At 55.9% G+C, this 57,671-nt stretch carries 40 protein-coding genes and 1 pseudogene (1 of these 41 running past the window's edge); 17 read left to right on the top strand and 24 right to left on the bottom strand.

Features of this window, described 5'->3' with window-relative positions; all coding sequences use genetic code 11:
- Window positions 1-817: heparan-alpha-glucosaminide N-acetyltransferase domain-containing protein (locus tag KO1_RS17355; protein ID WP_148719762.1), on the bottom strand; the 817-nt coding region annotated here is incomplete at its 3' end.
- Between the two features lie 32 nt (window positions 818-849).
- Window positions 850-1,020, bottom strand: coding sequence for a hypothetical protein (locus KO1_RS28440; RefSeq protein ID WP_158414349.1), 171 nt, complete (start codon window positions 1,018-1,020; stop codon window positions 850-852).
- Window positions 1,021-1,559: 539 nt separating this feature from the next.
- Here KO1_RS28440 and KO1_RS17360 point away from each other — a divergent pair.
- Window positions 1,560-2,000: a helix-turn-helix domain-containing protein gene (locus KO1_RS17360; protein WP_004102076.1), complete on the top strand. Its 441-nt coding sequence runs from the start codon at window positions 1,560-1,562 to the stop codon at window positions 1,998-2,000.
- Between the two features lie 84 nt (window positions 2,001-2,084).
- Here KO1_RS17360 and KO1_RS17365 read toward each other — a convergent pair whose 3' ends face one another.
- The 5 genes from KO1_RS17365 to pgtC form a co-directional block, all read right to left on the bottom strand.
- Window positions 2,085-3,452 (bottom strand): L-serine ammonia-lyase, encoded by a 1,368-nt coding sequence (locus KO1_RS17365; protein ID WP_004102078.1) that lies wholly within the window; start codon window positions 3,450-3,452, stop codon window positions 2,085-2,087.
- Window positions 3,453-3,515: 63 nt separating this feature from the next.
- Window positions 3,516-4,799, bottom strand: coding sequence for an HAAAP family serine/threonine permease (locus KO1_RS17370; protein WP_024274175.1), 1,284 nt, complete (start codon window positions 4,797-4,799; stop codon window positions 3,516-3,518).
- 403 nt (window positions 4,800-5,202) lie between these two features.
- On the bottom strand, window positions 5,203-6,453 hold the full coding sequence (gene pgtA, locus KO1_RS17375) for a two-component system response regulator PgtA (protein WP_023320954.1): 1,251 nt from the start codon (window positions 6,451-6,453) through the stop codon (window positions 5,203-5,205).
- Window positions 6,443-8,452 (bottom strand): two-component system sensor histidine kinase PgtB, encoded by a 2,010-nt coding sequence (gene pgtB / locus KO1_RS17380; protein WP_004102084.1) that lies wholly within the window; start codon window positions 8,450-8,452, stop codon window positions 6,443-6,445. The genes pgtA and pgtB overlap by 11 nt, the downstream gene beginning before the upstream one ends.
- On the bottom strand, window positions 8,449-9,669 hold the full coding sequence (gene pgtC, locus KO1_RS17385; RefSeq protein WP_016808960.1) for a phosphoglycerate transport regulator PgtC: 1,221 nt from the start codon (window positions 9,667-9,669) through the stop codon (window positions 8,449-8,451). The genes pgtB and pgtC overlap by 4 nt, the downstream gene beginning before the upstream one ends.
- A gap of 406 nt (window positions 9,670-10,075) precedes the next feature.
- On the opposite strand from pgtC, the gene pgtP reads away from it, so the two are divergent.
- Complete coding sequence (gene pgtP / locus KO1_RS17390; protein WP_004102086.1) at window positions 10,076-11,467, top strand: phosphoglycerate transporter PgtP; 1,392 nt, start codon at window positions 10,076-10,078, stop codon at window positions 11,465-11,467.
- 69 nt (window positions 11,468-11,536) lie between these two features.
- On the opposite strand, the gene KO1_RS17395 is transcribed toward pgtP, so the two are convergent.
- The 4 genes from KO1_RS17395 to ybtP are packed head-to-tail and all read right to left on the bottom strand — an operon-like array spanning window position 11,537 to window position 17,628.
- Complete coding sequence (locus tag KO1_RS17395; protein WP_023320955.1) at window positions 11,537-12,847, bottom strand: salicylate synthase; 1,311 nt, start codon at window positions 12,845-12,847, stop codon at window positions 11,537-11,539.
- A gap of 3 nt (window positions 12,848-12,850) precedes the next feature.
- Entirely contained in the window at window positions 12,851-14,134 is a 1,284-nt protein-coding gene (locus KO1_RS17400) for an MFS transporter (RefSeq protein ID WP_023329707.1), read from the bottom strand.
- The gene (gene ybtQ / locus KO1_RS17405; protein ID WP_004113102.1) at window positions 14,127-15,929 is read right to left on the bottom strand and encodes a yersiniabactin ABC transporter ATP-binding/permease protein YbtQ; all 1,803 of its coding nucleotides are present in this window, start codon (window positions 15,927-15,929) and stop codon (window positions 14,127-14,129) included. Before ybtQ ends, KO1_RS17400 begins: the two co-directional genes overlap by 8 nt.
- A complete protein-coding gene (gene ybtP, locus KO1_RS17410; protein WP_064355715.1) occupies window positions 15,916-17,628 on the bottom strand; it encodes a yersiniabactin ABC transporter ATP-binding/permease protein YbtP in 1,713 nt (570 codons plus the stop codon). Before ybtP ends, ybtQ begins: the two co-directional genes overlap by 14 nt.
- 256 nt (window positions 17,629-17,884) lie before the next feature.
- Between ybtP and ybtA the strand changes: the two genes are divergently transcribed.
- The 7 genes from ybtA (at window position 17,885) to KO1_RS17445 (ending at window position 40,323) form a co-directional block, all read left to right on the top strand.
- Complete coding sequence (gene ybtA, locus KO1_RS17415; protein ID WP_004102097.1) at window positions 17,885-18,844, top strand: yersiniabactin transcriptional regulator YbtA; 960 nt, start codon at window positions 17,885-17,887, stop codon at window positions 18,842-18,844.
- 180 nt (window positions 18,845-19,024) lie between these two features.
- Window positions 19,025-25,132 (top strand): non-ribosomal peptide synthetase, encoded by a 6,108-nt coding sequence (locus KO1_RS17420; RefSeq protein WP_064407066.1) that lies wholly within the window; start codon window positions 19,025-19,027, stop codon window positions 25,130-25,132.
- An 87-nt stretch (window positions 25,133-25,219) separates the two neighbouring features.
- Complete coding sequence (gene irp1, locus KO1_RS17425; RefSeq protein ID WP_064407067.1) at window positions 25,220-34,696, top strand: yersiniabactin polyketide synthase HMWP1; 9,477 nt, start codon at window positions 25,220-25,222, stop codon at window positions 34,694-34,696.
- The gene (locus KO1_RS17430; protein ID WP_004113106.1) at window positions 34,693-35,790 is read left to right on the top strand and encodes a thiazolinyl imide reductase; all 1,098 of its coding nucleotides are present in this window, start codon (window positions 34,693-34,695) and stop codon (window positions 35,788-35,790) included. The genes irp1 and KO1_RS17430 overlap by 4 nt, the downstream gene beginning before the upstream one ends.
- Window positions 35,787-36,590, top strand: a complete 804-nt coding sequence (locus KO1_RS17435; RefSeq protein WP_049591957.1) for a thioesterase II family protein — start codon at window positions 35,787-35,789, stop codon at window positions 36,588-36,590. Before KO1_RS17430 ends, KO1_RS17435 begins: the two co-directional genes overlap by 4 nt.
- Before the next feature lie 3 nt (window positions 36,591-36,593).
- Window positions 36,594-38,171, top strand: a complete 1,578-nt coding sequence (locus KO1_RS17440) for a (2,3-dihydroxybenzoyl)adenylate synthase (protein ID WP_064407068.1) — start codon at window positions 36,594-36,596, stop codon at window positions 38,169-38,171.
- A 130-nt stretch (window positions 38,172-38,301) separates the two neighbouring features.
- On the top strand, window positions 38,302-40,323 hold the full coding sequence (locus KO1_RS17445; protein ID WP_064407069.1) for a TonB-dependent receptor: 2,022 nt from the start codon (window positions 38,302-38,304) through the stop codon (window positions 40,321-40,323).
- A 45-nt stretch (window positions 40,324-40,368) separates the two neighbouring features.
- Here KO1_RS17445 and KO1_RS17450 read toward each other — a convergent pair whose 3' ends face one another.
- Window positions 40,369-40,950: a nucleotidyltransferase family protein gene (locus KO1_RS17450; RefSeq protein WP_064407070.1), complete on the bottom strand. Its 582-nt coding sequence runs from the start codon at window positions 40,948-40,950 to the stop codon at window positions 40,369-40,371.
- A 122-nt stretch (window positions 40,951-41,072) separates the two neighbouring features.
- On the opposite strand from KO1_RS17450, the gene KO1_RS17455 reads away from it, so the two are divergent.
- From KO1_RS17455 to KO1_RS17480, 6 genes are all read left to right on the top strand, one after another.
- Window positions 41,073-41,924, top strand: coding sequence for a MurR/RpiR family transcriptional regulator (locus KO1_RS17455; protein WP_032704848.1), 852 nt, complete (start codon window positions 41,073-41,075; stop codon window positions 41,922-41,924).
- Between the two features lie 208 nt (window positions 41,925-42,132).
- Window positions 42,133-42,564 (top strand): PTS sugar transporter subunit IIA, encoded by a 432-nt coding sequence (locus KO1_RS17460; RefSeq protein ID WP_064371139.1) that lies wholly within the window; start codon window positions 42,133-42,135, stop codon window positions 42,562-42,564.
- An 11-nt stretch (window positions 42,565-42,575) separates the two neighbouring features.
- Window positions 42,576-43,046, top strand: a complete 471-nt coding sequence (locus KO1_RS17465) for a PTS sugar transporter subunit IIB (RefSeq protein ID WP_004102114.1) — start codon at window positions 42,576-42,578, stop codon at window positions 43,044-43,046.
- Between the two features lie 40 nt (window positions 43,047-43,086).
- Window positions 43,087-43,881, top strand: coding sequence for a PTS mannose/fructose/sorbose/N-acetylgalactosamine transporter subunit IIC (locus KO1_RS17470; protein ID WP_004102115.1), 795 nt, complete (start codon window positions 43,087-43,089; stop codon window positions 43,879-43,881).
- Entirely contained in the window at window positions 43,878-44,729 is an 852-nt protein-coding gene (locus KO1_RS17475; protein WP_004113118.1) for a PTS system mannose/fructose/sorbose family transporter subunit IID, read from the top strand. The genes KO1_RS17470 and KO1_RS17475 overlap by 4 nt, the downstream gene beginning before the upstream one ends.
- A 10-nt stretch (window positions 44,730-44,739) precedes the next feature.
- Complete coding sequence (locus KO1_RS17480) at window positions 44,740-45,792, top strand: tyrosine-protein phosphatase (RefSeq protein ID WP_064407071.1); 1,053 nt, start codon at window positions 44,740-44,742, stop codon at window positions 45,790-45,792.
- An 81-nt stretch (window positions 45,793-45,873) separates the two neighbouring features.
- On the opposite strand, the gene KO1_RS17485 is transcribed toward KO1_RS17480, so the two are convergent.
- The 5 genes from KO1_RS17485 to KO1_RS17505 form a co-directional block, all read right to left on the bottom strand.
- Window positions 45,874-47,163 carry an MFS transporter gene (locus KO1_RS17485; RefSeq protein ID WP_004102118.1) on the bottom strand — a complete coding sequence of 430 codons (1,290 nt, stop codon included), beginning with the start codon at window positions 47,161-47,163 and terminating at the stop codon, window positions 45,874-45,876.
- Between the two features lie 116 nt (window positions 47,164-47,279).
- Window positions 47,280-47,741 carry a RidA family protein gene (locus KO1_RS17490; protein ID WP_016808946.1) on the bottom strand — a complete coding sequence of 154 codons (462 nt, stop codon included), beginning with the start codon at window positions 47,739-47,741 and terminating at the stop codon, window positions 47,280-47,282.
- Window positions 47,742-47,757: 16 nt separating this feature from the next.
- Window positions 47,758-48,918 carry a M20 family metallopeptidase gene (locus KO1_RS17495; protein ID WP_016808945.1) on the bottom strand — a complete coding sequence of 387 codons (1,161 nt, stop codon included), beginning with the start codon at window positions 48,916-48,918 and terminating at the stop codon, window positions 47,758-47,760.
- An 18-nt stretch (window positions 48,919-48,936) separates the two neighbouring features.
- The gene (locus KO1_RS17500) at window positions 48,937-50,016 is read right to left on the bottom strand and encodes an alanine racemase (protein ID WP_004102121.1); all 1,080 of its coding nucleotides are present in this window, start codon (window positions 50,014-50,016) and stop codon (window positions 48,937-48,939) included.
- 15 nt (window positions 50,017-50,031) lie between these two features.
- Window positions 50,032-50,703 carry a helix-turn-helix transcriptional regulator gene (locus KO1_RS17505; RefSeq protein ID WP_017145864.1) on the bottom strand — a complete coding sequence of 224 codons (672 nt, stop codon included), beginning with the start codon at window positions 50,701-50,703 and terminating at the stop codon, window positions 50,032-50,034.
- Between the two features lie 332 nt (window positions 50,704-51,035).
- Here KO1_RS17505 and KO1_RS17510 point away from each other — a divergent pair, with 332 nt between their 5' ends.
- Together KO1_RS17510 and KO1_RS29010 are read left to right on the top strand one after the other, a co-directional pair.
- On the top strand, window positions 51,036-51,836 hold the full coding sequence (locus KO1_RS17510) for a hypothetical protein (protein ID WP_023320969.1): 801 nt from the start codon (window positions 51,036-51,038) through the stop codon (window positions 51,834-51,836).
- A 142-nt stretch (window positions 51,837-51,978) separates the two neighbouring features.
- Window positions 51,979-52,100 (top strand): annotated as a pseudogene (locus tag KO1_RS29010) (hypothetical protein); the annotation flags it as partial.
- A gap of 46 nt (window positions 52,101-52,146) precedes the next feature.
- Here KO1_RS29010 and KO1_RS17515 read toward each other — a convergent pair.
- The 7 genes from KO1_RS17515 to KO1_RS17545 all read right to left on the bottom strand — a co-directional run.
- On the bottom strand, window positions 52,147-53,001 hold the full coding sequence (locus KO1_RS17515) for an MrpH family fimbial adhesin (protein ID WP_024274189.1): 855 nt from the start codon (window positions 52,999-53,001) through the stop codon (window positions 52,147-52,149).
- A 26-nt stretch (window positions 53,002-53,027) separates the two neighbouring features.
- Complete coding sequence (locus KO1_RS17520; protein ID WP_224227095.1) at window positions 53,028-53,489, bottom strand: fimbrial protein; 462 nt, start codon at window positions 53,487-53,489, stop codon at window positions 53,028-53,030.
- Between the two features lie 62 nt (window positions 53,490-53,551).
- Window positions 53,552-54,037, bottom strand: a complete 486-nt coding sequence (locus KO1_RS17525) for a fimbrial protein (protein ID WP_024274191.1) — start codon at window positions 54,035-54,037, stop codon at window positions 53,552-53,554.
- A 20-nt stretch (window positions 54,038-54,057) separates the two neighbouring features.
- The gene (locus KO1_RS17530; protein ID WP_024274192.1) at window positions 54,058-54,585 is read right to left on the bottom strand and encodes a spore coat protein U domain-containing protein; all 528 of its coding nucleotides are present in this window, start codon (window positions 54,583-54,585) and stop codon (window positions 54,058-54,060) included.
- Window position 54,586: 1 nt separating this feature from the next.
- Entirely contained in the window at window positions 54,587-55,342 is a 756-nt protein-coding gene (locus tag KO1_RS17535; RefSeq protein WP_017145859.1) for a fimbrial biogenesis chaperone, read from the bottom strand.
- A gap of 242 nt (window positions 55,343-55,584) precedes the next feature.
- Complete coding sequence (locus tag KO1_RS17540; RefSeq protein ID WP_024274193.1) at window positions 55,585-56,559, bottom strand: LuxR C-terminal-related transcriptional regulator; 975 nt, start codon at window positions 56,557-56,559, stop codon at window positions 55,585-55,587.
- Between the two features lie 134 nt (window positions 56,560-56,693).
- On the bottom strand, window positions 56,694-57,671 hold the 3' portion of the coding sequence (locus tag KO1_RS17545) for an FKBP-type peptidyl-prolyl cis-trans isomerase N-terminal domain-containing protein (protein ID WP_224227096.1). Its footprint extends 366 nt past the window's final position; the window shows 978 of its 1,344 coding nt (coding positions 367-1,344); its start codon lies off the right edge, out of view — the gene reads right to left on this strand; the stop codon is at window positions 56,694-56,696.

Genomic DNA, 57,671 nt, shown 5'->3' on the forward strand with positions numbered 1-57,671 from the left:
CGAGCCAGGTGAGATCTATTACGGCCATTATTTTCACTAATAGATAAAGCCAAATTGCAATGCCGACACAAATTAAGAGAAATGATGGTGTCCAGAGCTTCTTAACAATCGGTATCGAAAAATAGTAAGCCAGAACAAAACCCGTTATTATACAAACCATTCCATAACAGAACCCCCGGGCGTCACTGATTTTATTTATTTGCTCTCCGAAGATAACGCCTGACAAAGTGGTGACAAGGGCGCCGAGCGTGCTCAATACGCCTTCTGAGTCCCCAGATCTGCCAGTGTCAGTATTATAATAATTAGCATGCGCGCCAAGCAGTAAATCATCTACGACATCAGAAATATTTGCGTATTGATTATAATCTCCCCATATCATTAAAATGGCTGACCACGCAAGTATGAGCGCCAGGCATAGAGCAGGTAACTTTTTATTGCTGATAAAGTGATAAATTAAGCCTGTCACTCCATAGCAAATACCGATGCGTTGCAGCACCCCCATGATTTTGAAATGCTCCTGATCGTACAAAACAAAGACAATTGCTTTCAGAAATATTCCTGTCAGGAATAGAAGCGTTGACCTTATAAACAGGCCTCGCAGCGTGAGTTTTTTAAGACGATTTGACAGCGTCAGAGAAATACCCACAATAAAAAGAAACGTAGGAAACACGGTATCCGCCAACGATAACCCCGCCCATTCTGAGTGGATTAACGCAGAGTTCGTTATCCTCAAGTCTACTGGGCTATTAACAACCAGCATCAGAAAGACTGTGAGTCCTCTCATACGATCAATATCTTGATTACGCGTGATTTTCATACGTGAACTTTTTAAAGTGGGCTGATTTTGTATTATTTTTTACAAACACTAATATCGATTATGCCTGGAACGTCAATGCCAGCATTAATTAAATTACACACACCCGGACCGGGATCAACAATCAGTGCTGCAATATCATCATCTGCAATAGCGGAAGCGGTAAACATAGATAGTAAAAACGCAAAAATTGACAGTTTAAACATTTTAACCTCTCAAAATATGGGATGTTTATTCGCTATGTTGTTGACTCCATCGCTGCGTCAACGTTTTAAAACTAGCAGTTAATTAAAATACTGCAACAGCGAGTAAGAATATTTAAACCATTAAGACCTTATTTTGCCTCGGGTTAAAAAACTCAATACTTTGAGCAATAAGGAATTCGATACAATCGACAAGAACATTTGAATCTAACAAAGCAAAAAAAATGACATTTTTGATAATAATCAGCGCCAGGATGCCCTGAAGGAGCCGCGGCACTTCCCTGCTCCACGTTCTTCGTGTTCATAAAGTCGATGTAAATCATATCACCTCCGGCGATCTCTGCGCCCATTTCTATTCGGATAATGAAAAAAGATAGCCACGGCACTTCTTAAGTAACTGAAAACCTCATAACTGCTAACGACCTGATGACATACGCGAAAAACAATGTCGCCACTCTCGCAAAAGAGACATTATCCACTTTATTTACAAAGTAACATGTTAAATAATCAGTTAAGAATTAATACGCAGTAGAGGAATTAAGATGCGTTTCAGTACCATGCCCGACAGTGAAATTATTTCTGAACTGTGCCGAAGAATTAAAGAAACGCGTATACAGCTGGGATTGTCACAGATTGAGCTGGCCGAACGCGCCCAGGTCGGTGCGGCAACCATTAAGCGCGTTGAATTGGGCGAGTCGGTGACCCTCAGTACGCTTATTGGCATTTTGCGCGGTCTGGATCGTCTGCATCAGCTGGAGTCGATTTTATTCGATTCGCACATGCGCACCTTTAAGGCGCAGCTCAATGCCGAGACCCCTTCCCGTATCCGTATCCGTAAAAAAACGCCTCAGGCAAAAGAGAAATTGCCCACTGCTACGCCGCCTGGCGAGGCTAATGCCACCATTAACGAGTGGTACACCTCATCGGCTTCGAACAGCGTGGTATGGTCTTTCACACCGCCGGACGCGGAGAAAAAAAGCTAAGGGACTTCAGAAGACGGCCGGCAAGTTTCGCGGCCAGAGAAAGAGTAAACCGCCTGCAGCGCGCACAGGCGGTTTTATACAAAATCAGGATTCACATACCGCGACTTTTATTGCCAGACCGCCCCGGGCGGTTTCACGGTATTTGGCATTCATGTCTTTGCCTGTCTCAAACATCGTTTCGATGACTTTATCCAGTGAGACTTTTGGATCGCTGGTCCGGTACATCGCCATGCTGGCCGAATTAATCGCCTTCACTGCCGCAATCGCGTTACGCTCGATACAGGGGACCTGGACCTGCCCGGCCACCGGATCGCAGGTCAGGCCGAGGTTATGCTCCATGCCGATCTCCGCGGCAATGCACACCTTCTCCGGGCTGCCGCCCAGCAGTTCGGCCAGACCGGCAGAGGCCATTGAGCAGGCCACGCCCACTTCTCCCTGGCAACCAACTTCTGCTCCGGAAATCGAGGCATTCATCTTGTACAGAATGCCGATGGCGCCCGCCGTCAGGTAATAGCGCATATAGATTTCCGGCGTCACCTCTTTGATAAAACGATCGTAATAGGCCAGTACCGCCGGAACAATGCCGCAGGCGCCGTTAGTCGGCGCGGTAACCACTCGCCCGCCCGCCGCGTTCTCCTCTCCCACCGCCATCGCGAACATATTGACCCAATCCATGGCGCTCAGTGGCGTAATCGACTGGCTCTGGGGCGCCAGCACGCGGTGCAGCGCAGAAGCACGGCGCGGTACTTTCAGCGGCCCCGGCAAGATGCCTTCCGTATTCATACCCCGGTTAATGGCGTTTCTCATGGTCTCCCAGATTTTCGCCATATTTTGCTCCACGCTCTCTCTGCCGTGGCGAGCGATCTCATTTTTCATCATCACGGCAGAAATCGACAGGCAGTTGTCATGACAGTGCGCCAGCAGATTACGTGCGGAATAGAACGGGAACGGAATATCGACTTCGGCATCCTGATTCTTACCAAAGTTTTCCTCCGTCACGATAAAACCGCCGCCGATGGAATAATAGGTCTGGAAATGGGCAATTTTGCCGTCGCAAAACGCCGTAATGCTCATGCCGTTTTCATGCAGCGGCAGAAATTCATTATGAAAACGCATGCATTCCGCCACCGGGAACTGAATTTCTCGCTGGCCTTCTTCTATAAACAGACGATGCATGGTGTTCACATCACGAATAATACCGGGGATGGCGTCGATATCCACGGTATCCGGTAAATATCCCGATAGTCCGAGAATGATGGCGATATCGGTGTGGTGACCTTTACCCGTTAATGAAAGTGAACCATACACATCCACTACCAGACGATTCACTTTTTGCAGCAGGCCCTTTTCCTGCAGGGTATCAACAAAATGTTTTCCCGCTTTCATCGGCCCGACGGTATGTGAGCTGGACGGCCCGATGCTGATTTTGAAAATATCGAAAACGCTAATCATGTGGCACCCATGCGGTTACATAGCAAAACGGATGCGCCGCCTGTGGCAGGCGGCGCTGAACACTTAGCTAAACAGAGAGAAGAAAATGGCGGAGATGGCAATTAACCCCATGACAACCACAAACGCATTGCTGATATGACCGCTGTACTTGCGCATGGCCGGGACTTTGTTAATGGCATACATTGGCATCAGGAACAAAATCATCGCGATAACCGGACCGCCCAGGGTCTCAATCATGCCCAGGATGCTTGGGTTCAGGGTAGCGACAAGCCAGGTCGTCACCAGCATAAACAGCGCGGTAATCTTGTTCAGCTTGTTGATTTCGATGGATTTACCTTTTCCGCGCAGAGATTTAATCACCATGCCGTTGAAACCTTCACGCGCCCCGAGGTAGTGGCCAAGGAAGGATTTGGTAATCGCGATCATGGCGATAATCGGCGCCATCCAGGCAATCACCGGCGCGTTGAAGTGGTTCGCCAGGTAGGAAAGAATGGAGATATTCTGAGCCTTCGCTTCCGCCAGGTTTTCCGGTGAGAGGCTTAGCACGCAGCTGAACACGAAGAACATCACGGTCAGCACCATCATGATGTGGGCGAAGCCCAGGATACGCGAGCACTTGCGCTCAGCTTCCTGACCATATTCTTCCCGCTTTGCCACCGCAAAGGAGGAGATAATTGGCGAATGGTTAAAGGAGAACACCATGACCGGGATTGCCAGCCACAGGGTCATCCACAGACCGTTCCCCGTTGCGGAGGCGCTGCTCAGCGACAGCGTATCCAGTACCGCGCCGTTCCATTGCGGTATCAAATACAGCGCCAGCACCATCAGCGCAAAGACGAATGGAAACACCAGCACGCTCATGGCTTTAACAATCATTTTTTCGCCAAAGCGAACGATTCCCATCATGCCGACAATGAGAATCAGCGACAAAATGGCGCGCGGCGGAGACACCAGACCAAGCTGGTGAGTAATAAAGCTATCGACCGTGTTAGTAATAGCCACGCTGTAGACCAGCAGAATCGGATAAATAGCGAAGAAGTACAGCAGCGTGATGAGCTTACCGGCGCCCGTACCGAAATGCTCTTCCACAACTTCGGTAATATCTTCCCCCGGGTTTTTGCCCGACAGAACAAAACGAGTTAAACCACGGTGGGCAAAAAACGTCATCGGAAATGCAAGAATAGCCATGATGATTAACGGAATTAAACCGCCGACCCCGGCGTTAATTGGCAAAAAAAGCACCCCTGCGCCAATCGCAGTACCGTACAGACCCAGCATCCAGACGGTATCACTCTTTCTCCAGCCGCTGCTCTCGCGAGCGACGAGGGTATTTTGAACGGTTTCCATAATATGGCCTCAGTAATATAAAGTAGCGTCAGATTTATTTGACGCTGATTCAGGTAATAAAAACGTGGTGTTTATTTGGCTATTTTATGAAATGCAACTATGCTAATTCACTAACCGCGATCACATAACCTGATTTATTGCAGTGACTTTTAACGTATCAAAATTAACCCCGAGAATTCGTTATTTTTTTAAGGTATCATTTTTAATACGTTATTATTTTTCGTATGCTCTTAACTGCCGTTTCTTTATATACCCAGAACCTTGAGGTAACAAACAATATTTGTCATACGATTAATAAAAAATTAAAGAAATTATTTCCCGACATTAAAATTCACCGCGGGTACCGGTCCTGCTTTTGCGCAGAGGAAATGACCGCATCGTCACCTCCTCCCCTTAAACTGACCTACACCCCTTTGTAATGCTCTTTACTCAGGCCATACTTCTTCATTCTGAGGTAGAGTTTTTTACGCGGTATAAGCAGATACTCCGCCACCTCATTGATACGTCCCTGGTGGATATTCAGCGCTTCAGTGATAATCTGCCGCTCGACGTCCTCAACCCGCCGATCCAGCGGCGTCGGTTCGCCGACAAGCATCTGCGGATTCACCGTTTCCGCGAGCGGTAATACCCCCACCGCAAACAGCTCGGCGGCGTTCGCCAGTTCGCGAACGTTATTTGGCCACACTCGCCGCATCATCCCCTTCAACAGACCGGCATCCACCTCCGGGACGGGATGATTCAGCCGTTGACAGGTTTTTTGCAAATAGTGATGAAACAGCGGCTCGATATCATCAGGTCGCTTTGACAGAGGCTGGCAGCCAATTTGCGTCATCGCGAAGCAGTAATAGAGTTCCGCCACTATCTGGCTGCTGGCGGCCAGCTCCACCAGCGAAGCATTACCGATACCAATCAGGCGAAAAGGCCGTTTCTCATGACTCTGCAGCTGTACCAGATGATGCTGTTGCCCGTGAGTCAGATGCTCCAGGTGACTTAAGACCAGCGTCCCGCCCTGGGCTTGCGCGATCAGTTCATTCAGCGTGTGGGCGTTAGCCGTATTTAGTTCGCAGGAGATAAACGGACCGTCGGCGTGACGCCCTAACTGGTGCAGGTAACGCGCGCCGGTCATGCGGCCGGTTCCCGGCTCGCCGTAAAGCCATACCGCAATATCCGTCTCTGCCAGCTGCTGAAGGCGCTGGCGATACCGATCCGTCCATTGGCTACGGCCAATAAGCTCAACCTGTAATTTTTGCTGACAATACTGGCGACGGGCGATCACCGATTGCCTCTGACGCAGCGCGGCATCCACCAGCGTGAGCAGCTTGCCCGGATCGATCGGCTTTTGCAGGAAATCCCAGGCCCCTTTTTTCACCGCCTCCACCGCCATCGGCACATCGCCGTGACCGGTGATAAGCAGAATCGGCAGCAGATCGTCATCCTGATGAAACAACGTCATTAAATCGATTCCGGAGCAGCCGGGCATGCAGACATCGCTTAAAACAATGCCGGGCCAGTCCTTCGGCACCTGCTCCCGCGCATCAAAAGGATTATTACAGGCACTGACGTGATACCCCGCTTGCTCAAGCAGCTGCGTATAGGCATCCAACACATCGGCATCATCATCAATCAGCAGAATCGAACAGTTATTACTCAACATCTTTTACATCCGTCAAATTGAATTCCAGCACCACGCAGGCACTGCGCGTAAACGTCGACGCCAGGCGCAACGCCCCTTCCATTTGCGTCATCAGCGAAACACATATCGAAAGCCCTATTCCCAGTCCCACGGCTTTGCTGGTAGTGAATGGCTTTAACAGCGAAGGGAGTAAGGCCGCAGGCCAGCCGGGGCCGTTATCGGCAATCAACACGCACAGCCTTTCGCCCTGGATTTGCCAGCTCACGGTGATTTGCGCTGCGTGCGGGCAAGCATCAAGGGCATTTGACAGCACGTTCACCAGCACCTGATGGACACGCACTTCGTCTCCCAGGATCCAGACGGTGTCATCCGGTATCAGCAGCGTCCCCTGCTGAGGTTTATGTCGCATCGCCAGCAATTCCCACGCCACGGTAAATGTCTGGCGCAAATCGACCGGGTGCAGCGCTGTTTCCAGTTCTGCGCGGCGGGTAAACTGGCGCAGGGAGCGGATAATCGCGTCAATGCGGTTGATCAGCCCTTCCGCTTTGCTTAACGTCGTCCGCGCCTGCTCCGTCTGTCCCTGCTCGATTGCCCTTCCTGCGGTAAAAAGATACATCGACAGCGCATTCAACGGCTGATTGATCTCATGCGCCAGGGTGGTCATCGTCTGCCCCACCACCGCCAGTTTAGCGGTCTGGATCAGCTCGTCCTGAGTGGCACGCAGATCGGCCTCAATCGCTTTCCGCTCGCCTATCTCCTGTTCAAGCTGCTGTTTTTGCGCATTAAGCTGACCCAGGGTATGGCGAAGCAAACCGGCAATACGTCCCAGCTCGTCGCGCCCGTAAACCGGAATGGTCGCCTCGGTCTGGCCCAGACCAATCTGCACCACCGCCTGATTCAGCGCGGTAAAGCGTTTCACCAGCCGCGAGCGAATAAAATAATGGTTCAGCCCCCACGCCAGCAGCAGCGCCAGCAGCGTCGCCACCAGGATTAGCCCGCCGCTGACCCGGACAATCTGCCCCATACGCTGATTAAACATCTGCATCTGCTGGTGACTGCTGCCAAGCTGGGCTTCCAGCAGCGTTCTGAAGCGTCCCAGCGTCGCTTCTCTGGCGCGGCTGGCTTCCACGAGCGCTTTTTGCGCAGTAACGTAGTCGCGCATGGTGTCCGGCATCTTATTTTTCACCATGCCAATTTCCAGCAGCTCATCGATCGTTTGTCGCAGGGTAATGGTGCTCGGCCAGTCATCCAGCGCACGAATATTTTCATCCGACGTTTTCTTCAGGTTTTCAAGATAGCGGATATGCGTCTCCACCAGCATGCCGTCATCATTACCGGATTTCAGTTCATTGAGCCTGTCGCGCAGGTCGTCAACGATCTGATTTTCAATACGAGCCAGGGTATAGACCTGCTGTTGTTCATTCTGTACTTCCCGGGAGCGTTTCAGGTACTGTGCCGCATCCCCCTGTCGGGCTTCAATCTGATCGAGCAGCGTTCCCTGTTGCCAGGTAAAATCCTGCACCAGCGAATTCAGCTCGGTGGTGAAATCATCGTGCAGCCAGTCGATCCGCGCCGAAAGCTCTCCCACCTTTTCGCGAACCAGAAACATGTTGTAGAGCACGCGATCCAGTTCCGCCAGCAGCGCGCGGCTGTCCTGCAATATCACCGCCAGCTGCTGGCGTTCTGCCGGCGACAACCCCTGGCTCAGCCGCTCTATTTTATCCAGATGCTGGATAATCTGGTTGCGCAGCTGCAGCCGTACCGTGGTATTCGGCGCCAGCAGAAATTCATTGAGCTGATCGACCACCAGGTTGAGATTCCCTTCAATCAGAAAAGCCGAATGGATGCGCGGAAAATACTCATCCAGCGAATAGCGGATCTGCGAACTTTGCTCATGCCATGAATAGAGGCTGACGCTGCTGACAATCAGCGTCAGCAGCGCTCCCATCAGAAAAGCCCCGCGTAGGCTGCTACTGATACTGATTTGCCGCAGACGTTGCAGCATGGACCTGCCCATCATTTCAGTTCTTCCAGTTTATTAATCGCCTGCCGCTGATTGTTGAGAAACCAGAGCTGCCACTCCATCATCTGCTGTTCCGCGAAGCTCTTATTGTCGAACTGAGCCAGCCAGGCTTCATCCTCGCTGCTCGCCGGATCGACCGGCACACGGGTCAGCAACGCGCGTATCTCGGGCAGCGGACGCTTGAGACGGGCCTCCGCGCTATGCAGCGCTCGCCAGGCATCTTTTAGCTGGGCAAGACGAAAGCTGATCGCCGTATCGAACATCCGTTGAACCAGACGCTGGCGTTTGAGGATCAGCCGATAGTTCAATGGCGGTTGATTCATCAGCACCGCCTGCTGCGCCGCCCGCGGATTGCCTGCCGCCAGCGGCGTTACCGGGTATTTCCCGGTATTAGCATCGGCGAGGATCGCCTGGCCCTCCGGGCTTAACAGATAGCGAATAAACCTCCGCGCCTCGCTGGCGTGCTGACTGTTTTTAAGCACCGCGACATAAGTCGGCGAAACCGCCGACTGCGGGAAATAGGTAAAAGCCAGGTGCGGATCGTTCAGCAGCAGATTGGCGTAGTTATCAATCACCGGACCGGCAACGCCCAGGCCGCTTTTAATCTTATCCGCCACCCCAAAGCTGCGGGATGAAATGGTCACGAGGTTTCCGGCACTCGTCAACAGCGTTTCCCATCCCTTAATCCAGCCCTTTTGTTGCAGCAGCGACTCCACCATCAGATGGTTGGTATCCGAACGCGACGGACTGCTCATCAGCAGCGCCCCCTGATAGCGGGGATCGGTCAGGTCATCCCAGTCCGCTGGCGCAGGCAGATGCCGTGTCATCAGCGCCGAGCGATTAATCAGCAAACCGAACCCGGAAATCGCCACGGCCACGGAGGTGGAGCGGATAGATTCCGGCACCAGATGTTGGCTGACTGCCGGCGCACCGCTGAACGGCGCCAGTTTTTGATGCTCCTGAAGATGCTGCAGCAGCATCGGCGACGAGGTCAGGATCAGATCGACATTTTCGGCATTTGCCGTATCAAGCAGCTGTTCCAGCGAGGCGCTGGTACGGTTGAGCGTCCTGATCATCACTGACCCCGGCTCCGTCTGCCAGCGATCGATAATCCACACGGTGGCGCTGGGAGAAAATGTCGTCGCCATCACCAGCTCATTGCTTTGCGCCGCACAGGGTCTCAGCCAGGCGGTCAGCAGCATCAGCGCGAGCATTTTGCTCACTATCCCGCCCCGACGAAGAGACATGTTTGTGATCCCGTTCATAAATATTGAAATACCGTAAAAATAGCGTTGAGACAAAACTTACCCGTTTATGAAATCTGGCGAATTAATCACCGCGACCGGCAAAATAGTCAAACGGGCGTCCGGGAATATCAGGAAAGATTACCAGATAATGATTGGGGAATTTGCTGGTATCCGCACAAGCCTGACATAAAATCAGCGCAAAATTATTTCCGCAGGCTCTCGCTCATTCAATATGAGTCAAAAGTAACCTATCAATTCATTATTTTGAGTCAGTTTTGACTCATTTCGACGATTTGTATTTTATAGCCGCTTATTTCACCCTTCAGGTCGAATACTCCTGATGTTCACATCAATATAAAATACAGGTGACGACATGTTATCATTATTAAAAAAAGGGCCGTCGGCGAATAAAGTTCCTGCTGAGAAAATTCAGGCAACTTATGGTCGATACCGCATGCAGGCGCTGCTAAGCGTATTTCTGGGATATCTGGCGTACTATATTGTGCGCAATAACTTCACATTATCCACGCCCTATCTGAAAGAGCAGTTAGACCTTAGCGCCACGCAGATCGGTTTGCTCAGCAGCTGTATGCTGATAGCGTACGGTATCAGTAAAGGCGTGATGAGCAGTCTTGCGGATAAAGCCAGCCCGAAAGTGTTTATGGCCTGCGGTCTCGTACTGTGCGCAATCGTCAACGTCGGGTTAGGATTCAGTACCGCATTCTGGATCTTCGCTGCGCTGGTTGTCCTGAACGGCCTGTTTCAGGGGATGGGGGTCGGCCCCTCTTTTATTACCATCGCTAACTGGTTCCCGCGTCGGGAGCGTGGCCGCGTAGGGGCTTTCTGGAATATTTCCCATAACGTCGGCGGCGGGATTGTCGCCCCGATCGTCGGCGCTGCATTTGCGATTCTCGGTACCGAGCACTGGCAGAGCGCCAGCTACATTGTGCCGGCCTGCGTGGCGGTGGTATTCGCCATCAGCGTACTGGTGCTGGGTAAAGGTTCGCCGCGCGAGGAAGGCCTGCCTTCGCTGGAGGAGATGATGCCGGAAGAAAAAGTGGTGCTGAAGACCAAACATAATCAGCAAGCGCCGGAGAACATGAGCGCGTTCCAGATCTTCTGCACCTACGTCCTGCGCAACAAAAACGCCTGGTATGTCTCCTTCGTCGATGTCTTTGTCTACATGGTGCGTTTCGGCATGATCAGCTGGCTGCCTATCTATCTGCTGACGGTGAAACATTTTTCTAAAGAGCAGATGAGCGTCGCCTTCCTGTTTTTTGAGTGGGCAGCGATTCCTTCTACCCTACTGGCCGGGTGGCTTTCCGACAAGCTGTTCAAAGGGCGCCGGATGCCGTTAGCCATGATCTGCATGGCGCTAATCTTCATCTGTCTGATCGGCTACTGGAAAAGCGAATCTCTGCTGATGGTCACGGTATTCGCGGCGATTGTGGGCTGCCTGATTTACGTCCCGCAGTTTCTGGCCTCGGTCCAGACCATGGAGATCGTCCCCAGCTTTGCCGTTGGTTCAGCCGTGGGTCTGCGCGGATTTATGAGCTATATCTTTGGCGCCTCGTTAGGCACCAGCCTGTTTGGCGTGATGGTCGATAAAATGGGCTGGCACGGCGGGTTCTATCTGCTGATGGGCGGGATCGTCTGCTGCATCCTGTTCTGCTACCTCTCTCATCGCGGCGCGCTGGAGCTTGAGCAACAGCGTAAAATCACCGAGCAGGAAGAGGCCCGGCTGGCGCTGGCTGACGCACAGTAAGCGCCTGATAACGTAGAAAGAAAGTGCCAGCCTGCTGGCACTTTTGGCCTTACGCAGAGTTGGCCGTCGTTACGCAGACACCCTTAAATAGGGCGCAATGCTCGCTAATTTTTCCCGGGTTTCCGTCAGTTCGCGTTCCGGCGTCGATTGCGCAATGATCCCCGCCCCCGCCTGTATCCAGCAGCGCTGGCTGTCCTGAAATACGGATCGCAGGACTAACGCCGCATCAAAGCGCGTGTCCTCCAGCAGCAGCACCGCCCCGGAATAGAGCTCCCGCGGCGTCTTCTCAATTTGCATAATCGCGCTCAGGGCCGCATTCTTGGGGATACCCGAGGCGGTAATCGACGGAAACAGCACGGTAAATGCATCCCAGGCATCCTTACTTTCCGCAAGCTGGCCGCTGACGCAAGATCCCAGATGCTGAACGCTACCGCGCTGGCGAACCGACATCAAATCTTCAACCACCACGCTGCCCGGCTGGCAGACCACCGCCAGTTCAGCGATCGCCTCCTTCACCGACAGGATGTGCTCCAGCACCTCTTTACCGTCATGCAGCAACTCGGTCTCTTTCTCCTTATTCTGCTGCGGATCCCCCATTCGATCGCGGGTACCCGCAAGGGGTTCAGTGACGACTTTGCTTCCGCTGACCGACATCACCAGCTCCGGGCTAAACCCCAGCGCTTCTCGCCCCTGCTGGCGAAACATAAACGAACGGGTGGGCGTATTGGCCTGCCGCCCGCATAATAGCGTGGAGGGCATATCAATACGCGATGGCAAGGCAATAGCCCGCGAGACAATCGCTTTGACATATTCACCGCGGCGGATCGCCGAAACCACGCGCGCCACCTGCTCCTGATAGGCCTCACCGTTGTCAGCGGTATCTACAGTCACGGTGTTACACGGCGTCGCCGTACCGGCTGCTTTTACCCACTCGCACAGACGTCGGCATTCGCTGGCGGTGTCGGCAGAAACGGTGACATTTCCCTGTTCAAAAATCAGTTCTTCACGGGGAACGGTTAACGTCAGCAATGGCCACTCGCCAGCGTGATAGGCTATCCCACGGGTATGCGCCGCAAAGTTAAACCCGACCTGGCCATATACCCGACGCCCTTTCACCTGAGGATGGGCCATAAAACGACGCGCGCAGTCGGTAATGGAATCCACCGCCCATTGCTGCTCTCCGTCCGCATTGATAAAGGTCGCCCGCGTGCCGTCAGCATTAATGATCAACCGTGCCTGGCATCCTTTGCCGATATACCAACACGGTTGCCGCTCATAGACATAGCACTCTTCATCGGCGAACTGGCGTAAGACGCCACAAATCGTCGGCAGCCGCCGTTCCTCTGGGAGCGCCAGATGTAAAAATTCACTGATTTTCATCCCTTACCTCTCTGTGTTATTCCCGGATCCTTCAATTGCGTTTGTCGAATGCAGCCGGGCAGAAGCAATCCACGCTGCCAGCAGCGTGAATGCGCCGCCAAACATAAAGCAGGCCGCATAGCCAAAATGCTGCGCAATTACGCCGCCAACCACGCCGGCCAGAATGGCGATGGCGGCATCAGTACATTGAAAGAGCGTAAAATCGACGCCAGCCTGCAGAGGCGATGAAAGCGTCATCAGCGTGGCGTAAAGACAGACCAGGGCGCAGGCCAGCGAAATGGATTGCAGGATGATCAGCCCCTGGAGTAACGGCAGCCGCAAATGTCCCGGCGCCAGCAGCAACGTCGTTACTATTGCCATCAGCACGACGCCCTGGAGGCCATAAGCCGCAAGCAGCGCTCTGCCGGGGGAGGTGTATTTCATCAGCACCCCGCCCGCCAGCGTTCCTGCGATACCAGCCGCGATATTGCCAGCGCTGAATAGCGCGCCGAGCGCCGACATGCTCAACCCCTGATCCAGCAGCAGCGGCGCCAGAAGAGGCAACACGAACCGCATCCCGGTATTCAGCATCAGCACCAACAGTAAACCCAGCCGCGCCTGTCGCCTTTTAAGCGCATAACCCAACGCCGGAACATGCGGTACAGACGTGATGCGCATGGGTTCGGCAATGCGCCACAGGGGAACGGATAAGACCAGGATCAGCGCCGCCATGATCAGCATGGCCACCGGCCAGTCGAATGCCGCCGCTAGCATCAGGAAGACGCCGCCGCCGCACATCATTCCCAGATAGCTGCCGCCGACCTGGACGCTGTTTCCCCAGCCGTAACCTGCGCGACTGAGCTGATCGACACAAAAGCCGTCGCTGGCAATATCGATGGTGGCGGCAACCGTACCCGCGAGTAAAAACAGCGCAAACAACGCGGCGATTTGCGTGTCGAGAAATCCCCCAGTTCGCCCGACCGCGCCGGTCGCAGCGGCAACCGTCAGGATCGCCACCAACCCGACCTGACCCCGGAGGATTAACAGGCGGGAACGACGCTCCGGGCGATCGGGCGGCAGGCGCCAGCGCTCAATCCACGGCGCCCAGATAAACTTCAGCGCCCAGGGCAACATAAACAGCGTTGTCGCGCCGGCAAGGGCCAGCGAGCCGCCGGCGGCGCGCACCAGCGCAGGCAGGGACTGCATAGAGAGCGCCGATACCAGGCTCTGCGTCACATAGATCCCGGCAATGGCAAAAATCACCCGTCCGGTCGTTAACGGTTTCACCTGCGACTGAACATCACTCATGCAGTCGCTCCTCAGATGCGTCAACCTCTGCATCACGCCAGACGCGCGCGGCCATTTGCGCCTGCCACAGCGCCTGGTAACGTCCCTGACGGGAGAGAAGCTGCGCATGCGTGCCCTGTTCAACCACTTCTCCCTCTTCCATCACCAGGATGTTTCCGGCCCCGGCGATGGTTGACAGGCGATGGGCGATGATAATTACCGTCCGGTTGTGAACCAGATGATCAATAGCTTTCTGTACCGCCAGTTCGCTATCAATATCCAGCGCGGCGGTCGGCTCATCGAGAATGACGATCGGCGCATCTTTCAATAAGGCCCTGGCAATGGAAATTCGCTGGCGCTCGCCGCCCGAGAGCTGCCCGCCCATCTCGCCCATTGGCGTCAGCCAGCCTTGCGGAAGACGGGAAATGAATTCAAGACACTGCGCCGCGCGGGCGGCCTCTTCCACCTCCTGCTGCGTGGCCTGCGGGCGGGCAATAAGGAGATTCGCCAGCAGCGTGTCATCAAACAGCCAGACATCCTGAAACACGACGGAAATCAGGCTATTGAGCTGTTCCGCCGTCAGATGACGAATATCGACGCCACCGATAGAAATCTCTCCCTGCTGCGGATCGGCATAGCGCATTAACAGTTTGCTGACCGTGGTTTTACCGGCGCCTGAGGCGCCCACCAGCGCGCTCATGCTGGCGGCCGGAAAGGTCAAAGAGAGGTTGTTGAGCGCGGGATCGCCGCTGTCATCATAGCGGTAGCAAATGGTGTCAAAGCGGATATCGTAACGCTCCGGCATCTCGCCGCGTTCTGCGACGGGAAGCGGCGGGATCGCCATAAACTGCTCAATACGCTGCAGGGCGCTGGCGATCAGTTCCACCACCGAGGTGTAGCTGATAAACATCGCCATCGGTTCCGAAAAACGCATTATCATCGCGGCGGCGGCTATCAAAAAGGCAAGGTTCAGGGTCCCCGTTACTACCCAGACCACCCCGGCTAACACGACCACCTGCAGGCCCAGCTCCACAACGCCGGCGATCAGCATCGTCGCGCCGGCGCTCTGGCGATGCGTGCGGCTCTGCAAGCTTTCCAGCGCATTAAAATGCGCCAGCAACGCCCGGCTTTTTTCGCCATCGCTGCCGCAGGTACGCAAAACCATCATCCCTTGCGCAAATTCAACGATATCCCCGCTCAGCCGCTGGTGCGCTTCGCCCAGGGTCTGCATTTGTCGGCGCATCGCCGGCCGGCGCCAGTAATAAAACGGCACCAGCATGGGAAAGATCAGCAACATCACCAGCCCCAGCCGCCAGTCGATCCACAACGTTGCCAGCGATGCGGTCAGCGGAGTGACGATGGTTAAAAGCAAAATATTGGCTATCGCAATCACATAGTTGAGATTTTCATCCACGCTGCCCAGCAACAAGGCGTTCGTTTCGCCCGCTCTGCCGCGCTGGAGTCTTTCCAGCGGCACGCGGCGTAGCTGTTCGCCCAGGCGCAGGCGCAGTTCATGGGTGGCCTGCGCCAGATGACCACGGTATTCAAAGCCCAGCCCATACCAGCGTAGCGCCAGCGCCGCGAACGCCGCAGCGCTGAAAGCCAAAGCCCAGGTGAGAAGCGGCGATGCTTCACCACGTAATAGCGCATCAACGATCGGATAGAGGCAGGCAAAGGCAATCCCCTGCATCAATGCCGCCAGCAGCAGCGCAATCATACTGCGCCGCAGCATCCCTGCCTGACTGCCAACGCTGGAGATAAGCTGGCGCCAGATGACGCGCCAGGCCAGGTTATCCGCGGGATTAATGGCTTTCATTTTCCGCCTCCTCTGGTTGTGTTCTCCCCGGCATCCATTGCTGCGCCTGCTGATAGCGCAGCCACAGCTGCTGATACAAGCCGCCCTGGGCTAACAGTTGCCGATGACTCCCGCGTTCACGGAGCCGCCCGTCGGAAAACAGCAGTATCATATCGGCGTGAGTCACCATGGAGAGTCGATGCGCGACCATGATGACCGTCCGGCCGCGCATGGCCGCCGCAAGGGCTTTGATCAGCGCCGCTTCGTTTTCCGGATCGGCAAACGCCGTCGCCTCATCGAGCACAAGAATGGGGCGATCCTGCAACAGCGCCCGGGCGATGGTGATGCGCTGCCGCTGACCGCCGGAGAGAAAGACGCCGCGCTCCCCGACGCGGGTGCTGTACCCCTCCGGCAACGCGCTGATAAATTCATGGGCCTGCGCCACTCTGGCCGCCGATATCACCGCTTCCAGCGGCGTATCCGGCGCGCCCAGACGAATGTTATTGGCGATGGTGTCGGCAAAAAGGAAGTTGTCCTGGAATACAAACGAGATTTGCTGCATCAAGGTGTCCGTCTGCATATCGCGCAGATCCACGCCGCCGATGCGAATATGGCCTTTATCGGGATCGGCATAACGCAGCAGGAGTCGCGCCACGGTGCTTTTCCCGGCGCCGCTCGGCCCGACCAGCGCCACTATTTTTCCGGCAGGTACATGAAAGCTCACCTCCTGCAGCGCCGCGCCTGCGCGCGCTTGTGGATAATGAAAACTCACCTGCTCAAAGGTAATGCTCGCATCGTTCGGCTGCCGATCGACAAGCGGACGGGAGAGTTCCGGCATCGCGAGAACCTGATAAATACGCTGAATGCTTAAACGCGTTTGCGCGACCAGGTTATTGAGCATCATCATGGGCATCACCGCTTCCGCCATCCCGCTGCCCAACAGTAAAACGGCCACCCAGGCGATAAAATCGAGGCTGCCCGCCTGCATCAGGCCGTATCCGCACCAGATCAGAACGAATAAGGTCGGCAGCGGATTGAGGATCGAGAATGAAAAACGCGCTGAAAAGCCGGCTTTGCGATACCAGATTTTGAGCACATCGACCCACTCCTCAAGGGCATGCTGATAGCGCAAAAAGCTGGTGCTGCCGCTATCAAACGTTCTGACCACCGGCATGGCCTGCACGAACTCAATCACCGCGGCGCTGACCTGCTCGCGCGCCTGATGATAACGCTGAGCCATCTCTCCCGAGCGCTGGCGGGCGAGAGTAAGTATCAGTGAACCCAATGCCAGCACACCCAGCGTGGCAATGGCCAGTCGCCAGTCCAGCCAGAACAGGATAGCGGCGGTCGCCAGGGGCATGACTATCGCGCGAGCGTACAGCGGCGTGCTGTCAGCAACGAAAATGTGTAACGACTTCACATCATCCAGCATCACCTTCGCCATCGCACCGCTGCCCATTTGCTGTAACGCGCCCGGGGCAAGCTGCACGGCTTTCTGCGCTAATCTGCTGCGCAGAATATTCTCCAGATGAAACGCCGCATAATGCGAGGTGTTAAATGCCTGCAGGCGCAGGACAAAAGTCAGCGCCACGCAGCCAAATAGCCCCCCCAACGACCAGAGTGGAATAACGTCGGGCGAGACGCGAAGATCGCGCAGGCTCCATGCCAGAAAAAGCAGCGCCGCAAGGCTGGTGATGGCCGCCAGACCCGCCAGCGCCATCGCCAGAATGACCTTCCGGCGAACCGGGGTTATCACCTGCCAGAGCGGAAACCGGGACAGAGATTCAGTATTGGATGATTGAGATGACATGGGAGTGGCTGAATTTCCTGATGAATTTTTACGGACGCCAAAAACGCTATTTCAGGGTGGCGTTCTGAGAATTAATGTGAATAATAACCATTATCAATTACTCATCTACCCCATTCGGTTCTATTTTTACCCGCATTGGTTAAAGCCACAGGGAGATAACCCGGTCATGACGGAGTCACCACAAACGCAATCTGCAATCTCAATTCATCAGTTGGTGGTCGGGAAACCCGCTAACGACGGTACTATCCCGGCCCAGTGTGAACTGCTGCGCTGTTCGTTGCAGGAAGGGATGGATATTTTGCTCTGGAGAGGCCATTTTGCGCAGCCTGAGACGTTACAGCTTCACGATGATCTGGGCAGGATTAACTTCTCGTGCATCCTCGAGGGCACCTCGCGTTTTGCCATCCAGGGGCTCAGACGCCACACCGAGTGGGAGCTGGCCCGCAATCGCCATTACATTACCCACACGCCAGATTGCCGCGGCAGCGCCGCCTACGGCGGCCGATTCGAGAGCATCACCCTCTCCTTCAGCCCTGAAACCCTCGCGCTGTGGGTACCGGATATCAGTACAGTCATTAAAAATAAGATCGACTCCCACTGCTGTTGCCAGCAGCAGCGCTGCAATGCGGAAACCCATTTAACGGCCCAGGCTTTGCGTCATGCGCTAATGCGGATGCACGGCGGATTCAGCCATGAACAAAAACCTTCGACGCTCTGGCTACAGGGACAGAGTCTGGTGATGCTAAGCCTGGTCCTGGATGAGCACCGCGAAGACGCCAGCTGCTTCTCCTGCCACTTCAACCCGGTGGAGCGCCAGAAACTGCTGCGGGCAAAGGATCTGCTGCTGGCCGATTTGACGCAGGCGCCGGGCGTTGCTGAGCTGGCGAGAGAGTCCGGTTTGAGCGTGCTGAAAATTAAGCGTGGCTTCCGCGTTCTGTTTAACAACAGCGTCTATGGCCTGTTTCAGGCTGAACGCATGCAGGAGGCACGAAGAAGGCTGGCCAATGGCAATACCTCCGTTATGACGGTAGCCGCCGATCTGGGCTACGCCAACGCCAGCCACTTCTCTGCCGCTTTCCAGAAACAGTTTGGCGTCACCCCTTCCAGCTTTAAACGCGTCATCTGATCGCCGATCGCCCCCTCCCCGCCAGCGGCCCGGAAACCCCCTCCGGGCCTCAGTGCTTTCCTCCAGTGATTAACCCGAAACGGGCATAAATAGACCCGTTTCGGGTAGCACTCAATTGTTAATAATTATTATTCTCATGTAAGGAGTGTTTTCCGCTAAGACGTGCCATCAGGAGGAAGAATGATTTCTGGCGCACCATCTCAGGAACCGCAGTTACCGGACAACGGCAACGCGGCTGATTATCAACAATTACGCGAGCGGCTCACGCAGGAGCTAAATTTAACGCCGCAGCAGCTACATGAAGCGTGCAATTTGATCCAGGCGGGCCTGGATTCAATCAGATTGATGAGATGGTTAGACTGGTTTCGTAAAAGGGGCTACCGCGTGACCCTGCGCGAACTGTATGCCGCCCCCACGCTGGGCGGGTGGCGCCAGCTGATGCGCAGCCGTTCCCCGGAGAAACCGGCGGAGGAAACGGCATCCGGCGAAAGCGTCTGGCCGACCATGACCGAGGGTACCCCCTTCCCTCTGACGCCGGTCCAGCATGCCTACCTGACGGGGCGAATGCCTGGACAGCCTCTCGGCGGCGTGGGCTGCCATCTGTATCAGGAGTTTGCCGGCTATTCTCTGACGGCGGAAAAGCTGGAACAGGCCATCGCGATCCTGATGCAGCGCCACCCGATGCTGCATATCGCCTTTCGCACCGACGGACAGCAGGTCTGGTTAAAGCAACCTTACTGGAACGGCGTCACGGTTCATGATCTGCGCCAGAACGACGCCGCCAGCCGCCAGGTCTATCTGGACGCCCTGCGCCAGCGCCTGAGCCACCGCCTTTTACGCGTGGAGATCGGCGAAACGTTTGATTTTCAGCTGACGCTGTTGCCCGATAATCGCCACTGCCTCCATGTCAATATTGACCTGCTGATTATGGATGCCTCCAGCTTTACGCTCTTCTTCGATGAGCTTAATGCTCTGCTGGCGGGCGAATCGCTGCCGGCTATCGACCCCCGCTATGATTTCCGCTCCTATTTGCTGCACCAGCAGAAGGTGCATCAACCGCTGCGAGCCGAAGCCCGCGCGTACTGGCTGGCGAAAGCGCCTGCGCTTCCTCCTGCGCCGCTCTTGCCGCTGGCCTGCGACCCCGCCGCGCTACGTGAAGTCCGTAATACCCGACGCCGCATGATTGTCCCGGCCAAACAGTGGCATGCGTTCAGCCAACGGGCCGGTGAGTACGGCGTCACCCCGACAATGGCGCTGGCAACCTGTTTTTCCGCCGTCCTGGCTCGCTGGAGTGGCCTGACGCGGCTGCTGCTCAACGTAACGTTATTCGACCGCCAACCGCTGCACCCGGCGGTTAGCGCTATGCTTGCCGACTTCACCAATATTCTGCTGCTGGATACCGCCTGCGACGGCGATACCGTCAGCGGCCTCGCGCAGAAGAATCAGCTGACCTTTACCGAAGACTGGGAGCATCGTCACTGGTCCGGCGTCGAACTCCTCCGGGAGCTCAAACGCCAGCAGCGCTATCCCCACGGCGCCCCGGTGGTATTTACCAGCAATCTGGGACGCTCTCTCTACAGCAGCCGCGCGGAACCGCCTTTGGGCGAGCCGGACTGGGGCATCTCGCAGACGCCGCAGGTGTGGATAGATCATCTGGCATTCGAACATCAAGGCGAGGTCTGGCTGCAATGGGACAGCAATGACGCTCTGTTCCCTCCGGCATTAGTAGCGACGTTGTTCGCGGCCTACTGCCAGCTGATTAACCAGCTCTGCGAAGATGACAGCGCATGGCAAAAACCGTTCCCGGATACCCTGCCCGCCAGGCAGCGCGCGATTCGCCAGCGGGTCAACGCGACCGACGCGCCCATTCCCGCAGGACTGCTGCATGAAGGCATTTTCCGCATCGCCCTCCAGCAGCCGGAGGCGCTTGCGGTCACAGATGCTCATTATCAGTGGAACTACCGTGAACTGACGGACTTTGCCCGCCGTTGCGCCGGCAGGTTAATCGCGTGCGGGGTGCAGCCGGGCGACAATGTGGCGATCGGCATGTCAAAAGGCGCGGGACAGCTGGTTGCGGTGCTGGCCGTACTGCTGGCCGGGGCGGTCTACGTTCCGGTTTCGCTGGACCAGCCCGCCGCGCGGCGCAAGAAAATCTATGCTGACGCCAGCGTTCGGCTGGTGCTCATTTGCCAGCACGACGCCAGCGCGTGGTCAGACGATGTTCCCCTGCTTGCCTGGCAGCCGGCCATTGAGGATGAACCGATCGGCAACCCGGTGGTTCGCGCACCGACACAACCGGCCTATATTCTCTACACCTCCGGTTCTACCGGCACACCGAAAGGCGTGGTCATTTCTCACCGGGGAGCGCTCAACACCTGTTGCGATATCAATAACCGCTATCAGGTAGGTCCAGGCGACAGGGTGCTGGCGCTGTCCGGCCTGCATTTTGATTTATCGGTATATGACATTTTTGGCGTCCTGAGCGCCGGCGGCGCGCTGGTTATGGTGATGGAAGAGCAACGGCGCGATCCCCGCGCGTGGTGTGAACTGATCCGACGCCATCAGGTCACGCTCTGGAACAGCGTCCCGGCGCTATTCGATATGCTACTGACCTGGTGCGAGGGTTTTGCCGACGCTGCGCCGGCAAATCTGCGCGCGGTAATGCTTTCCGGCGACTGGATCGGTCTCGATCTTCCCGCCCGCTTTCGGGCCTATCGGCCGCAAGGGCAGTTTATCGCCATGGGCGGCGCCACCGAGGCGTCTATCTGGTCTAACGTCTGCGAGGTCAGAGAGGTTCCTGAGCACTGGCGCGCCATCCCCTACGGTTTTCCGTTGGCTAACCAGCGCTACCGGGTAGTCGATGAGCGGGGCCGGGACTGCCCCGACTGGGTGCCCGGCGAATTGTGGATTGGCGGCCTCGGGGTCGCTGAAGGCTATTTCAACGATCCTCTGCGCAGCGAGCAGCAGTTTTTGACGCAATCGGGCGAGCGCTGGTATCGCACCGGCGATGTCGGCTGCTACTGGCCAGACGGTACCTTAGAGTTCCTCGGCCGCCGCGATAAGCAGGTCAAGGTCGGGGGATATCGCATCGAGCTGGGCGAAATTGAGAGCGCGCTCGGCCAGGTGGCGGGCGTGAAACAAGCCACCGTTCAGGCGATCGGGGAGAAAGAGAAGACCCTGGCGGCCTGGGTTGTTCCCCAGGGGGAGGCTTTTTGCGTTCCCCATCATCGCGATCCGTTGCTGCCGCAGGAATGGCGTACCCTGGCAGGAACGCTGCCCTGCTGCGCCTGCCCGCCAGAAATCTCCGCCGCTCAGGTCGCTGATTTTCTGCAGTATCGCCTGTTAAAACTGCATCCGGGCCACGCCTCTGACGTCGATCCGCTCTCCCTGATCGATTCGCTCGCTATCCAGCCGCGCTGGCAGGCCGTGATGGAACGCTGGTTAGCCTTTCTTGCGGCTCAACAGCGGCTGCAGCCCGCCGCTGAGGGTTATCAGGTCTGCGCGGCAGAAGCGCCGGAAAAGCGCCATCCTTCGTTCAGCGGGCATGACCTCACCTTAATGCAGATTCTTCGCGGCGCGCGCCACGAACTGTCATTACTGAATGATGCGCGGTGGTCGCCGGAAAGTCTGGCTTTCGACCATCCGGCCAGCGCCTTGTATATCGAGGAGCTGGCGACAATGTGCCAACAGCTTTCCCGACGTTTACAGCGCCCGGTACGTCTGCTGGAGGTGGGGGTCCGCACCGCCCGCGCCGCAGAGTGCCTGTTGTCCCGCCTCAACGCTGGCGAGGTTGAGTATGTCGGGCTTGAACATAGCCAGGAGCTGCTGCTGAGCGCCAGACAGCGGCTTGCCCCATGGCCTGATGCCCGTCTGGCCCTCTGGAATGCAGAGACGCTGGCGGCGCACGCGCATTCGGCGGACATTGTCTGGCTGAATAATGCCCTGCATCGTCTGCTGCCAGAAGATCCCGGACTCCTTACGACCTTACAACGGCTCGCCGTCCCCGGAGCGCTGCTCTACGTCATGGAGTTTCGCCAGTTGACGCCGTCTGCCCTGCTCAGCACGCTTCTGTTAACCGCTGGACAACCGGAGGCTTTACTGCATAACAGCGCAGCGTGGGCAACAATATTCAGCGCCGCCGACTTCAGCTGTCAGCATGGCGATGAAATCGGCGGATTACAACGCTTCCTCGTCCAGTGCCCGGCCAGCCAGATGCGCCGGGACCCGCGTAAACTACAGGCCGCCCTTGCCGAACGCTTGCCCGGGTGGATGGTGCCGCAACGGATCCACTTCCTTGACGCTTTCCCGCTGACCGCTAACGGAAAAATTGACTATCAGGCGCTGACCCGTCGCCATACCCCTGAGGCGGAAACACTGGCCGAAGCGGATTTACCTCAGGGCGATACGGAAACATGCGTGGCCGCCATCTGGCAGCAGCTGTTGTCGATCGGCACCGTCACTCGGGAGACCGACTTTTTCCAGCAAGGCGGCGACAGCCTGCTGGCCACCCGTCTGACCGGACAGCTCCATCAGGCGGGTTATACCGCGCAATTAAGCGATCTGTTTAATCATCCCCGACTGGCGGATTTTGCCGCTACCCTGCGTAAAACCGACCTCCCGGTCGAACAGCCATTCACCCACTATCCTGAAGATCGCTACCAGCCTTTCGCGCTTACCGACGTGCAGCAGGCCTACCTGGTCGGACGGCAGCCGGGGTTTGCCCTGGGCGGCGTAGGCTCCCACTTCTTCGTTGAATTTGAGGTTGCCGATCTGGATATCCGCCGGCTGGAGAGGGTCTGGAATCGTTTAATCGTCCGCCACGATATGCTGCGCGCCGTTGTTCACGATGGACAGCTGCAGGTTCTCGAACAGACTCCCCCCTGGATCATACCCGCGCACGTTTGCCCAACGCCAGACGAGGCGCTGCGGCTACGTGAAAAACTGGCGCATCAGGTACTCAACCCCGAAATCTGGCCGGTATTCGATCTCCAGGTCGGATACGTCGACGGGATGCCCGCCCGACTCTGGCTGTGCCTGGATAACCTGTTGCTTGACGGGCTAAGCATGCAGATCCTGCTGGCGGAGCTGGAAAACGGCTATCGCTATCCGCAACAGCTGCCGCCGCCGCTCCCCGTCACTTTCAGGGATTATCTGCAGCAACCCGCGCTGCGGGCGCCAGACCCAGACTCCCTGGCCTGGTGGCAGACTCAGCTGGACGATATCCCTCCGGCGCCGGCGCTGCAGCTGCGCTGCTTGCCTCAGGACGTTGCGACGCCGCGCTTTGCCCGCCTGAACGGGGCCATGGACAGCGCGCGCTGGCGCCGATTGAAACAGCGGGCGGCTGAAGCCCACCTTACCCCGTCGGCCTTACTCTTATCGGTATGGTCGACGGTGCTCTCGGCATGGAGCGCGCGGCCTGACTTCACGCTTAACCTGACGCTTTTCGACCGCCGTCCGGTGCATCCCCAAATCAACCAGATTCTGGGCGACTTCACCTCGCTGATGCTGCTGAGCTGGCGGCCTGGCGACAACTGGCTGCACAGCGCGCAGCGACTGCAGCAGCGCCTGAGCCAGAGCCTCAATTATCGCGATGTATCCGCCATCCGCGTGATGCGTCAGCTGGCGCAACGGCAAAATCTGCCCGCCGTGACCATGCCGGTCGTCTTCACCAGCGCGCTCGGCTTCGCGCAGGATAATTTCCTCGCCCGGCGCAATTTACTCAAACCGGTCTGGGGTATCTCGCAGACGCCGCAGGTCTGGCTCGATCACCAGGTTTATGAGTCCGAAGGTGAATTGCGCTTTAACTGGGATTTTGTCGCCGCCCTGTTTCCTGCCGAACAGGTGGAGCGGCAGTTTGCCCAGTATGGCGAATTGCTCAATCGGATGGCCGAGGAAGAGAGCTGCTGGCAGCTTCCGCTCGCCGCGCTGGTTCCCCCCGTTAAACTCGCGGAACCAAGCCCCGCTCCCGCTCCGCGCGGTTGCCCTGAGCGCCCGGTGTCCGGCGTGGCGGCGGACGAGAGCACTGTCCGTCTGATTTGCGACGCCTTTCGCGAGGTGGTGGGCGAATCGATTATGCCCGCGGATAACTTTTTTGAGGCGGGCGCCACGTCGCTAAATCTGGTGCAGCTGCACGTTTTGTTACAACGTCACGAATTTTCCACGCTGACGCTGCTTGATCTCTTTACCCACTCCTCTCCAGCCGCTCTGGCCGAATACCTTACCGGCGTCGCGATGGAGGAGAAAGCCCCACGCTCTCGCCCGGTTCGCCGACGCCAGCGGCGGATTTAGCGCGAACCAAACTGATTTTTTCCGGGACGCCGTCGCGCAAGCGCGGCGTGCCATTGACTTTGTGACTCTTAGGAAACGAGACCGATTATGGATAACTTGCGCTTCTCTTCTGCGCCGACAGCAGATTCCATTGATGCATCGATCGCTGAACGCTACCCGGACTGCGAACCTGTCGCGGTGATCGGCTACGCCTGCCATTTTCCTGAAGCGCCCGATGGCGAAACGTTCTGGCACAACTTGCTGGAAGGCCGTGAATGCAGCAGGCGCTTTACCCGCGAGGCGCTGCTGGCCGCCGGTCTGGATGCCGCGGTGATTGACGATCCTCATTACGTCAATATCGGGACGATTTTAGACAACGCCGACTGCTTCGACGCCGCCCTGTTTGGCTACTCGCGGCAAGAAGCCGAATCTATCGATCCGCAGCAGCGGCTGTTTTTGCAGGCGGTCTGGCATGCGCTGGAGCATGCCGGCTATGCCCCCGGCGCCGTCCCCCACAAGACCGGCGTTTTCGCCTCTTCCCGGATGAGCACCTATCCCGGCCGCGAAGCCCTGAACGTCACGGAAGTCGCGCAGGTCAAGGGTCTGCAGTCGCTGATGGGTAATGATAAGGACTATATTGCCACCCGCGCCGCGTATAAGCTCAATCTGCACGGCCCGGCGCTATCGGTACAGACCGCCTGCTCCAGTTCGCTGGTTGCGGTGCATCTGGCCTGCGAAAGCCTGCGCGCGGGGGAATCCGATATGGCGGTGGCCGGCGGCGTGGCGCTCTCTTTCCCCCAGCAGGCGGGCTACCGCTACCAGCCCGGGATGATTTTCTCTCCCGATGGCCACTGTCGCCCTTTTGACGCCTCGGCAGAAGGCACCTGGGCCGGCAACGGTCTCGGCTGCGTGGTACTGCGCCGCCTGAGAGATGCGCTGCTGTCAGAGGATCCGATTATTGCCGTGATCCTCTCCAGCGCGGTCAACAACGACGGTAGCCGAAAAGTGGGTTATACCGCGCCGTCGGTGGCAGGACAGCAAGCGGTCATCGAAGAGGCGTTAATGCTGGCGGCGATCGATGACAGACAGATTGGCTACATTGAAACCCACGGTACCGGCACGCCGCTGGGAGACGCGATTGAAATTGAAGCGCTGCGCAACGTTTATGCGCCCCGCCCGCCGCATCAGCGCTGCGCGCTCGGTTCGGTAAAAAGCAATGTTGGCCATCTGGATACGGCGGCCGGGATTGCCGGGTTGCTGAAAACCGTCCTCGCGGTCAACCGCGGACAAATTCCACCGATGCTAAATTTTGCCACGCCAAACCCGGCGCTCAAGCTCGACGAAAGCCCGTTCACCGTGCCGGTGACGGCCCAGGCGTGGCAGGACGAAATACGCTACGCGGGCGTCTCCTCCTTTGGCATTGGCGGCACAAACTGCCACATGATCGTCGCCTCGCTGCCCGATGAGCTCAGATTACCGTTGCCTGGTGCGGATGACGGAAGCAGGAGCACCGCGCTGCTGCTCAGCGCCGCCAGCGACACCGCGTTGCGGCAGCTGGCTACGGACTATGCTCGGGCGCTGAGGGAAAACGCGGATGCCAGTAATCTGGCCTTCACGGCTTTGCGCGCCCGCCGTCTCGATCTCCCCTTTCGTCTGGCGACGGCATTAAATGATGATACCGCCGCTGCCCTTAGCGCCTGGGCTGGAGAACAGGCCGGGGCGCCGGTTTATAGCGGCCACGGCGTCAGCGGTAAGCAGGTGTGGCTGTTTACCGGGCAGGGCTCGCACTGGCGGACCATGGGCTACGCCATGTTCCAGCGTTCGAAGGTGTTTGCCGACACGCTTGAACGCTGTTTTTCCGCCTGTCGTGAAATGCTCACGCCCTCCCTGCGCGACGCGATGTTTAATCCCGACTCGGCGCAGCTGGAGGAGATGACCTGGGCGCAGCCGGCCATCGTTGCCTTTGAAATCGCCATGGCGGCGCACTGGCGCGCCGAGGGATTGCAGCCGGATTACGCCATCGGTCACTCGGTGGGCGAATTTGCCGCCGCCGTGGTCTGCGGACACTATACGATTGAACAGGTTATGCCGCTGGTTTGCCGCCGCGGGGCGCTGATGCAGCTGTGCGCAAACGGCGCGATGGTGGCGGTGTTCGCGCAAGAAGAGGCGCTGATGCCGCTGGCCCGCCAGTTTGAGCTGGATCTGGCGGCAAACAACGGCACCCGGCATACGGTCTTTTCCGGGCCGGAAGCCCGTATTGCGGAATTTTGCGCCGCGCTTTCGCAGCGTGATATCAGCTATCGTCGCCTGAGCGTTTCCGGCGCGGCGCACTCCGCCTTACTGGAGCCGATACTCGATCGTTTTCAGGACGCCTGCGCCGGGCTGCACGCAGAGCCCGGGCAGCTACAGCTTATTTCCACCCTCACCGCCGGGGCCATAGATGCGTCGACGCTCAATCAGGCGGATTACTGGCGCCGCCATATGCGCCAGCCGGTGCGCTTTATCCAGAGTATTCAGGCGGCGCACAAGCTCGGCGCCCGCGTTTTTGTAGAGATGGGACCCGATGCCCAGCTGATTGCCTCCGGCCAGCGCGAATACCGGGATAACGCTTACTGGATAGCCAGCGCCCGCCGTAACCAGGAGGCGAGCGCTGTCCTGAATCAGGCGCTGCTCCAGCTGTACGCCGCTGGCGTCACCCTGCCGTGGGCAGACTTACTGGCGGGCAATGGGCAACGTATCTCTGCGCCACGCTATCCGTTCGCGACCGAGCGTTACTGGAAAGAGCACGTTTCCAACGTCTGCGAGCCTGACGACGTCGTGCTGTCCGCCGGCGCTGAGGTGGCGAGTCGCGCCGCGGCAGCGCTCGATCTTCCCCGGCTGGAAGCGCTTAAACGCTGCGCCACGCGGCTACACGCCATCTATGTCGATCGGCTGGTACAACGCTGTGCGGACGATGCCATTGCCAGCGGCGTCGACGCCATGACCATTATGCGCCGCGGCCGTCTGCTGCCGCGCTACCAGCAGCTGCTTCAACGCCTGCTGAATAACTGCGTGGCCGACGGCGACTACCGCTACGCTGACGGGCGTTATTTCCGCGCCCGCCCGATTGAACATGAGCAGAGGGAAGCTCTGCTGGCGGAGCTTGCTGGCTATTGTGAAGGTTTTCAGGCTATTCCCGAGACCATCGCCCGCGCCGGCGAACGGCTGTATGAAATGATGAGCGGCGAGGAAGAGCCGGTGGCGATCATCTTCCCGCAGGGCGCCTCCGACGGCGTGGAGGTCCTCTATCAGGAATTCAGCTTTGGCCGCTATTTCAACCAAATCGCCGCCGGTATCTTACGCGGTCTCGTCCAGACGCGTCAGCCCCAGCGCCCTTTACGAATCCTGGAAGTCGGCGGCGGTACCGGCGGCACCACCGCGTGGCTGCTGCCGGAACTCAACGGCGTTCCGGCGCTGGAGTACCACTTCACCGATATCTCCGCCCTGTTTACCCGCCGCGCCCAGCAGAAATTCGCCGACTATGGCTTTGTGCGCTACCACGAACTGGATCTCGAAAAAGAGGCGCAGTCCCAGGGGTTCCAGGCAAACTCATACGATCTTATCGTGGCGGCGAACGTAATCCACGCCACTCGCCATATTGGCCGCACGCTCGATAATCTGCGCCCTCTGCTCAAACCGGGCGGACGCCTGCTGATGCGCGAAATCACCCAGCCAATGCGTCTGTTTGATTTCGTTTTTGGCCCGCTGGTGCTTCCGCTCCAGGATATCGACGCCCGCGAAGGCGAGCTCTTCCTCACCCCCCAACAGTGGCAGCAGCAGTGTCGCCGCGCCGGATTCAGCAAAGTGGCGTGGCTACCGCAGGAGGGTAGCCCGACCGCCGGTATGAGCGAACATATCATTCTCTCCACGCTGCCCGGTCAGGGGATATCCTCGTCATCAGCATCCGCGCTGGGGCAGACGTTGCCGGATAACGCTGATGATCTCGCCGACTGGTCCGATTGCGCGGGTCAGCCGGAACGGTTTAACGCCCGCTGGCAGGAGGCCTGGCGGCGGCTCTCAGCGCGGCACGGCGACAATTCCCCCGTGGAACCGCCCCAGGTCAGCCCCCCGCAGTGGCTGGGGGAGGTGCGCTTAAGCTGGCGAAACGCCGCCTTTTCCCGCGGCGAGATGCGCGTGGAAGCCCGTCATCCTGATGGCGAGTGGCTGCCGCTGGCTCCCGCCGCGCCTGTTCCTGCGCCGCAGACGCATTATCAATGGCGCTGGACGCCCTTCAGCGCCGCCAGCGATGGCCGCCCACTGGCATTTCGCTTCAGCGCCGGTACGCTTGCGCACGAAAATGAGCTGGCGCAATGCGGTATCCTTCACGATCCGCAGGCCGCTTCGGTGCTCATTATTGTCGAGGAGAGCGAACAGACGCTGGCGTTAGCGAAACAAGTGAAGGAGGCCCTGACCACCGGCGCCGGAGGATTGATTGCGATCACTCGCCGCGCGTGGCAGGTTGAGGAGAATGAGGCGCTCGCCGCGTCTCATCACGCTCTGTGGGCTTTGCTTCGCGTCGCGGCCAATGAACAGCCGGAACGCTTGATTGCCGCCATCGATCTGGCCGAAAACACGCCATGGGAAACGCTGCGTCAGGGATTGAGCGCCGTCTCCCTTTCTCAGCGCTGGCTCGCCGCAAGGGGCAACGCCCTCTGGCTCCCCTCCCTGGCGCCGAATCCAGGGCGCGCCGCCGATCTTCCGGCAAATGTCTTCGCTGGCGATACCCGCTGGCATCTGGTGACCGGCGCGTTTGGCGGATTGGGCCGCCTTGCCGTTAACTGGCTCAAGGAAAAAGGGGCGCAACGTATTGCCCTGCTGGCGCCGCGCGCGGATGCCTCCTGGCCGGGCGACATCAAGGGCGTGCAAATCCGCGTCTGCCGTTGTGATGTTGGCAACGCCCGACAGCTGACCAGGGTTCTCGATAAGCTGGCGGGCGATGGCGGCATTGCCGGGGCGATCCACGCCGCAGGCGTATTGGCTGATGGGCCGCTGCAGGATCTGGACGATCGCCAGCTGGCCGCGGTTTTCGCGGTGAAAGCGCAGGCGGCAGACCAGCTGCGGCAAAGCCTGAGCGACCACAACGCACGCTATCTTATTCTTTACTCCTCCGCAGCCGCCGCCCTCGGCGCGCCGGGTCAAAGCGCCCATGCGCTGGCCTGCGGCTATCTGGACGGGCTGGCGCGGCAACATACTTCTGATGATACTCCGAAAACGATAACCATTGCCTGGGGCGCCTGGGGGGAAAGCGGTCGGGCGGCCACGCCGGAAATGCTGGCGACGCTGGCCAGCCGCGGCATGGGCGCGTTAAGCAATGCCGAAGGCTGCTGGCATCTGGAACAGGCGGTGATGCGCGGTGCCCCATGGCGGCTGGCGATGCGTGTTTTCAGCGACAACATGCCTCCGCTACAACAGGCCCTGTTCCATAGCGGGTCCGCAGAAAAAGCCGCAGTGCCGGTCAGCCCTCCTGCGGATGACAACGTCTTTAACGGCAGCCTGAGCGATGAAACGGCGGTAATGACATGGCTGAAAAAACGCATCGCAGTTCAGTTACGGCTAAGCGATCCGGCATCGCTGCAGGCAAATCAGGATCTGTTGCCGCTGGGCATGGATTCGCTGCTCTTCCTTGAGCTCAGTAGCGATATTCAGCACTATCTGGGCGTGCGCATCAATGCGGAACGGGCGTGGCAGGATCTGTCGCCGCGCGGGCTCACGCAGCTTATCTGTTCTATTCCAGAGAAGACGCCTGCCGCTTCGCAGCCGGAAGCGTTACGGCACGACGCCGATGAGCGTTATGCCCCCTTCCCTCTGACGCCGATTCAGCACGCCTACTGGCTGGGAAGAACCCATCTTATTGGTTATGGCGGCGTTGCCTGTCACGTGCTGTTTGAGTGGGATAAACGCCACGATGAACTCGACCTCTCCCTACTGGAGAAAGCATGGAACCAGCTTATTGCCCGTCACGATATGCTGCGAATGGTGGTGGATGCCGACGGCCAACAGCGCGTTCTGGCGACAACCCCGACGTATCGCATCCCGCGCGACGATCTGCGCGCGCTCTCCCCGCAGGAGCAGCGCCTGGCGCTGGAAAAACGGCGGCTGGAACTGAGCTATCGCGTTTTACCCGCCGACCAGTGGCCTCTTTTTGAACTGGTGGTCAGCGAAATCGACGATTGTCGCTATCGCCTGCACATGAACCTCGATCTTCTGCAGTTCGATGTGCAGAGTTTTAAAGTTATGATGGACGATCTGGCGCAGGCCTGGCGCGGAGAGACGCTGGCGCCGCTCGATATCACCTTTCGCGATTATGTGATGGCTGAACAGGCGCGCCGGCAGACGGCGGCATGGCACGATGCCTGGGAGTACTGGCAGGAAAAACTACCGCAATTACCCCTGGCGCCGGAACTGCCGGTGGTGGAGACGCCGCCGGAAACTCCACACTTCACCACGTTCACCTCAACGATCGGCAAGCCTGCGTGGCAGGCCGTTAAGCAGCGCTGGCAGCAGCAAGGGCTCACCCCTTCTGCCGCGCTGCTCACGCTGTTTGCCGCCACCCTCGAGCGCTGGAGCCGTACCGCTGAATTTACCCTGAACCTGACTTTCTTTAATCGCCAGCCGGTTCATCCGCAAATCAACCAGTTGATTGGTGATTTTACCTCCGTCACGCTGGTCGATTTTAACTTCACCGCGCCGGCGACGCTGCAAGAGCAGATGCAACGAACCCAGCAGCGCCTGTGGCAGAACATGGCGCACAGCGAAATGAACGGCGTCGAGGTGATCCGCGAGCTGGGGCGCCTGCGCGGATCGCAGCATCAACCGCTGATGCCGGTGGTGTTTACCAGCATGCTGGGAATGACGCTGGAAGGCATGGCTATCGATCGGGCGATGAGTCGTCTGTTCGGTGAACCCTGCTATGTGTTCACGCAAACGCCGCAGGTCTGGCTGGATCATCAGGTCATGGAGAGCGATGGCGAGTTGACGTTTAGCTGGTACTGCATGGATAACGTGCTGGAGCCGGGCACAGCGCAAGCCATGTTTACAGACTATTGCGCCATCCTGCAGGCTGCTATTGCCAGCCCTGAAAGCCTGCAGACGATGGCCTGCGGTATTGCCGAACAGAACCCGCGCCGCCGCTGGCCGCTCAACGCGCAGACGGACTACGATTTGCGGGATATTGAGCAGGCGACGCTGGACTATCCCGGTATCCAGCGGGCCAGAGCGGAACTAAGCGAAAATGGCGCGTTAACGCTGGATATCGTCATGGCCGAGGGGCCGTCGCCCTCCGCGCTCGCCCCGGCTGAACGCGATCTCGCCTCGCTGGCGCTGCCGTTGCCTGAGCAGGCGCAACTTGATGAACTGGACGCGACCTGGCGCTGGCTGGAGGCGCGTGCGCTACGAGGGATCGCCGACACGCTGACTCGCCATGGTTTATTCACCTCGCCGGAGAGCGCCCATCGCTTTAGCGAAATTGTACAGGCGCTGGCCGCGCAGGGGGCCCGGCGACGTCTGCTGCGCCAGTGGCTACAGTGTCTGACGGAAAGAGAATGGTTGGCCCGCGAGGGGGATAGCTGGCGCTGCCGCATGGCGTTCAGCGAGATCCCCGGGCCGCAGGATGCCTGCCCGCCAACCCAATGGAGTCAGGCGCTGGCGCAGTATCTGGACGCCTCTATTTCCCGCCACGACGACCTTTTCTCCGGGCAGTGTTCGCCGCTGGAACTGCTGTTCAATGAGCCGTTGCGCGTAACCGACGCGCTGTATCGCGAAAACCCCGCCAGCGCCTGTCTGAATCGCTATACCGCACAGATTGCCACCCTATGCGGCGCAGAACGCATCCTCGAGGTGGGCGCCGGAACCGCAGCCACCGCGGAGCCGGTGCTGAAGGCCACGCAAAGCACGCGACGTTCATACCATTTCACCGATGTCTCCACGCAGTTCCTCAACGATGCCCGGAGCCGTTTCCACGATCAATCGCGGGTTTCTTACGCCTTATTCGACATTAACCAGCCGCTGGATTTCGCCGCCCATCCGGCAGAAGGATACGACCTGATTATTGCCGTCAATGTGCTTCACGACGCCAGTCATATCGTTCAGACGTTGCGCCGATTAAAGCTGCTGCTGAAAACCGGCGGACGTTTGTTGATCGTCGAGGCGACGGAGCGAAACAGCGTATTCCAGCTGGCGAGCGTCGGCTTTATCGAGGGATTGAGCGGATACCGTGATTTCCGCCGCCGGGATGAGAAACCCATGCTAGCCCGTTCGGCGTGGCAGGAAGTGCTTGCGCAAGCCGGGTTTGTCAACGAGCTGGCGTGGCCGACGCAGGAATCCTCGCCTCTGCGCCAGCATCTTCTGGTCGCGCGTTCGCCTGGCGTGAATCGACCGGATAAAGCAGCCGTAAGCCGCTATCTGCAGCAGCGTTTTGGCTCCGGCCTGCCCGCATTACGGATTCGCCAACAAGAAGCGTTACTTGCGCCGCTGCGTACCCCGTCCGTTGCGCAGATTGCCCCAGCCGAATCGACCCCGGTCGCCGGGGGCGATCCGACGCTGGAAAAACAGGTCGCTGAACTCTGGCAATCGCTGCTTTCTCGCCCCGTGGCCAGACATCACGACTTTTTTGCGCTGGGCGGCGACAGTCTGATGGCGACAAGGATGGTCGCGCAGCTGAACCGCAGAGGAATTGCCAGCGCCAGCCTTCAGGATCTGTTCACCCATTCAACGCTCAGCGACTTCTGCGCCCATCTGCAGGCCTGTTCGTCGGCAGAGGACAATCCTGTGCTCATTTGCCACGGCGCGGGTGATGAAACGTTGTTTGTTTTCCACGCTTCCGACGGCGATATCAGCGCCTGGCTGCCGCTTGCCCGGGCGCTGGACAGGCGCGTATTCGGCCTGCAGGCAAAATCGCCGCAGCGTTTTGCCACGCTTGATCGGATGATCGATGAGTATGTCGCATCCATCCGTCGCCAGCAGCCACACGGCCCCTATGTGCTGGCGGGATGGTCGTACGGCGCTTTTCTTGCAGCTGGCGCCGCGCAGCGTCTGTACGCCAAAGGCGAGCAGGTACGGCTGGCGTTAATCGATCCCGTGTGTCGACAGGATTTTCGTTGCGCCAACCGGACGGCCCTGCTGCGGCTGTTAGCCGAAGGGAATACGCCGCTGGCGCTGCCGGAACATTTTGACCGGCTGACGCCCGCCCGCCAGCTTGCCGTCTTCATCGACCTTGCCAGAACGGCGGGAATGGTGCCGCAAAACCTGACGCGGCAAGCGGCAGAAACGTGGATCGACAACATCGCGCATCTGCTGCGTTTACTGGCCGGGCATAAGCCGGGCGAAGCCGTTGCGCTTCCCTGCCTCATCCTGCATGCCGTAATGAGACCCGCGCGCTGGACGCCAGCGGAGACCGAATGGCGGGCCTGGATGGACCGCGCCGACCGCTATGCGATTAAAGCCAGTCACTGGCAAATCATGCTGGAGCCCCCCCACGTTCAGGCTTGCGCGCAGCATATCCAGCGCTGGCTTGGCGCAACCTCAACGCAACCGGAGAACACCTTATGATGCCGTCCACCTTCGACAAACAACGCGTACTGATTGTGGGCGCCAAATTCGGCGAAATGTACCTCAACGCCTTTATGCAGCCCCAGGAGGGGCTCGAACTGGTTGGCCTGCTGGCCCAGGGAAGCCCGCGCGCAAAAGAGCTGGCCCAGGCGTTTGGTATCCCGCTGTATACCTCGCTCGAACAGATCAAGGAGATGCCGGATATCGCCTGTATCGTCGTGCGCTCGACCGTCGCCGGCGGGAGCGGAACGCAGCTTGCCCGGCACTTTTTAACTCACGGCGCGCACGTTATTCAGGAGCATCCCCTCCACCCGGATGATGTCCGTTCATTACAAGCGCTGGCGCAGGAACAGGGGCGTTGCTATTGGGTCAATACGTTTTATCCGCACGCGCTTGCCGGTCGCGTGTGGCTCAGGGACGCGAAGCAGTTACGTCGCTGTCTGGATCGGGGGCCGTCGATTGTCCATGCCACCACCAGCCGGCAGTTGCTCTACTCCACTCTCGATTTATTGCTGCTGGCTCTGGGCGTGGATGCCGCCAGCGTGGCGTGCGAAGTGGTCGGCAGCTTCAGCGACTTTCACTGTCTGAGACTCTACTGGCCGGAGGGAGAGGCGTGCCTGCTGCTTCAGCGCTATCTCGATCCTGACGATCCGGATATGCACAGCCTGATTATGCACCGTCTGCTGCTGGGATGGCCGGAAGGATATCTTTCGCTGGAGGCGAGCTACGGCCCCGTCATCTGGTCATCCAGCCTGTTTGTCGCCGAACATCAGGAGAATGCTCGCAGCCTCTACCGCAGACCGGAGATCCTGCGCGACCCGCCGGGTCAGACGCGCAGCCCGGCGCCCCTGAGCTGGCGTGATTGCTGTGAAACCGCCGGGCCTGAGGGCGTCGGAAGATTACTCCATCAGCTGCGCAGCCATCTGGCGGGCGAAAATGCGCCTGCCGCCTGCCACGGCGCTCATCAGCTGGCGGTGTCGTACCTATGGCAGCAGATTTTACGCGCGACCGGCAATGCCGAGATCCGCCACCTGAAGCCGCCGCGTCATGAACGGTTAACGGCTTTCTACCGCCACGATGAGGAGTCCCGATGATGCAATCTGCCATGTGTACTCCGTTATGGCCCGCCCGCAGCGCCAGTACGGCGCATCTGGTGATGTGCCCCTTCGCGGGCGGCAGCAGTAGCGCGTTTCGCTGCTGGCGAGAGCAGCCTATGGCGGACATCGCGCTTTCCCTGGTAACCTGGCCGGGACGCGATCGCCTGCGCCATCTGACGCCGCTCAACAGCATTATGCCGCTGGCGGTACGGCTGGCGAACGAACTGCAACAGAGCGTATCTCCTGACGCGCCGCTGCTGCTCGCCGGGCACAGTATGGGCGCGCAGGTGGCGTTTGAAACCTGTCGCCTTCTGGAGCAACGAGGACATGCGCCGCATGGCCTGATTATTTCGGGATGCCATGCTCCTCACCTCCATTCCGAACGCCGACTCAGCCATCGCGATGATGCCGACTTTATCGCTGAGCTGATAGATATTGGCGGATGTTCGCCTGAGCTGCGGGAAAACGAGGAGTTAATATCGCTGTTTCTTCCCCTCCTGCGCGCCGATTTTTACGCCACCGAGCATTATCACTACGATTCGCCCGATCGCGCCTCGCCGCTGCGCACGCCTGCGCTGCTCATATGCGGCAGCCGCGACCGCGAAGCCTCCCGGCAGCAGGTCGACGCCTGGCGTCAGTGGCTGATCCACGTTACCGGGCCGGTCACAATCGACGGCGATCACTTCTATCCCATTCAACAATCCCGCGCCTTCTTTACGCAGATTGTCCGCCATTTTCCCGACGCATTTTCGACGCTGACCGCTGTGCAAAAACAGCCCAGTACTTCTGAAAGGTGACGCATGCACGCTTCTTTTAACACTCTGATTGAACAGTATCCCTTACCTATTGCCGCACAGCTGCGCTGCTGGGCGGCGCGTTATTCCACGCAAACAGCGCTCGTTGATGACGGGGGTGCGCTAACCTACAGCGAGCTTGATGTCCGGGTCGACCAGCTTGCCGCAGGGTTAGACTCGCTGGGGTTGCGTTCAGGACAGCATGTGATTGTGCAGCTTCCAAACGGCAACGCCTTCGTGATCCTGTTGTTCGCCTTGTTAAGACTCGGCGCGATCCCCGTTCTGGCGATGCCCTCCCAGCGGGAGCTGGATATCGACGCGCTGATCGCGCTGGCGCAACCCGTCGCTTATTTTATTCACGGGGAAAACCATGCAGGGCTGGCCCGCCAGATGATGCATAAACACGCCTGCTTGCGTCATGTTCTGACCATTGAACAATGCGCAGATGACGAGTTTACGCCGCTGTTCTCGCTGCGCGGCGAGCTTCAGGCGTGGCGGCAGCCCGAGGTTTCCGCCACCGCGCTGCTGCTGCTTTCAGGCGGCACCACCGGGACGCCAAAGCTTATTCCGCGACGGCACGCCGACTATAGCTATAACTTCAGCGCCTCTGCCGAACTGTGCGGCATCAACGCCCAAAGCGTATATCTCGCCGTCCTTCCCGTGGCGCATAATTTTCCGCTGGCCTGTCCCGGTATTCTGGGAACGCTTGCCTGCGGCGGGAAGGTGGTGCTGACCAACAGCGCCAGCTGCGATGAGGTGATGCCATTAATCGCCGAATGCCGCGCGACGCACGTCGCGCTGGTGCCGGCCCTGGCGCAGCTCTGGGCGCAGGCCAGAGAGTGGGAAGAGAGCGATCTCTCTTCGCTGCGCGTCATTCAGGTGGGCGGCGCCCGCCTCGATCCGACGCTGGCAGAGCAGATTATCGCCACCTTTAACTGCACCCTACAGCAGGTATTCGGCATGGCGGAGGGGCTGCTTTGCTTTACCCGTCTCAACGATCCGCTGGTCAGCGTTCTCCATAGCCAGGGGCGCCCGCTATCTCCCCTGGATGAAATTCGCGTCGTTGACGAAGAAGAGAACGACGTTGCGCCTGGCGAAACCGGACAGTTATTAACGCGCGGCCCTTACACGATTTCGGGCTATTATCGCGCTCCCGAGCACAATGCCCGGGCCTTTACCGCGCAAGGATTTTACCGTACGGGCGATAATGTCAGGCGCGATGAGGCGGGAAACCTGTACGTTGAGGGACGCATAAAAGAGCAGATCAACCGCGCCGGAGAGAAAATTGCCGCGGCGGAAGTGGAAGCGGCGCTGATGCGTCTGGAGGCGGTAAAGGATTGCGCCGTGGTTGCCGCGCCGGACACGCTGCTTGGCGAGCGAATTTGCGCGTTTATCATCGCGCAGCAGACGCCATTTGACTATCAACAGTTGCGTCACCAGCTAACCCAGCTGGGGCTCAGCGCGTGGAAAATTCCGGACCAAATTGAGTTTCTGACCCACTGGCCGCTCACCGCCGTCGGCAAGGTAGATAAAAAACGCCTGACGGCGCTCGCCACCGAGCGTTGTCGCCAGACGTCACAATAAGCGCAACCCTACCCGAAACAGGTGGAAATAAACCCGTTTCGGGTAGCAGCACAATTAGAAATAGTTATCATTTTCAATTCACCGTTGTGGCTATTTTTGGCGTTTCGCCGTTTTACAGGGACTCATAACAATGAAAATGACACGGTTTTACCCTCTGATTGTGGGAGGGTTTCTGCTCCCGGGCATGGCTCATGCCCAGACTGCACAGCAAGACGAAACCACGCTGGTGGTCACCGCCAGTAAACAGTCTTCCCGCTCGGCATCAGCCAATAACGTCTCTTCTACCGTTATCAGCGCGACGGAGTTAAGCGACGCAGGCGTTACCGCCAGCGACAAACTCCCCCGAGTGTTGCCCGGACTCAATATTGAAAATAGCGGCAATATGCTTTTTTCAACGATCTCGCTTCGCGGCATCTCTTCTGCCCAGGACTTCTATAACCCTGCCGTCACCCTGTATGTCGACGGGGTTCCCCAGCTATCTACTAACACCATCCAGGCGCTAACCGATGTGCAAAGCGTGGAGCTGCTGCGGGGTCCCCAGGGAACCTTGTATGGCAAAAGCGCTCAGGGCGGGATTATCAACATCGTCACGCAGCAGCCGGACAGCACCCCGCGCGGCTATATTGAAGGCGGCGTCAGCAGCCGCGACAGCTATCGTAGCAAGTTCAACCTGAGCGGCCCTCTTCAGGATGGTCTGCTCTATGGCAGCGTAACGCTGTTACGCCAGGTTGATGACGGCGAGATGATTAACCCTGCGACGGGAAGCGATGATTTAGGCGGCACCCGCGCCAGCATAGGGAATGTGAAACTGCGTCTGGCGCCGGACGACCAGCCCTGGGAAATGGGATTTGCCGCCTCGCGCGAATGTACTCGCGCGACACAGGATGCCTATGTGGCATGGAATGATATTAAGAGCCGTAAACTGTCGATCGACCCGGGGTCGCCGGACCCGTATATGCGGCGCTGCACTGACAGCCAGACGCTCAGCGGGAAATACAGCACCGAGGACTGGGTTTTCAATCTGATCGGCGCCTGGCAGCAGCAGAATTATTCACGCACTTTTCCTTCCGGCTCGTTGATCGTCAATATGCCCCAACGCTGGAATCAGGATGTGCAGGAGCTACGCGCCGCGACTCTCGGCGAGACGCGGACCGTGGATATGGTGTTCGGATTGTACCGGCAGAATACCCGGGAGAAGCTAAATTCAGCCTACGATATGCCGACCATGCCCTATTTAAGCAGCACCGGCTACACCACCGCCGAAACGCTGGCCGCCTACAGCGATCTGACCTGGCATTTAACCGATCGTTTAGACATCGGCGGCGGCGCGCGTTTCTCACATGATAAAGCCAGCACGCAGTATCACGGCAGTATGCTCGGTAACCCCTTTGGCGATCGTGGTAAAAGCAGTGATGACCACGTGCTCGGACAGCTCTCCGCAGGCTATATGCTGACCGACGACTGGCGGGTGTATACCCGCGTAGCGCAGGGATATAAACCTTCCGGATATAATATCGTGCCTACCGCAGGCCTTGATGCCAGGCCGTTCAGCGCGGAAAAATCCATCAACTACGAAATTGGCACCCGCTACGAGACCGCCGACGTCACGCTGCAAGCTGCGACGTTTTATACCCACACCAAAGATATGCAGCTCTACTCTGGTCCGGTCGGGATGCAGACCTTAAGCAACGCGGGGAGAGCCGACGCCACCGGCGTTGAGCTTGAGGCAAAATGGCGGTTTACGCCCGGCTGGTCATGGGACATCAATGGCAACATGATCCGTTCCGAATTCACCAATGACAGTGAGCTGTATCACGGCAATCGGGTGCCGTTTGTTCCGCGTTACGGCGCGGGAAGCAGCGTGAACGGCATGATTGATACCCGTTATGGGGCGCTGATGCCCCGACTGGCGGTGAATCTGGTGGGACCGCATTATTTCGATGGCGATAACCAGCTGCGGCAAGGGACTTACGCCACCCTCGACAGCAGCCTGGGCTGGCAGGCGACTGAACGGATGAATATTTCCGTCTATGTCGATAATCTGTTCGATCGCCGTTACCGTACCTACGGCTATATGAACGGCAGCAGCGCTGTCGCGCAGGTCAATATGGGCCGCACCGTGGGGATCAATACGCGCATTGATTTCTTCTGACAATCGATAGAGGGGGGCGATTAGCGCATCCCCTTCACCGCTGACTCACCGCTGGGTTTGACCGCCTCCGGTCGGGAGCATAAGCTGCAGAACAGGATAGCGTTCCAGCCAGCGTTTTTCCGCCACGCGCTGGCGGAAAATATTCAGCTTATCGCCCTCAAATTCCGGCGTTGGCCGCAGGCGACGTTCAAACAGATCGTCGAGTCCGTAAGGCGCAATGACCTCAATAAGGCCAGAGCGCCCTATTCTGACCGCGATGGCCGTCGCCGTCTCAGGCCAGTAGCTAAGCGCATTCTCCGTTGAATGATAAGGTTGATTACCGTTACGCCGGTGCATTCTGGCCTGATTCTTCACCGACCAGTTAAAGGCGGGCGACCGTTGGCAAAGCCCCGCTACCAGCGCGTTATCGTGGGCAGCACTGCAGCTTTTCGGATCGAACCAGACAACATCCACATCACCCGAAACCGGCCTTTGACCGTATCCGTGCAGATGATCCCAAACCGCATCTCTGACCAGGCCGGCACCGATCCAGCCATCGTTGAGTTCGAGCGCCTGAACGGCATAAAGCGCCTCCATTCTGAGCGGGTCGCTGAATAATAATCTCTGTAATTCGTCCTGATATTTCATTCTTCGCCTGGTGCCGTCTGATTGCCTGGCGACAAATCTGCCTGATGGCAGAGTGGTTATCAACCTTCCGATTATCTTGTATGATGGCGAACAATTATCGTCTCACTTTTAAAGGTGGCCAGGTGCTTGATCTAAAGCTAAGAGAAGTGAATAACAATCTGTCCGCCAAAGAGCGTCTTGTCGCCGACTATATTCTGGCGAATAAGCCGCTGCTAAAAAGCATGAGCATTCAGACCCTGGCCAAAGCGAATGATGTCAGCACCACAACCATCCTGCGTCTCTGCCACAAACTCGGCTATCAGGGTTTCAGCGATCTTAAAATTGATCTGATCACCTCGTCTGGTCATCCCCAGCACGACAAGGTTTTACAGGAGGATATCAATCTTGATGACTCTGTAGAGAGCGTCAATCATAAAATCCAGCTGATTGAAAAATCCTCCATTGATGAGACCCATGCCATCGTGAATATCGAACAGCTAGAGCTGGCGATAGCGCTGATCAGGAAGAGTAATAAGATCGTGATTTACGGTGCCGGCAGCAGCGGACTCGTCGGTAAAGAGCTGGAGTATCAGCTCATCAAAATAAAGAAAGACGTGAGCTGTCACGCGGATTACAGTATCCAGTACAGCATCGTCAATACGCTGGATGAGCATGACCTGGTGATTATTCTCTCCCACTCCGGCGAAAACCTGGAAAGCGTTAAGCTGCTGACCATGGCTCAGCAGCTGGGCGTTCCGTCAATTGCTATCACCAAAATGGGGCAAAGCCGCATCTCTGCTCTCGCTACCGTTCTGTTACACACCATCACCAGCGAAAGCGTATCTCGCCTGATCCCTATCCGTTCAAAAATGTCGCAGCTCTCGGTTATCAATATGCTGGTGACGAATCTCTTTATTCAGCAATACGACGATCGCCTGCTGAAACAAACCCAAAACCGCGCCCAGCGTTTCTACAATCAGAATCACAAATCCTGACGAATAACGCGCTCCAGCCTCCTGCCCTTGCCGTGTCTGCGGCGCCGTAAACCCAACACGGCGCTGAATAACTGAAGAGTGATCACCCTCGCAGAATGAATAAATGGGACTTCTGTCCTGTGTATTCCCTCACCTTAAAGTAATACTATTACTAACATCGAAACAATAAATAGTAATAATGTCACTCAACGTCAGCTCGGGAGAACGTATGCAAACTGAAATTCCTGTCATTCTGGTCAGCCACGGTCCTTTTGCCCAAGGGGCGCTTTCCTGTGCGGAAATGCTTATCGGTGAACAGCGCAACGTGTCGGTGATTTCGCTGCAGCCTGAGGCCAATATCAGCGATGTGCGCGCCACGCTGCTCGAGACCTATCTCTCGGTCAATAAGGGAAACGGCGTGGTGATACTGGTCGATATGATGGGCGGTTCGCCATGCAACCTGGCGAGCGAGCTCTTTTTGACCTATCCGGACATCCTGCTGTTCTGCGGGTTCAATATCCCGACGCTGCTGGAAGTGCTCAGCAATCGTGATTTACCGCGGGATGAGATTGCAACAATTATTGAAGACGTTTTCCCGGGTAGCTGTTTTAACATCGGAAAAACGTTACACGCTGAATACACACAATCGACCGATCTGTAGGGGAAATAAATATGCCGATTAATCTCGCAAGAATTGATGACCGTCTGATTCACGGCCAGGTAATTACCACGTGGGTAAAAAACCACGATATCGAACAAGTGCTCATCATCAACGATAAAGTCGCTGGCGACAAAATCCAGCAATCGGTTTTAACCATGTCCGCGCCGCCCGAATTAAAGGTACAGGTATTCGGCGTGCAGAAATTTATCGAAATCCTGCAAAAAACGGAAATTAAAAGACGCACCATGCTGCTGTTCACTAACAGTATTGATGTAAACACGCTCGTTGAAAACGGGGTGAAAATCGACAAACTCAACGTCGGCGGCATGCGAATGCAGGAAGGCAGAAAGAGTCTTTCCCGCGCCGTCGCGGTAACGCCGGAAGAAGAACAAGCCTTTAAATCGCTCATAGCCAGGAATATACCGGTGGAAATACAGATGGTGCCCAAAGATCCGGTAGTTGATCTGCAAACGTTAATTTAACGCCAGCGCGTATGACGCCTTTTAAAACAGGGAATACTCTATGTTAATTGAAGCTTTTCTGGTCGCCATCTGGGCAGGGATCTGCTCACTGGACGACGTCGGGCCGCAGATGCTGCGTCGCCCGCTTCTGACGGGAACCGTTGCTGGAATTATTATGGGCGATACGGTTCAGGGGCTGGCGATCGCCGCCACGCTGGAGCTGATGTGGATGGGGATCGGCAACGTCGGGGCCTATTCCGCACCCGACATTATTGCCGGATCAATCATCGGCGTCGCTCTGGGCATTTCCTCCAAAGGCGGTATCGCTGCGGGCATCGCCCTCGCCGTCCCGGTGTCGATACTCTGCCAGCAGCTTCTTATCATCTGGCGCTCTTTCGCCAGTTTCCTGAACGTATGGGCGGAGAAGTCCATTCAGGAGGGTGACTATGGTAAGCTGCTGAAAGTCCATTATTTCTCTACGCCGCTGTGGTTTCTGATCCGCGCCGTCCCCTGCTTCCTGGCCGTCTATTTTGGCGGGGAGCTGGTGGGTCGGATTCTGGCCGCCATCCCGGAAAGTATTCTGACCGGTATGGGCGTTGCCGCCAAAATGATCCCGGCCATCGGCGTCTGTATCCTCCTCTTAATGCTGCTGAAAGGCCGGATGTGGTTCTTCTTCCTGCTTGGCTTCATGCTCACCACCTATCTGAAGCTGCCGATCATTCCCATTACCTTTATCGCTCTTGCTTTTGCCGTGCTCTATGACATGGCCTACAGCAATGGTCAGAAGGCCGAGAGTTCACCTGCGGAAAAAGAGCAGCAGTCCACTACCGACACTGAAGAAGGATATGACTTATGAGCGATATCGCCTCTTATCGGGTGGCCGAAACCGCAACCCAGGACAAAAAACTGACTAAGCAGGATCTAAACCGTATTTTCTGGAATATCCAGTCAATGTCCTTTTCCTATAACTATGAGAAGTTACAAACCATCGGCTTTGCGCACTGCATGATCCCGGTGCTTGAGCGACTCTACGCTGATGCCGATAAAGCAACGCGCATTAAAGCCATGAAGCGCCACCTTGAGTTTTACAACTCACAGGTGAATACCGGCGCGCTGATCCTTGGCGTCACCGCCGCGCTGGAGGAAAAAACCTCGGAAGAAGAAAAAGAAGCCGTGGTGTCGGTAAAAGCCGGGCTGATGGGACCCTTTGCCGGTCTCGGGGATAGCTTACTCAAATTTACCTGGCTGCCAATCTGCGGCAGTATCGGGGCGGCCTTTGCGCTTCAGGGCAATATTATTGGCCCTCTTCTGATGTTCATCCTGTTTAATATCGTTAACGTCGGCTCAAAATATTTCTTTATCCACTATGGCTATAACAAGGGCGTAGACTTAATCGAGCAGTCGAAAAACTCGAACATTATCCAGCGTATCTCCAACATCGCCAACGTGGTCGGCGTGATGGTGCTGGGGTCGTTAATAGCGACAACCGTGAAAATATCAACTCCGCTGGTTATTGCGGTTGGCGAGCAGTCGATAAAAGTGCAGGAGATGTTCGATAAAGTTATTCCTAACTTGCTGACCCTGCTATTCGCGCTGGGTATCTTTTTCCTCGTCAAAAAATTTAAGGGCAAACATACCGTCGCGCTCATCATCGGCATGATGTGCATCGGCGTCATTTGTTCGATGTTGGGAATTTTAAATTAAGGGAAGATGTATGAATGAAACACCGCAGTTTTCCGTTATTCGTCATAATCATACGCAGCTTGAAATTCATTTTTCCAAAGCATTAGATAACGCCACGCTTTACTGGACGCGAGACCGCGATATTCACACCGCCGAGCGTAACTTGATTAACGATTGTATCTCAGGTCCGGTATATTTTGATGACCCTTTGCAGGCGCGGCAGCGTATCTATTTTATCGTGGAACATGCGCAAAGTTCATGGTTGTTTGGCGAAAGAACCCTGCCGATATCCGGTATAAATAATTTCAGGGATATCGGAGGGTATCGCGGTGCAGGCGGCAAAAGGGTTAAATGGGGCCTGCTCTATCGCTCCAACCATCTGTATAATTTGACGCCGCAGGCTCAGGCCTACCTGGAAGGCCTGGAGGTAAAAACCATTATCGATTACCGCAGCGCCAACGAAATCGCGAAAAGCCCCAACGGCTTTATCGGTGAAAATAAGACCTTCCACCTGGATGCCACGGCGCAAACCGCAGAGCTGGCGGCCCAGTTTGCCGCCGAACCCAGCAATGAGGATCGCGCGCTGATCGAGAGCGTTATACGCGATATACCGGCGGAACTGATTAACGGTCAGGGAGGCCAGGTCATTGAGCAGTACAGGCATTTTGTACTCAGCGACAAGTCAAAAAAAGCCTTTAAGGCGATGATTAACGTCCTGCTTGACCCGGGCAATGCTCCGAATATTCAGCATTGTCGTGGGGGCAAAGATCGCACCGGCTATGGCGCTTTATTGATACTCTCCATGCTTGGCGTTTCTGAACAGGATATTATCGCCGACTACATGCTGACCGGCGCAAACCGCCTGGCGCGAAATAATGTGAAGATGACCGCCTATCGACAAATTACCGATAATCAGGATGTACTCGATTACTTACTTACCCTGATCGATACCCGGGAGGTATTTATCGTTGAAACACTGAACACCATGAAGGCACTCTCCGGCAGCGTTAATGCTTATATTAAAAATGAGCTTGGCTTTACCGACGCTGACTTTATTAAAATGCAGGAAAACTATTTACAGTAGTCCCTCGCGCTAACTGGAAAAACTGGTAGAAATAAGCCTCCAGTTCAGGCTGGAGGCCTGGTCGTGTCTGTCAGTTAACCATCATGAACAGGACGCTGCCGCCGGGTCCACAATCGGTTTATTCACCATAAAGAAGTAAACCAGCGAAGCCATAAAAGCGATGACCGAAGAGGCCACCAGCGCCAGGGTAAATGAACCGGTATTATCCAGAATCATTCCGGTAATAATTGGCGCAAACGACCCTCCGATAAAACCGCCGAAGTTCTGAATGCCGCTCACCGAGGTTATCAGCCGTGACGGTACCGACACCAGGATCAGTCCCCATGCCGAGGTACCGGCAAAGTGAATGGAGAAGAGCGCCATACTAATGCAGGCGACCGCCATAAACGTACTGTCAGTATAAGCGGCGGGGAGCGTAAAGCCGGCAGCGCAAAGCAGGCCAAGGCAGATCATCCATTTACGGCTCTTCATTTTATCCGCGCCGCGCTTCATCACCCAGTCGGCTACGGCGCCGTTAACCAGCATACCGGCAGCGCCAAACAGGAACGGAATAGCCGCTACCCAACCGGTTTTTTCCAGGCTCAGGCCGCGGGACATTTCGAGATAAGAAGGCAGCCAGGTGAGGAATAACCAAACCATGTAGCCGACGCCGTTGAAACCGATGATCATTCCCCACATCGATTTTTGCTTAAACAGACCGGCCCAGTCCTTCAGGGTCACCTTTTCCTTGCTGGAAGGAGGCGTTTCCTCTTCCAGGTGCGCGATGTCTTCCGCCGACAGGCCGGCATCTTCCCGGTTGCGATAGAACATAAACCAGAGGATAGAAAGAATAATACCGCTCACCCCGATGATGATGAACATCATGCGCCAGCCGAAAGCCAGCATCATGGCGATCAGCAGCGGCGGCGCCAGCGCCTGCGCCAGAGTTGATGACATATTCACAATCCCCATCGGCACGCCGCGCTGACGGATGTTATACCAGTCATTAACGACTTTTACGCCGGTAGGCAGGTGCGGCGACTCCCCTATGCCGAGAACGATACGGGCGACAATCATCTGGCTGAAGGAGCCGACAAACCCCAGCGCGGTCTGAGCTGCGGACCACAGGAAGATACCGAAGCCATACACCTTTTTAACGCCGAACCGTTCCATCACCATGCCAATCGGCAGCTGGCACAGCGCATAGCCAAAGGAGAATACCGAGAGCAACAATCCCATTTCCGTTGCCGTCAACCCCATCTCTTCACGGATAGTGGTATTGGCAATCGAAAGTGAGGTTCTGTCGAGGAAGTTAATAATACCCGCCACGAGCAAAAACAATAATGCCATGATTTGCAAACGCTTCAGGCGAGAGCTTGCTTGACTGGACATATATTATCCTTTTGTAATGTTAACTACGGCAGCATTCTGCACGGCGCAGAATAATGCCGTCACAGGGACCCGGATATATTCCCGGAGGAAAGATAAATGTTAAATACTAAATAAGTTTAATCTTTAATTTCAAAAATAATTTCAATTTCAACGGGCGTATTAAAAGGCAGCGTGTTGGTACCAATTGCTGAACGCGCATGTTTACCCGCTTCACCAAATATTGCGATCAGTAAATCCGAAGCGCTATTCATCACCAACGGCTGGTCTTTGAAAACGTCTGCACTCTGCACGAAACCGAGCATTTTAACGCAGCCAGCCACGCGATTGAGATCGCCCAGGTAGCTTTTCAGGGACGAGAGAATATTGATGATGCACTGGCGCGCGGCAGCCTGCCCCTGCTCTATCGTGAGTTCCCTGCCGAGGGTTCCTTGATAAAGTAATTCCCCGTTGACCCGACAATCATTACCTGACGAGTACAATAAATTTCCCGTCTGTTTAATGGGCACATAAGAAAATTTAGGCGGTACAGGCGCGCTGAGCACTATACCCAATTCGGTTAATCGCTGTTCAATATTCATGGTAATTCCCTGATATTTATTTGAGTAAAGATAATGCCAGTGCGGTATATATTTGCGCGGCCTGATGCAGCTCTTCGATTTTGACATATTCATCTTTGACGTGCGCCTGAGCTAAATCACCGGGGCCGAGAATGATGGTCGGGATCTGGCAGCCTACGGAGAAGAACGGCGCTTCACAGGTGGCGTCGAAAATCGTTTTTTTGGCCGCGCCGGTGAGCGCTTCTACCGTCTGAAAAGCGGCTTCAACCAGCGGATGCGTCTCTGCAATAGACGAGGCCGGAATATACAGATAGTTTTCGAGGTCGTAGTCGTGCTGCGGTTTTAGTCCTGAGTCGCTAAGCGATCTTTGCAGGCTTTCGTTAATTTCATTACGTCTTTCTTCCGGCAGCACCCTGCGGTCGATTTCAATAACGCAAGATTGCGGGACAATATTCGGCGCGCTGCCGCCGGTAATGGTGGTCACCAGCATAGAGGCGTTGCCCAGTAAATCGTGATGCTTTTGCTTCACCCGCTGACACTCTGCCAGCACCCCCGGCAGGAGCCGCGCCATTTTGTCGATGGCGCTGTCCGGATTACGCGTCTTTGCCGCATGACCGGCGGTGCCGTGCGTGGTCAAGCGGGTTCGGCTCACCCCTTTATGCGCCACGCAGATCTCCAGCGAGGTCGGCTCGCCGATAACGGCGTAATCTGCCTCGACGCCCTGCGCCACAAAATGTTCCATCCCCAGGTTGATGCGCTCTTCATCAACATTGAACAGTAAAACAATTTCACCGTTGAACGCGTACTGCCGTCGCTGAATCAGGATCGCCGCGTACATCATTGCCGCAACGCCGGATTTCATATCTGCCGCCCCGCGGCCAATAATGCGGTCACCATCAATGACGGCGGCAAAGGGTTCCACCGACCACCCTGCGCCGCATGGCACCACGTCAGAGTGTCCGTTGAGGATCAGCCGCTTGCCTGGCCGCTGCCCTTTGAGTCGGGCAATCACGTTCGGCCGCTCTTCTACCGCCTCCTGTACTTCAACGTCAATGCCTTCGCCGCGTAATACATCAGCAATGAACAGCGCGACCGCTTTTTCATTGCCCGGCGGGTTTTCCGACGGGTGCTGTATCAGGCTGCACAGGAGCGTAGTCAACTCCTGCCGTTCATCGGCAGTTAATTCAATATCGGTCATAATAATATTCTCAGTTAATTAATAACTTTTGCCGCGCGCGTCGATAGTTATCGTTTCGCTCAATATTCCGTTACGGAAGGCATATATTTCATCGACAAGATTTGCGACCACGCAGCAGTGGTTGGGAATAATATGCAGCCGATCGCCAATAGCGAGCGATACTTTTTCCGGGTCATAGCGCAGATAGCCGTGTTCTTCATTAAGCTTGACCAGCGCGACGTCCGGATGTTCCTGAATCAATCCGTAAGAACCGGGCGTCGCGGAAAGATCGGAGGTCAGCGATTTTGTACCGGCATCCAGCGTGGCGTAGCCCGGCAGCGGGATACTGACAACCGTCGCACAAATGGTCAACGCGCAGTCGGCGGCGGTGTAAATCCCGCCGTTAATCGCGTTCATATCGCCAAAAATAAAATTTCCGGCGCGGGATTCGGTTATTCCGCTGAGCTCATCGGCATAAAAAGAAGAGAGCGTTGAGCCGCCGGATAAAACGTCAATATGAAAACCATGCGCATTAAGAAGATCCCGACTGGTCATCAGCAGAGCGGCTTCTTCGCGCGCCGCGCGGCGGATATCCTGCTCATTGTGGTATTGATAAATAGTCCCGGCATAGGTAAATACCCCGCGCACCCTTAACCCCGGAAGCGCCGCCACCTCACGGGCGAACGTCAGCAATTGATCCGGCTGTACTCCTTCGCGGTGGGCACCGAAATCAATGGCAATATCGATGTCAAACGTCAGGCCATGCCTCAGCGCAGCGCGTGAGAGCCCCTGCGCGCCAGCCAGGCTGTCGACAATGGTTCGCATGGTAATCTTGCGCGCCAGTTCAGCATAGCGCTCACATTTATCATCACCAATCAGCGGATAGGCCAGCAGAATTGAGGTAATTCCGCCCGCAGCCATCACTTCCGCTTCAGATAGCTTAGCGCAGGTAATTCCACTCGCCCCCAGCGCCTGCTCGAGCTGAGCCAGGCGTACAGATTTATGGGTTTTAATATGCGGCCAGTGTTGAATATTATGACGAGCCAGTCCGGAGGTCATGGCGATAATATTCCTCTGCATAATATCCATATCCAGCGCAACATAAGGTGTGGTTAACATTTTTCCTCCTGACGGCTAGCCGTCACTTGTTGGGTTTTCCCCTCTGACCTCTCCCAGGTAGGCATAGAGGGTATATTTCGAAATGTTCAGAAATTCGCAGATTTTTTCCCCGGACTTTTTAATAAGAAAAACGCCCTTGTCATCGAAAAATTTAATCGCGTTGAGTTTATCCTGCTTAGACATATTGGCGACGGGGACATCAATAATTCCCATACACTCGGCAATCAGGTAATCAAGTAGTTCATTGACGTCTTTAACAAATACCTCATTAACGTCCTCTTTTTTAGCGGCGCTACTATCCGAATGACCGGCCAGTTTACTGAGCGTTTTTTCCGCCTGTAAAATATCGCTAATGTCGAGGTTGATACAAAGTGCGCCTATAACCTGCTTGTTGCTGTTACGTATATAAATGGAGGTGGAGCGTAGCGTTTTACCCTCACGGGTGCGCGTAACGTAGTTATGCCTGTCGCCGTTGACATCCGTTCCCCGCAGCACTTCCAGCCCCAGATTGCTGCTGGGATCGCCCACTTTCCGGCCGGTGACATGCCCATTAATAATCGCGATAATACTGCTTTCCAGCCCCTGGGAGTGGTCGTGCAGGACCACTTCACAGTTGTCACCGAACTGATTTGCTATCCCTTCCATCATCGGAATGAAGACGTCTAAATTCTGCTGTATGTTTTCCATGTCGACCTGAATTTATGTTAGACAACCAAACTTTTTGTTATGTATACCTGCATCAGCAGAAATTCAGCAATATGAATCTGAACAAAAAGTGATCGACAACACACTTATTTCTGACTTTTTGTTTGGAGAGAGGTCTGAATCATACTTTTTGTTTGGTGGTCAGGAGGGTAACGGATCGTGCGGGTCAGGAGCCCCGCGGCTCCTGTGCTATTTTTCGTACGTCAGGATAACCGGCAGTAAAGGGCATGCCTGTTCGTGCAAAAAAATCTGGCCTGAATATAAACAACTCGCTATTCTGAAATGCTTTGTATTTTTTGTGAACAGGAAAAAGTATGCTAAGTACGTTACCCGATTTACACAGAAGTTTTGCAGAGCAACTCAAGCTTAAGTTTCAGTCTGACTCGCGGATTCACTCCCTTCTCGCTGGCGGCTCGATTATTCATGGCGGATTTGATCAATACTCCGATCTCGATTTTATCGTTGTCGTAGACCCTGGCTATTATGACGAAGTCATGGCGCAGCGTAGGGAGCTCGCCGGAACATTAGGCCATCTGTTACATGCTTTCACCGGGGAACATGTCGGAGAACCCCGCCTGCTTATATGCCTGTATGGACCTGAACTCCTCCATGTCGATCTAAAATTTGTCACCCTGGAAATGCTCACTCAACGCGTTGAGGAGCCAGCAGTATTATTTACTCGTGATAACACGGCTCTGGAGCGACAACGGGTAAAATCCAGCGCTCACTGGCCCAACATGACGCCGGAGTGGTTTGAGTCGCGAGCCTGGATCTGGCTTCACTATGCAGTGGTTAAGCTGGGAAGAGGAGAACTGTTCGAAGCGATTGGTATGCTGGCATTCTTTCGAGAGCAGGTTCTGGGACCTATGCTGTATCGTCGGGCAAATCTACCGCAACGTGGGGTTCGCCGCATTGAATTCCACAGCATTGATCCTGACGGCCTGCTGACCTCCACGCTGGCAACGCACGATCGTGACTCCGTCAGCGTTGCCATCAGAATGGCTGTTGATGCTTATATCAATCTGCGAGCTGATGCTCTGCCTGAAAATATCGCTGACGACGCGACACGTTGGGCGGTCCTTGCCATGCTGAAAAAGGTTTCTGACCAGGGTTAAATTTATCCTTCCGGTCGCTTACACGGCCGGAGTAAAGGTATCCTGCACAATTTTGGCGGCTTCCCCCCCAGAGCGCGGCGCTGGCGGATGCCTTTACCCATTATGGCCGTAAAGCCGCAGCAATCACTCATGGCGGCAAGATGGCCGGCAATGTCACGATCTGGGATTTACCGACCCAACCCGCGAAGTTGGCAATACCTGGCTGGACTGGGTCTCCGGCGCGGCGATGCGTCAGGGCTGCCGGCAAGGATTGAGCGGGTGTAAACATCCCCGGTACGTAAAGAGCGTACCGGGATCCTGACGGCTATGATTAGTTATAAACCACCATCATCACGCCCGAACCGTTAAAGGTGCCGGTTGAGGTAGGCGTTCCAGCCAGCGTACCTCTTAACCGTAGCGAGGACTGAGATCCAGAGTAGGTCGTATTCCCCGGCGCCGAGTTAGTTGTCCCAAGCCCCAGATTTGCGCGCATGCCGTTACTGAGCGGGATGTAAGTATTGCCTGTTTGTAGCTTTAACACATAGCTAACCGAGGAAGACGTACAGGAAACGCCCACCGTGCTATCAGCCGTTTTGCCCACCGCCTGGTCAAGCATTAGCGTACCGAAACTTAGCGTCACCTGCGGTACGGTCATAGCACACCATTCGTTTAGTGGTGGTGCCGTTATGCAGTTTATACCGCTACCGGCACCTGGGGGATAAACAAGGTCGGAAAAATCAAAGGTGTTATTGGCTCCAAGAAGCGTGTATCCAAAACAGACGGTGGAAGAGCCTCCCACGACACTATAATTTTGGATGGAAATTTGATTTTTGACACTATTGACGCTCGCGTTAAGCACTTCTCGCCAGGTTCCCTTAAGCGGGACGCCGGGTTGAGGATAACTAGTGGCAACATCCGATGTCCCCCAAAAGTAACCATTCGCAGTCAGCGCATTTGCAACCAATAGTCCGCCATTACTACCTAAGTTCGCTGGTGTGTCCAGGCTGACGCTACCTGAACTCACGGTAATATCACCTGTGGTGATAATCCACTCAGTACCCGCACCGAAAGGCACCACCCTTACTGCGGTGACCGTTTTCCACCGATAGTTTTCACCGTACACGGGAACAGAGATCGGTACGGTCATAGCAGCCGCAAAGGCGGCCAGAAATAGCTTTTTCTTCACCTGCACTCTCCTGTGCATAAATAGAGTTACTGATATTCGGCTCGCAGGGTCGCGGTGGCGTTAAATAATCCTTCCACCAATTCCACCCCATCACGCTGAACAAGGAGGGCTTCAATAGTCGGCAACGTCACGCTATTGATGTTAATGGCCTCGCCCAGTTTAAACGGCTGGCCGTTCTGGAAGATTTTCACGCCAAGATTGGCCTGTTCTGCGGTCACCACGGTGGCGTTATCGGCGTCAAACCCGGCCGGATTACCGCGTACGCTGAGCCGCAACTGCCAGGCCAGACTGCTCTCTTCACACTTCAAGGTCAGCGGGACGGTTTCACGATATCTTCCCTCCGCAACTTTTTTGATGCGGACATCATTGAAGTTGATATATACCGGGCCATCTTCGCTTATTGAGCAAGACGGAGGCGTGACCAGGGTGCCGATAAATTCAAGGTTTTCCGGGTCTGCCGCCTGAAGTGATGAGGTCCCTGTCATCATCAATGCGGCCAGAAGAAATGGTGCATATCCAATCAATCTCATTATGTTGATTCCCTGTGCCATTACTGATACTCCACGACCAGCGAGGCCATAACCCTGAATGCCCCGCCGCTCAGGGTTATCCCGCTTTGCTTAATGGGGACAGCGTAAAGCCTGGGGATATTGGGATCGGTAAAATTCAGCCAGGAGCCGAGGTTAAGACGGGTATCACCATTGTAGAGAGCGATGCCTAACCCGCTTTTCCCTCCCGCCAGCGCGGTACTGTCAAAACTTGCCGGGGTACCCGTAATGCGCACTTTCTGTTTCGACGATACCGCCATTGAACAATCTAAATCGAAGTCAATCGGCTTGCGGTACTGCGTCCCGTCGATACGGGTGGTCATCACCTCGTTGCCAAAGTTGACGGTGATAACATTATTGTTATTCACCACACACGGCGGGGCTTCTATCAGCGTGCCGCTAAAGTTGACCGTTGCGTCGGCCAGCACGCTACCATTAATACACACCGTAAGAAGAAGCAGTAGCTTACGCAGGTTTACAGGGCTCATAATATCTCTCTCCTCTTACGTCACTGGTAGTCAATGACCATGGTGCCTGTGCCGGAAAACGGACCTGCGGTGAGCGTAGCGTTGTTTTGCGCTACGGGTACGGCCCATAGCCTGGGTTTATTGGCTGTGCCATTGAAGTTGACGTAGCTGCCGGGCGTCATAACCGTGGTGCCTGCGCTTCCGCTGTAAAGCTGTATACCCAGCCCCCCTTTGCTGGTCAGGAGAAGCCCGGAGCCAAAACTCGCCAGCGAGCCTCGAATCGTCAGCTTGAGGGCATTGCTGTTCAGATCAGTACAGGTCAGACCGTACTGGATCTCTTTCTTATAATTCACCCCGTCTACCAGCCGAGTAATGAGGTCATCACCAAACTTCACGTCTACGGTATCGTTACCGTCAATAACGCACTGCGGTCCATCGATCAGGGTGCCGTTGATGGTGATAGTGGTGGTGTCTCCTTCAGCGGCGCTCGCCTGTCCGCCAGCAAGAAGCAGTGCGGCTCCGGCCATCATCAGGTGCATCCGGATTATCGTTAAGCGTTGGCGTGTCATATTAACCTTCCTTTGGTTGTGCCACCTTCCCGGCGCGGCAGGCGATGCCAGTGCAGGTAAACGGCAGTAACCGTGCGCTGCCATAATCATTGATAAACATCAGCGTCGGCGTCGTGCCCATCCGGGATGCGGATAACGGCAGCTGCGCTTTGCCCTTTGGCGAAACCATGACAGGCTCAAAATCATCCAGCGCCTTACCGTGCAGGCTGCCGCGCGCTTCGACAAACGAAAAATGATAGGGCGTAGGATTCTCAACCTCATAGCGGTCCCCCTTGCGGGTAAGGGTCAGCGTTTCAGCCCCCGGCACCACGTCGAGAAGCGGATCGACCTTGAGGGCCTTGGGCCGCCAGAAAACTTTCATCCGGGTCTGCATTGCCAGCGTCAAAACGTTAGGCTTATCGGATTTTGGTGGGATCTCGCGTAAGTTAAGCCAGAAGACGCTTTCTCTATCGGTGGGCAGAGACGGTGTTTCGGCGACCTGCTGGACGCGGATCATCGTTCGACCATCAGGCTCAATACGTTGTACGGGCGGTAAAATCATCAGCGGGCCGTTTATTTTTTCTTCTTTCTCGTTTTCCATCCACCCTTGGGCGAGATAAGGATCCTGCGTATTATTATTTTTCACGCTCAATCCAACAGATTTCTCCCCTTCATTGAAAATAACCCGGGAGCGCTCTACGGATAATGCCGCCTGAGCCAAATGCTGGCTTCCGGTAAACAAGATAATCCCCAGAAAAGTCATTAATTTAAGTTTCATACTTTCACCTGTCGTATAACTTACAGGACCAGAGTTATTTCCTCTCTGACGGCAGAGAGTCAAATCCATTTCATCTTGCAGATAATTTACATTTTAGGCATGTCTGGATATATGAATTTGTAAGGGAGAGAGCCACTTTCAGAAATGGATCGATGAACATTCCTAAATTTGCATCTCGCCCACCCTTCAAATTCAGCCTACGTCACAGCCTTATTAGCTATGCCAGCTGTTCAACACAGCAATTAACTTGCCAGTTTCCAGCGCAGAGTATGGCTTCTACCCTTCCCGGTTTTGATGCTAATCACTTTACCGTTTGTTTCCATCTGGCATAATAAATAACGCATGCTGTAGATACTGATATCCATCTCATTGGCTATTTCTCGAGTTGTTAACCATACCTCATCATCCAGCTCGCTTTTTCTTAACCGTTTATTGACCAATCGTTTAATACTTTGCAAAGCTCGCTCTTTATCATCCAGCTGTCTCTCCAAATTACCGGACAACGTTGTTTTCCATATTAGCTGGTCTTCATCCGCATCACGCTCGTGATTATTAACAACCTCAGTATATTTATCAGAAACGGATTTTTTACCTAGCCACATAACGAAATCGCTATAGCGGGTGATATTGACTTTACGCATAATCGAGCGTCGATAACTGCTAAGCGCCTTAATACTACAGCCCATTCTGCGAGAAATTTCATCGTGGCCTAATCCCTGGCTCAAATAGCCTAGCATTAGCTGTTCCCGCCATGTCAACTGGTAGGGGCCAGGACATTTGCTACAGTTTGGTTTACGTAAGTCCGGAGGGCCACACATGAGATCGGCAAAAAACAGCATGAACAATTTTCTCCGGATAGTGGTTACCGAATTTCTCATCGCGATGACTGAACTGACAACCGGGCAATGAAAATTTTTGTCGTAATGTTCACTACGTGGATAAACGCTTAGCCACTTTTTATTGAGAAGCTTAAACTTATAGTCATTGTGGGTGCGAAACTGTTGACAATCGACCCAGTCAAACGCTTTTTCTCCAGGTGATTGGACCTGCACGATGAGATCGGCTTCGCGCGATTTTCTGACTAAGGATACAGTAATTTTTCCGCTAAACTCATCCTCAAACAGCTCCTCCAGGAGAAAGATTATTCCCTGAGAAAAATAATTGTTCTCAGTTGCCACATAAACCGGCAAATATGTACCACTGGTATCATTCATCATATTGCTCTCTTATCTGGAAGTTGTCATCTCTACAAAAATAAACATTAAAAAAGATTATACAGTTATTACCCGACTAACTCTGACGCCTCAACTCGCAATATTTTAAAAGTAACGTAAATCTTTCTACAACCTGTTTACATAGTCTGTCGTTCAATTACACGTATGCGCCAATGTTCAATATAATTACCGCGTTCTTGTGGAACACCATATTCATCCACTTTAACGGCTAACTCTGCTTCACCGTACAGACGGATATCTTTCACTACTTTCCGAAGCCATCCAGGGAGGTCGGAAAATTTTTCTTGTAATACCAGGCCAGTTATATCGGTGTCCGCAATCACGGTACCATCAGACAGACGACGATTGACCGAAATGGTTAGCGCCGCTTCAGTGTGCTCATCCTCGAACAGCGGCTCGCCTGCATGGATGACTTTATACCAGGCCTGTTCACCCGCACTCTGCGTCCCTTCCTCTTGAATAAATTGCGCCAGCCATGCGCTATCCCGCGCTTCCTTTTGTTGCCTGAACTTGTGCATCGCTTCTTCTACTCGCTGATTGGCGCGTTTAAGGTGGCGCTCAAAATCCTCCTGCGACAATCGGCGTTCGCCGCGTATCGTTTCCGTAATGCCGGCCAGAAAGACTTCCTTATCAATATGTATCTGTTGTTCATCCCGTTGTTCGAGTACCGCCAAAATGTCATAACCCATCGCCATCCCGGCCGCAAAATCCGCCAGTTCACCGTCAGTTGCTGGCAGTGCAGGATAGTGCGCTTCCTTAAGGCTCGACTGTAATTTTCTGGTTAATACTTGCCACTGCGCATTTTTTTCTTCCAGTTGGGTAGCGCGCGCAGTAAGCGCCCGGAGCTCATTCTGTTGAGTGACATTTTTTTCCTCTGCCGCAGCCAGTTGCTCATAAGTTGCCTGGAGAGCCATGACCTGCTCCGCCAATGTACTATCTGACTGTTGTACTTCGCGGCGAAGCAGAATGAGTTCATTCTTCAATCTCTGTACCTCTTTACGGGCTAACTGGAGGTTTTTACGTAAATCGATCTCTGCCGGGCTAAGCGACATATGTTGTATCAAAGCCTTAATCCAGCCCCCTAAAACGTGCGG

The organism is Klebsiella oxytoca NBRC 105695 (assembly GCF_001598695.1).
Taxonomy (GTDB): domain Bacteria; phylum Pseudomonadota; class Gammaproteobacteria; order Enterobacterales; family Enterobacteriaceae; genus Klebsiella; species Klebsiella oxytoca.

What these genes read in the sequence shown, in the direction of transcription:
- KO1_RS28440 (WP_158414349.1), bottom strand. Translation starts at nt 1,020, where the DNA reads ATGTTTAAACTGTCAATTTTTGCGTTTTTACTATCTATGTTTACCGCT.
- KO1_RS17360 (WP_004102076.1), top strand. Translation starts at nt 1,560, where the DNA reads ATGCGTTTCAGTACCATGCCCGACAGTGAAATTATTTCTGAACTGTGC.
- KO1_RS17365 (WP_004102078.1), bottom strand. Translation starts at nt 3,452, where the DNA reads ATGATTAGCGTTTTCGATATTTTCAAAATCAGCATCGGGCCGTCCAGC.
- KO1_RS17370 (WP_024274175.1), bottom strand. Translation starts at nt 4,799, where the DNA reads ATGGAAACCGTTCAAAATACCCTCGTCGCTCGCGAGAGCAGCGGCTGG.
- pgtA (WP_023320954.1), bottom strand. Translation starts at nt 6,453, where the DNA reads ATGTTGAGTAATAACTGTTCGATTCTGCTGATTGATGATGATGCCGAT.
- pgtB (WP_004102084.1), bottom strand. Translation starts at nt 8,452, where the DNA reads ATGATGGGCAGGTCCATGCTGCAACGTCTGCGGCAAATCAGTATCAGT.
- pgtC (WP_016808960.1), bottom strand. Translation starts at nt 9,669, where the DNA reads ATGCTCGCGCTGATGCTGCTGACCGCCTGGCTGAGACCCTGTGCGGCG.
- pgtP (WP_004102086.1), top strand. Translation starts at nt 10,076, where the DNA reads ATGTTATCATTATTAAAAAAAGGGCCGTCGGCGAATAAAGTTCCTGCT.
- KO1_RS17395 (WP_023320955.1), bottom strand. Translation starts at nt 12,847, where the DNA reads ATGAAAATCAGTGAATTTTTACATCTGGCGCTCCCAGAGGAACGGCGG.
- KO1_RS17400 (WP_023329707.1), bottom strand. Translation starts at nt 14,134, where the DNA reads ATGAGTGATGTTCAGTCGCAGGTGAAACCGTTAACGACCGGACGGGTG.
- ybtQ (WP_004113102.1), bottom strand. Translation starts at nt 15,929, where the DNA reads ATGAAAGCCATTAATCCCGCGGATAACCTGGCCTGGCGCGTCATCTGG.
- ybtP (WP_064355715.1), bottom strand. Translation starts at nt 17,628, where the DNA reads ATGGCGCTGGCGGGTCTGGCGGCCATCACCAGCCTTGCGGCGCTGCTT.
- ybtA (WP_004102097.1), top strand. Translation starts at nt 17,885, where the DNA reads ATGACGGAGTCACCACAAACGCAATCTGCAATCTCAATTCATCAGTTG.
- KO1_RS17420 (WP_064407066.1), top strand. Translation starts at nt 19,025, where the DNA reads ATGATTTCTGGCGCACCATCTCAGGAACCGCAGTTACCGGACAACGGC.
- irp1 (WP_064407067.1), top strand. Translation starts at nt 25,220, where the DNA reads ATGGATAACTTGCGCTTCTCTTCTGCGCCGACAGCAGATTCCATTGAT.
- KO1_RS17430 (WP_004113106.1), top strand. Translation starts at nt 34,693, where the DNA reads ATGATGCCGTCCACCTTCGACAAACAACGCGTACTGATTGTGGGCGCC.
- KO1_RS17435 (WP_049591957.1), top strand. Translation starts at nt 35,787, where the DNA reads ATGATGCAATCTGCCATGTGTACTCCGTTATGGCCCGCCCGCAGCGCC.
- KO1_RS17440 (WP_064407068.1), top strand. Translation starts at nt 36,594, where the DNA reads ATGCACGCTTCTTTTAACACTCTGATTGAACAGTATCCCTTACCTATT.
- KO1_RS17445 (WP_064407069.1), top strand. Translation starts at nt 38,302, where the DNA reads ATGAAAATGACACGGTTTTACCCTCTGATTGTGGGAGGGTTTCTGCTC.
- KO1_RS17450 (WP_064407070.1), bottom strand. Translation starts at nt 40,950, where the DNA reads ATGAAATATCAGGACGAATTACAGAGATTATTATTCAGCGACCCGCTC.
- KO1_RS17460 (WP_064371139.1), top strand. Translation starts at nt 42,133, where the DNA reads ATGCAAACTGAAATTCCTGTCATTCTGGTCAGCCACGGTCCTTTTGCC.
- KO1_RS17465 (WP_004102114.1), top strand. Translation starts at nt 42,576, where the DNA reads ATGCCGATTAATCTCGCAAGAATTGATGACCGTCTGATTCACGGCCAG.
- KO1_RS17470 (WP_004102115.1), top strand. Translation starts at nt 43,087, where the DNA reads ATGTTAATTGAAGCTTTTCTGGTCGCCATCTGGGCAGGGATCTGCTCA.
- KO1_RS17475 (WP_004113118.1), top strand. Translation starts at nt 43,878, where the DNA reads ATGAGCGATATCGCCTCTTATCGGGTGGCCGAAACCGCAACCCAGGAC.
- KO1_RS17480 (WP_064407071.1), top strand. Translation starts at nt 44,740, where the DNA reads ATGAATGAAACACCGCAGTTTTCCGTTATTCGTCATAATCATACGCAG.
- KO1_RS17485 (WP_004102118.1), bottom strand. Translation starts at nt 47,163, where the DNA reads ATGTCCAGTCAAGCAAGCTCTCGCCTGAAGCGTTTGCAAATCATGGCA.
- KO1_RS17490 (WP_016808946.1), bottom strand. Translation starts at nt 47,741, where the DNA reads ATGAATATTGAACAGCGATTAACCGAATTGGGTATAGTGCTCAGCGCG.
- KO1_RS17495 (WP_016808945.1), bottom strand. Translation starts at nt 48,918, where the DNA reads ATGACCGATATTGAATTAACTGCCGATGAACGGCAGGAGTTGACTACG.
- KO1_RS17500 (WP_004102121.1), bottom strand. Translation starts at nt 50,016, where the DNA reads ATGTTAACCACACCTTATGTTGCGCTGGATATGGATATTATGCAGAGG.
- KO1_RS17505 (WP_017145864.1), bottom strand. Translation starts at nt 50,703, where the DNA reads ATGGAAAACATACAGCAGAATTTAGACGTCTTCATTCCGATGATGGAA.
- KO1_RS17510 (WP_023320969.1), top strand. Translation starts at nt 51,036, where the DNA reads ATGCTAAGTACGTTACCCGATTTACACAGAAGTTTTGCAGAGCAACTC.
- KO1_RS17520 (WP_224227095.1), bottom strand. Translation starts at nt 53,489, where the DNA reads ATGATGACAGGGACCTCATCACTTCAGGCGGCAGACCCGGAAAACCTT.
- KO1_RS17525 (WP_024274191.1), bottom strand. Translation starts at nt 54,037, where the DNA reads ATGAGCCCTGTAAACCTGCGTAAGCTACTGCTTCTTCTTACGGTGTGT.
- KO1_RS17530 (WP_024274192.1), bottom strand. Translation starts at nt 54,585, where the DNA reads ATGACACGCCAACGCTTAACGATAATCCGGATGCACCTGATGATGGCC.
- KO1_RS17535 (WP_017145859.1), bottom strand. Translation starts at nt 55,342, where the DNA reads ATGAAACTTAAATTAATGACTTTTCTGGGGATTATCTTGTTTACCGGA.
- KO1_RS17540 (WP_024274193.1), bottom strand. Translation starts at nt 56,559, where the DNA reads ATGATGAATGATACCAGTGGTACATATTTGCCGGTTTATGTGGCAACT.